The organism is Variovorax sp. J22R115, assembly GCF_030317005.1.
GTDB lineage: Bacteria > Pseudomonadota > Gammaproteobacteria > Burkholderiales > Burkholderiaceae_C > Variovorax.
The window spans coordinates 57,672-114,434 of record NZ_JASZYM010000001.1 but is presented as its reverse complement, the minus strand read 5'-3'; the positions used below and the strand labels follow the sequence as shown (position 1 = coordinate 114,434).

The 56,763-nt window shown below is 64.2% G+C and carries 50 protein-coding genes and 2 pseudogenes (1 of these 52 cut by a window edge); 11 read left to right on the top strand and 41 right to left on the bottom strand.

Annotated elements, in window-relative coordinates; translation table 11 throughout:
• Positions 1-250 precede the first annotated feature (250 nt).
• The 11 genes from QTI04_RS00465 to QTI04_RS00415 form a co-directional block, all read right to left on the bottom strand.
• The gene (locus QTI04_RS00465) at positions 251-1,111 is read right to left on the bottom strand and encodes a CoA ester lyase (protein WP_286613704.1); all 861 of its coding nucleotides are present in this window, start codon (positions 1,109-1,111) and stop codon (positions 251-253) included.
• Positions 1,112-1,120: 9 nt separating this feature from the next.
• Positions 1,121-1,771, bottom strand: a complete 651-nt coding sequence (locus tag QTI04_RS00460) for an alpha/beta hydrolase (protein ID WP_286613703.1) — start codon at positions 1,769-1,771, stop codon at positions 1,121-1,123.
• 17 nt (positions 1,772-1,788) lie between these two features.
• Entirely contained in the window at positions 1,789-2,799 is a 1,011-nt protein-coding gene (locus QTI04_RS00455; protein WP_286613701.1) for a tripartite tricarboxylate transporter substrate-binding protein, read from the bottom strand.
• 23 nt (positions 2,800-2,822) lie between these two features.
• Positions 2,823-4,112, bottom strand: a complete 1,290-nt coding sequence (locus tag QTI04_RS00450) for an MFS family transporter (protein WP_286614137.1) — start codon at positions 4,110-4,112, stop codon at positions 2,823-2,825.
• A gap of 118 nt (positions 4,113-4,230) precedes the next feature.
• The gene (locus tag QTI04_RS00445; RefSeq protein WP_286613699.1) at positions 4,231-5,421 is read right to left on the bottom strand and encodes a CaiB/BaiF CoA-transferase family protein; all 1,191 of its coding nucleotides are present in this window, start codon (positions 5,419-5,421) and stop codon (positions 4,231-4,233) included.
• A gap of 13 nt (positions 5,422-5,434) precedes the next feature.
• Positions 5,435-6,595, bottom strand: a complete 1,161-nt coding sequence (locus QTI04_RS00440) for an acyl-CoA dehydrogenase family protein (protein ID WP_286613698.1) — start codon at positions 6,593-6,595, stop codon at positions 5,435-5,437.
• Positions 6,596-6,643: 48 nt separating this feature from the next.
• A complete protein-coding gene (locus tag QTI04_RS00435; protein WP_286613697.1) occupies positions 6,644-7,498 on the bottom strand; it encodes a MaoC family dehydratase N-terminal domain-containing protein in 855 nt (284 codons plus the stop codon).
• A 41-nt stretch (positions 7,499-7,539) separates the two neighbouring features.
• On the bottom strand, positions 7,540-8,529 hold the full coding sequence (locus QTI04_RS00430) for a tripartite tricarboxylate transporter substrate binding protein (protein WP_286613696.1): 990 nt from the start codon (positions 8,527-8,529) through the stop codon (positions 7,540-7,542).
• A gap of 31 nt (positions 8,530-8,560) precedes the next feature.
• Entirely contained in the window at positions 8,561-10,039 is a 1,479-nt protein-coding gene (locus tag QTI04_RS00425; protein WP_286613695.1) for an aldehyde dehydrogenase, read from the bottom strand.
• 160 nt (positions 10,040-10,199) lie between these two features.
• The gene (locus tag QTI04_RS00420; protein WP_286613694.1) at positions 10,200-10,793 is read right to left on the bottom strand and encodes a thiamine pyrophosphate-dependent enzyme; all 594 of its coding nucleotides are present in this window, start codon (positions 10,791-10,793) and stop codon (positions 10,200-10,202) included.
• Entirely contained in the window at positions 10,793-11,329 is a 537-nt protein-coding gene (locus tag QTI04_RS00415; protein ID WP_286613693.1) for a thiamine pyrophosphate-binding protein, read from the bottom strand. Before QTI04_RS00415 ends, QTI04_RS00420 begins: the two co-directional genes overlap by 1 nt.
• A gap of 138 nt (positions 11,330-11,467) precedes the next feature.
• Here QTI04_RS00415 and QTI04_RS00410 point away from each other — a divergent pair, with 138 nt between their 5' ends.
• Positions 11,468-12,400, top strand: coding sequence for a LysR family transcriptional regulator (locus tag QTI04_RS00410; RefSeq protein ID WP_286613692.1), 933 nt, complete (start codon positions 11,468-11,470; stop codon positions 12,398-12,400).
• Positions 12,401-12,808: 408 nt separating this feature from the next.
• Here the strand turns inward: QTI04_RS00410 and QTI04_RS00405 are convergent, their stop codons facing one another.
• On the bottom strand, positions 12,809-13,480 hold the full coding sequence (locus tag QTI04_RS00405; protein WP_286613690.1) for a GntR family transcriptional regulator: 672 nt from the start codon (positions 13,478-13,480) through the stop codon (positions 12,809-12,811).
• 198 nt (positions 13,481-13,678) lie between these two features.
• On the opposite strand from QTI04_RS00405, the gene QTI04_RS00400 reads away from it, so the two are divergent.
• From QTI04_RS00400 to QTI04_RS00380, 5 genes are all read left to right on the top strand, one after another.
• Complete coding sequence (locus QTI04_RS00400; RefSeq protein ID WP_286613688.1) at positions 13,679-14,548, top strand: NAD(P)-dependent oxidoreductase; 870 nt, start codon at positions 13,679-13,681, stop codon at positions 14,546-14,548.
• Positions 14,549-14,597: 49 nt separating this feature from the next.
• On the top strand, positions 14,598-15,566 hold the full coding sequence (locus tag QTI04_RS00395; protein WP_286613686.1) for a tripartite tricarboxylate transporter substrate binding protein: 969 nt from the start codon (positions 14,598-14,600) through the stop codon (positions 15,564-15,566).
• A 25-nt stretch (positions 15,567-15,591) separates the two neighbouring features.
• Positions 15,592-16,269: an RraA family protein gene (locus tag QTI04_RS00390; RefSeq protein WP_286613685.1), complete on the top strand. Its 678-nt coding sequence runs from the start codon at positions 15,592-15,594 to the stop codon at positions 16,267-16,269.
• A 158-nt stretch (positions 16,270-16,427) separates the two neighbouring features.
• Positions 16,428-17,495: a hydroxyacid dehydrogenase gene (locus QTI04_RS00385; RefSeq protein ID WP_286613684.1), complete on the top strand. Its 1,068-nt coding sequence runs from the start codon at positions 16,428-16,430 to the stop codon at positions 17,493-17,495.
• Entirely contained in the window at positions 17,492-18,928 is a 1,437-nt protein-coding gene (locus QTI04_RS00380; RefSeq protein WP_286613683.1) for an FAD-binding oxidoreductase, read from the top strand. Before QTI04_RS00385 ends, QTI04_RS00380 begins: the two co-directional genes overlap by 4 nt.
• A 102-nt stretch (positions 18,929-19,030) precedes the next feature.
• On the opposite strand, the gene QTI04_RS00375 is transcribed toward QTI04_RS00380, so the two are convergent.
• From QTI04_RS00375 to QTI04_RS00360, 4 genes are all read right to left on the bottom strand, one after another.
• Positions 19,031-19,273, bottom strand: coding sequence for a hypothetical protein (locus QTI04_RS00375; RefSeq protein WP_286613681.1), 243 nt, complete (start codon positions 19,271-19,273; stop codon positions 19,031-19,033).
• Positions 19,274-19,575: 302 nt separating this feature from the next.
• On the bottom strand, positions 19,576-20,820 hold the full coding sequence (locus QTI04_RS00370) for an NADH-quinone oxidoreductase subunit F (RefSeq protein WP_286613680.1): 1,245 nt from the start codon (positions 20,818-20,820) through the stop codon (positions 19,576-19,578).
• Between the two features lie 20 nt (positions 20,821-20,840).
• Positions 20,841-22,490 (bottom strand): FAD-binding protein, encoded by a 1,650-nt coding sequence (locus tag QTI04_RS00365; protein ID WP_286613679.1) that lies wholly within the window; start codon positions 22,488-22,490, stop codon positions 20,841-20,843.
• Positions 22,491-22,508: 18 nt separating this feature from the next.
• Positions 22,509-23,147: a 4Fe-4S dicluster domain-containing protein gene (locus tag QTI04_RS00360; RefSeq protein ID WP_286613677.1), complete on the bottom strand. Its 639-nt coding sequence runs from the start codon at positions 23,145-23,147 to the stop codon at positions 22,509-22,511.
• Positions 23,148-23,236: 89 nt separating this feature from the next.
• Between QTI04_RS00360 and QTI04_RS00355 the strand changes: the two genes are divergently transcribed.
• The 3 genes and pseudogenes from QTI04_RS00355 to QTI04_RS00345 form a co-directional block, all read left to right on the top strand.
• Complete coding sequence (locus QTI04_RS00355; protein WP_286613675.1) at positions 23,237-24,682, top strand: anion permease; 1,446 nt, start codon at positions 23,237-23,239, stop codon at positions 24,680-24,682.
• Positions 24,683-25,096: 414 nt separating this feature from the next.
• Positions 25,097-25,228, top strand: a pseudogene (locus tag QTI04_RS00350) (IS5/IS1182 family transposase); the annotation flags it as partial.
• Positions 25,226-25,339: pseudogene (locus QTI04_RS00345) on the top strand (IS30 family transposase); the annotation flags it as partial. The pseudogenes QTI04_RS00350 and QTI04_RS00345, both read left to right, overlap by 3 nt.
• A 160-nt stretch (positions 25,340-25,499) precedes the next feature.
• Here QTI04_RS00345 and QTI04_RS00340 read toward each other — a convergent pair.
• The 4 genes from QTI04_RS00340 to QTI04_RS00325 all read right to left on the bottom strand — a co-directional run bounded on the left by QTI04_RS00340 (position 25,500) and on the right by QTI04_RS00325 (position 28,513).
• A complete protein-coding gene (locus QTI04_RS00340) occupies positions 25,500-25,913 on the bottom strand; it encodes a hypothetical protein (protein ID WP_286613674.1) in 414 nt (137 codons plus the stop codon).
• Positions 25,914-25,959: 46 nt separating this feature from the next.
• Positions 25,960-26,658 carry a sulfatase-like hydrolase/transferase gene (locus tag QTI04_RS00335; RefSeq protein ID WP_286613673.1) on the bottom strand — a complete coding sequence of 233 codons (699 nt, stop codon included), beginning with the start codon at positions 26,656-26,658 and terminating at the stop codon, positions 25,960-25,962.
• A complete protein-coding gene (locus QTI04_RS00330) occupies positions 26,616-27,077 on the bottom strand; it encodes a sulfatase-like hydrolase/transferase (protein ID WP_286613671.1) in 462 nt (153 codons plus the stop codon). Before QTI04_RS00330 ends, QTI04_RS00335 begins: the two co-directional genes overlap by 43 nt.
• 290 nt (positions 27,078-27,367) lie before the next feature.
• Entirely contained in the window at positions 27,368-28,513 is a 1,146-nt protein-coding gene (locus tag QTI04_RS00325) for an acyl-CoA dehydrogenase family protein (RefSeq protein WP_286613670.1), read from the bottom strand.
• 163 nt (positions 28,514-28,676) lie between these two features.
• Between QTI04_RS00325 and QTI04_RS00320 the strand changes: the two genes are divergently transcribed.
• Positions 28,677-29,453 (top strand): enoyl-CoA hydratase/isomerase family protein, encoded by a 777-nt coding sequence (locus tag QTI04_RS00320; RefSeq protein WP_286613669.1) that lies wholly within the window; start codon positions 28,677-28,679, stop codon positions 29,451-29,453.
• Positions 29,454-29,507: 54 nt separating this feature from the next.
• Here QTI04_RS00320 and QTI04_RS00315 read toward each other — a convergent pair whose 3' ends face one another.
• Positions 29,508-30,782: a DUF1214 domain-containing protein gene (locus tag QTI04_RS00315; RefSeq protein WP_286613667.1), complete on the bottom strand. Its 1,275-nt coding sequence runs from the start codon at positions 30,780-30,782 to the stop codon at positions 29,508-29,510.
• 182 nt (positions 30,783-30,964) lie between these two features.
• On the opposite strand from QTI04_RS00315, the gene QTI04_RS00310 reads away from it, so the two are divergent.
• Complete coding sequence (locus QTI04_RS00310) at positions 30,965-32,401, top strand: DUF1254 domain-containing protein (protein WP_286613666.1); 1,437 nt, start codon at positions 30,965-30,967, stop codon at positions 32,399-32,401.
• Positions 32,402-32,460: 59 nt separating this feature from the next.
• Here QTI04_RS00310 and QTI04_RS00305 read toward each other — a convergent pair whose 3' ends face one another.
• From QTI04_RS00305 to QTI04_RS00210, 20 genes are all read right to left on the bottom strand, one after another.
• On the bottom strand, positions 32,461-33,339 hold the full coding sequence (locus QTI04_RS00305; RefSeq protein ID WP_286613665.1) for a phosphatase PAP2 family protein: 879 nt from the start codon (positions 33,337-33,339) through the stop codon (positions 32,461-32,463).
• On the bottom strand, positions 33,336-33,773 hold the full coding sequence (locus QTI04_RS00300; RefSeq protein ID WP_286613664.1) for a PaaI family thioesterase: 438 nt from the start codon (positions 33,771-33,773) through the stop codon (positions 33,336-33,338). Before QTI04_RS00300 ends, QTI04_RS00305 begins: the two co-directional genes overlap by 4 nt.
• A gap of 70 nt (positions 33,774-33,843) precedes the next feature.
• Positions 33,844-33,978, bottom strand: coding sequence for a hypothetical protein (locus QTI04_RS00295; RefSeq protein WP_286613662.1), 135 nt, complete (start codon positions 33,976-33,978; stop codon positions 33,844-33,846).
• Between the two features lie 34 nt (positions 33,979-34,012).
• Positions 34,013-34,924: an SDR family oxidoreductase gene (locus QTI04_RS00290; RefSeq protein ID WP_286613659.1), complete on the bottom strand. Its 912-nt coding sequence runs from the start codon at positions 34,922-34,924 to the stop codon at positions 34,013-34,015.
• A gap of 36 nt (positions 34,925-34,960) precedes the next feature.
• The gene (locus QTI04_RS00285; RefSeq protein ID WP_286613657.1) at positions 34,961-35,416 is read right to left on the bottom strand and encodes a MaoC family dehydratase; all 456 of its coding nucleotides are present in this window, start codon (positions 35,414-35,416) and stop codon (positions 34,961-34,963) included.
• A gap of 130 nt (positions 35,417-35,546) precedes the next feature.
• A complete protein-coding gene (locus tag QTI04_RS00280; RefSeq protein WP_286613656.1) occupies positions 35,547-38,249 on the bottom strand; it encodes a LuxR C-terminal-related transcriptional regulator in 2,703 nt (900 codons plus the stop codon).
• A gap of 64 nt (positions 38,250-38,313) precedes the next feature.
• On the bottom strand, positions 38,314-39,882 hold the full coding sequence (locus tag QTI04_RS00275) for an AMP-binding protein (RefSeq protein ID WP_286613654.1): 1,569 nt from the start codon (positions 39,880-39,882) through the stop codon (positions 38,314-38,316).
• Between the two features lie 18 nt (positions 39,883-39,900).
• Positions 39,901-41,586, bottom strand: a complete 1,686-nt coding sequence (locus QTI04_RS00270) for an AMP-binding protein (protein ID WP_286613652.1) — start codon at positions 41,584-41,586, stop codon at positions 39,901-39,903.
• Positions 41,587-41,650: 64 nt separating this feature from the next.
• Entirely contained in the window at positions 41,651-42,520 is an 870-nt protein-coding gene (locus tag QTI04_RS00265; RefSeq protein ID WP_286613651.1) for an SDR family oxidoreductase, read from the bottom strand.
• 26 nt (positions 42,521-42,546) lie between these two features.
• Positions 42,547-43,665: a CaiB/BaiF CoA-transferase family protein gene (locus tag QTI04_RS00260; protein WP_286613649.1), complete on the bottom strand. Its 1,119-nt coding sequence runs from the start codon at positions 43,663-43,665 to the stop codon at positions 42,547-42,549.
• A 25-nt stretch (positions 43,666-43,690) separates the two neighbouring features.
• Entirely contained in the window at positions 43,691-44,830 is a 1,140-nt protein-coding gene (locus QTI04_RS00255) for an acyl-CoA dehydrogenase family protein (protein ID WP_286613648.1), read from the bottom strand.
• 10 nt (positions 44,831-44,840) lie between these two features.
• A complete protein-coding gene (locus QTI04_RS00250; protein WP_286613647.1) occupies positions 44,841-46,031 on the bottom strand; it encodes an acyl-CoA dehydrogenase family protein in 1,191 nt (396 codons plus the stop codon).
• Positions 46,032-46,038: 7 nt separating this feature from the next.
• A complete protein-coding gene (locus QTI04_RS00245) occupies positions 46,039-47,220 on the bottom strand; it encodes a lipid-transfer protein (RefSeq protein WP_286613646.1) in 1,182 nt (393 codons plus the stop codon).
• 14 nt (positions 47,221-47,234) lie between these two features.
• Positions 47,235-48,377: an acyl-CoA dehydrogenase family protein gene (locus tag QTI04_RS00240; RefSeq protein ID WP_286613645.1), complete on the bottom strand. Its 1,143-nt coding sequence runs from the start codon at positions 48,375-48,377 to the stop codon at positions 47,235-47,237.
• Positions 48,378-48,399: 22 nt separating this feature from the next.
• Positions 48,400-49,641, bottom strand: coding sequence for a thiolase family protein (locus tag QTI04_RS00235; protein ID WP_286613643.1), 1,242 nt, complete (start codon positions 49,639-49,641; stop codon positions 48,400-48,402).
• 24 nt (positions 49,642-49,665) lie between these two features.
• On the bottom strand, positions 49,666-50,436 hold the full coding sequence (locus QTI04_RS00230; RefSeq protein ID WP_286613641.1) for an enoyl-CoA hydratase/isomerase family protein: 771 nt from the start codon (positions 50,434-50,436) through the stop codon (positions 49,666-49,668).
• Positions 50,437-50,473: 37 nt separating this feature from the next.
• The gene (locus QTI04_RS00225; protein WP_286613640.1) at positions 50,474-52,918 is read right to left on the bottom strand and encodes an RND family transporter; all 2,445 of its coding nucleotides are present in this window, start codon (positions 52,916-52,918) and stop codon (positions 50,474-50,476) included.
• A gap of 9 nt (positions 52,919-52,927) precedes the next feature.
• Positions 52,928-53,992: a YCF48-related protein gene (locus QTI04_RS00220; RefSeq protein ID WP_286613639.1), complete on the bottom strand. Its 1,065-nt coding sequence runs from the start codon at positions 53,990-53,992 to the stop codon at positions 52,928-52,930.
• A gap of 104 nt (positions 53,993-54,096) precedes the next feature.
• Complete coding sequence (locus tag QTI04_RS00215) at positions 54,097-55,452, bottom strand: DUF1329 domain-containing protein (protein ID WP_286613637.1); 1,356 nt, start codon at positions 55,450-55,452, stop codon at positions 54,097-54,099.
• Between the two features lie 17 nt (positions 55,453-55,469).
• Positions 55,470-56,763, bottom strand: partial view of a DUF1302 domain-containing protein gene (locus tag QTI04_RS00210; protein ID WP_286613636.1) — the 3' portion only. It continues 377 nt past the right edge of the window; the window shows 1,294 of its 1,671 coding nt (coding positions 378-1,671); its start codon lies off the right edge, out of view — the gene reads right to left on this strand; it ends in the stop codon at positions 55,470-55,472.

The window sequence follows — 56,763 nt, the reverse complement described above, 5'->3', positions numbered from 1 at the left end:
GCATGACGAGGGCTCTTCCTCCATCACTGCCTTGTCGTCGCCATGAGGAATCATAAGAAGTGATCGCCGTGGCCGTAAAATAGAGATTTGTGATTCCAGCATCAGCGCTTGGCATGGCCGGCACTCGAAGGCTGTGTCGACGTCGCGAAGCAAGATGCCCGCGGTCGCACTGGCGACTACGCCGGGCGTGCCTTCACACTGTCAAGACGAGCGTCGCCCCTCGACACACGGCGGGTCGCGTTCGCTCACGTCAGAAGGTGGTTCCTGCGTCGGTGGCCCGCGCGAGCGTTCTTCGAGCCTGCAAAACGACCGGAAGATCCACCATTCGGCCGTCCAACTGGACGGCCGCACCTGCGGCCTGCGCGTCGGCAGCGATGACACGTCGGGCCCACGTCAATTCTTCTTCGGTGGGCAAAAGCGCCTGGTGAATCACGGCCACCTGACGTGGATGGATGCAGAGCTTGCCGCCGAATCCGAAGCGAAGCGCGCGGTGGGTGTCGTTGCGCAGCCGCTGCTCTTCTCCAATCTGGACCGTCACGCCGTCCACTGCTGGAGCGAGGTGGTTCAGGCGCGAGGCGATGGCAATCGCGAAGCGCAGAGGCGCCAACTCGCTCTCCGACTCGTCGCACTGCAATCCCACATCCGCCATGAAGTCGATGTTCCCGACCACCAGCCTGATCACACCGGGCGCGGCAGCCAGCGAGGGCAAGGCGGCGTAGCCGGCCGCGCTCTCGATGAGTGGCAGGAGCAATACGCCATTCAGGCTGTCGTGCACCTCGGCCAGCGACCTGGCCGATTCCACCTTGGGCAGCATCACGGCGGCCGGTGGGGGCATCCGCTTCAACCAGGACAGATCCTGCATTCCCGCATCGGTATCGGCAGGGTTGATCCGCACCACCAGGAGGACGCCGAGGTTCAGCAGTCGCTCCCATTCGCGTTCAACGGCCTCGCGCGCCATTGCCTTGTCTGCAATGGGCACGCTGTCCTCCAGATCAAGGATGACAGCGTCGGCGCCGCTGCGAATCGCCTTGTCGAACAACGCGGGGCGGTTGCCGGGCGCGAACAACAGGCTGCGCGCAAGGGCGCAGCGGTCGGGTGTCTCTCGGGTCATAGGCGCTCCTCAAATGCAGGTCAGGTGAGACAACACGAGCGAACGCAAGACCGGCAGTCGCCCCGTGAAGAAATGATCGGCCCCCGGAACCACCATGACCGGCTGGCTCAGCGGCCGCGCCCAGTCAAGCAAGGCGCCCAGGGCGACGCGGGTGTCGTTCTCGCCGTGGATGATCAGTAGGCCGGACAACCCGCCCTCTGGTTCGTAGCGTCGCTGGCCCTCGACCTCGCCAGCCGGCAGGCCGGCGAGAACCACGTGGCGCGCAGCTTCACCGAGATCTGCCAGCCTACGCGCCACCCGTGACTGCACGAAGGCGCCGAACGAGAAGCCGATCAGAGCAAGCGGCAATTCAGGATGGGTGGAACGCAGCCACGCAACCACCGCCATGACATCGTCGGTCTCGCCGATGCCGCCGTCATGCGTGCCCTGGCTGGCGCCAACGCCGCGAAAGTTGGGTCGCGCCACAAGCCAGCCCTCGTCTCTCATCGCCCGGGCGAGAAGTTGAGGAATCTTGTGGGTGGCGCTCCCACCGAGAAGCGGCTGCGGGTGTGCCACCACTGCAAGGCCGCGCGGAGGATGGACGGGCGCGTCAACGATCACTTCGATCGATCCGGCGGGGCCGTCCAGCCGCATCGTGCCGGTCTTGAGGTGGGCTTTCATGATGCGACCATCCGTGGTCAATCAGCGAACTGCCCTGCCGCCTTGATGACGGGGCTGTAGCGAGCAGTTTCCTGGGCCAGCCAGGTCTGGAGGCCCGCCGGCGACTGCTTCGCTTCAGGTACGACGACGGCACCCAGTTCGTTCAGGCGCTTGGCGACCTCAGGGTCCACCAATGCGGTTCTGAGCGCGGTGCCGAATTTGTCGATCGCTTCCCTCGGCGTGCCTTTGGGGGCATAGATGCCATGCCAGACGACGATCTCGGAACCCTTGAGCCCCTGCTCGGTCAGCGTCGGCGCATCCGGCAACGACTTGATCCGCGCCGCCGTGGTGACGCCGTACAGCTTCACCGAACCCGACTTGATGTACTGGGTGGTCGACGTCGTCTGATCGCACAACAGATCCACCTGCCCGCCGAGCAATGCATTCATCGCCGGACCCGTGCCCTGGTATGGAACGGTGGTCAGGTTGGCGCCCGTCGCTTGCCGAAAGAGCACGCCGCACAGGTGCGACACCGCGCCCAGCCCTGCATGCGCAAGAGTGACCTTGTCGCCGTTGGCCTTGAGATACGCGCGCAACTCGTTGAAGTCCTTTGCGGGGAGATCCTTGCGGCCGATGAGCGTCATCGGCACGTCGATGACCTGGCTCACATAGTCGAAGTCGGTGAGCGGGTTGTACGACAGCTTGCGATACAGCGCCGGCGCCGTCGCCATGCCGTTGTGGTGGATCAGGAAGGTGTAGCCATCCGGCTTGGCCTTCGCGGTGTAGCTCGCGGCGATCGTGCCGCCGGCGCCGGTCTTGTTTTCAATCAGCACCGTCTGGTTGAGCGTGCGGCCCATGGCCGCGCCGAGCGTCCGCGCCACCAGGTCCGTGGGGCCACCGGCAGAAAAAGGCACAACGAGGGTGATGGGCTTGCTCGGATAGGCCTGCGCCAGAACGGCGGGCGAGCAGAACGCAGCGACAAGCGCAACCGCAGATGCACGCAGGAGCGGACGTCCTTGGGCTTCGCCCTGGAAACGGTTGGTTCTCATGGAATTTGCTTTCTGCATGGGCTTCATGATTTGTTCCGGAGGTGGTCGCTTTTTCGCTCGTCGGGCATGTACAGCGCGGAGATCAATACGACCGCGCCCATCACCGTGACGTACCAGAAGAAGTGGCTCTCCGTTCCATTCGCCTTGAACGACAGCGCCACGAATTCGGCGGTGCCGCCGAACATCGCATTGGCGATGGCATAGGGCAGCCCGACCGCCAGGGCGCGGATCTGCGCCGGAAACATCTGGGCTTTGACCAGGCCGCTGATGGACGTATAGAAGCTCATGCCCACCAGCGCCACCAAGGCGAGGGCGAAGGCCGTGCCGGCGTCTTTCGCAGCTCCGATCGACGTCATCAAAGGAACAGTCGCAAAGGTGAAGAACAATCCATAGATGAGCATCGAGGTGCGGCGGCCGATACGGTCCGACAGCGCACCGAAAAGCGGCTGGATGCACATGAAGATAAAGAGCACCGCGGTCATCACGTGGCTGGCCACTCTCGCGTCCATGTGAGCCGAGTTCACCAGGTACTTCTGCATGTACGACGTGAAGGTGTAGAAGATCAGCGATCCGCCCGCGGTGAACCCAAGCACGATCAGCAAGGCGCGCGGATGAGCGAGAACGCCTCGGATCGTTCCGCTTTCGGGATCCTTTTTGTGGCTGTCCCTCGTCTCCACCATCGACCGACGAACCACGAGAGCCACGAGTGCGCCGGCAGCCCCGATGAAGAACGGAATGCGCCAGCCCCAAGCCTTCAACTCATCCAGCGACAGCACCGACTGCAGCACCGCGACGACCATCACCGCGAGGAGCTGCCCCGCAATGATGGTTGCGTAGTGAAAGGAGCCATAGAATCCGCGCCGGCCTTCGGTCGCGACCTCGCTCATGTAGGTCGCGCTGGTCCCGTACTCCCCGCCCACGGACAGCCCCTGGAGGAGTCTCGCGACAAGGAGAAGCGCGGCGGCCCACAGGCCGATGGACGCGTAAGTCGGCAGGCACGCAATGATCAGCGAGCCGAAGCACATCAATACGACGGACAGCACCATCGACGTCTTCCGGCCCTGGCGGTCCGCGATCCGGCCGAACAGCCACCCTCCGAGCGGCCGCATGAAGAAGCCCGCCGCGAAGATGCCCGCAGTGTTCAGCAATTGCGTTGTCGGATTGCTGGATGGAAAGAACGCTGGGGCGAAATAGATCGCTGTGAATGCGTAGGCGAAAAAATCAAACCATTCGACGATGTTGCCCGAGGAGGCAATCAGGATCGACTTGATGGTCGACAGCTTCGGAACGGGCGATGGGGTAAAGCCGGCCACCTCGTGGGGCGCGCGCGCGGACAAGACTTCAGACACGGTATGTCTCCTTCATTCTCAAAATGCGGGATGGATGACGGCGAGCCTCTGCGGGTGCTCGTCATTCGGGACTAGACGGTCACTAGACGGCCTTTGCGTTCTGCATCGTTTCGATCGCGGCTCGGCTGAAACCAAGTTCCGCGAGGATCGATTCGGTGTGTTGCCCCAGCGCGGGCACGGAGTCCATGCGGGGCGCGAAAGCCTCGTTCTGGCCGGGGGGCAGCAAGGCCGGGACGGGTCCAGTGGGCGTCTCGACTTCTACCCAGCGTTTCCTGGCCTTCAACTGGGGATGCACCCACACGTCTTGCATGTCGTTCATGCTTGCATTGGCAATCTGGGCTTCATCCAGCCGCGCGATAACCTGCTCGGCGGTCAGGGATGCGAAGGCCTCGACGATGAGGGCGCGCAGTGCCTGCCGCTCGGCCACGCGTCGAGAGTTCGAGGCAAAGCGATCTTGCGTCGCCAGTTCCGGCTGCTTCAGCACGAGCCGGCAGAAGGCTTCCCATTCGCGTTCATTCTGGAGTCCAAGCATCACGGTCTTGCCGTCCCCTGCGGTGAACGGACCGTACGGGTAAATGGTCGCGTGCGCGGCGCCTGCGCGAGGCGGCGGCATGGCGCCATCGAACGCGTAGTACAGCGGATAACCCATCCACTCGACCATGCTTTCGAGCATCGAGACGTCGATGCGGCAGCCCTTGCCGGTGCGGCCGCGCTGGATGAGGGCCGACAGGATGTTGGTGTAGGCATACATGCCCGCCGCAATATCGGCAATCGAGCATCCTGCTTTGGCAGGCTCATCGGCAGACCCAGTGATCGACAGGAATCCCGACTCGCTCTGGATCAGCAAGTCATAAGCCTTCTTGTCGCGATACGGCCCCTTGTTCAGCGGGTCATCGCCGTAGCCCGAGATGTCGCAGACGATGAGCCCCGGGTGCTTGTCGCGCAGCGCTTCATACGACAAGCCCAGCCGGGCCGCGGCACCCGGTGCCAGGTTTTGTACCAGTACATCGGCGCCTTCGATCAGCTTCGCCAGAACATCCTTGGCCTGCGCATGCTTGACGTCGAGCGTAAGGCTCTCCTTCGAACGGTTGGTCCAGACGAAGTGCGATGCCATGCCGCGCACGCGTTCGTCGTAGGCGCGAGCGAAGTCGCCGCTGCCGGGGCGCTCAACCTTGATGACGCGTGCGCCCAGATCTGCGAGCTGGCGCGTGCAGAAAGGCGCCGCGATTGCGTGCTCGAGCGTGACGACGGTGATTCCATCCAGGGGTCGCATGTCGTACTCCTTCTCAGTAAGACTTCGGCAGCCCGAGCACATGCTCGGCGATGTACGCGTAGATCAGGTTGGTCGAGATCGGCGCCACCTGGTACAAGCGCGTCTCACGGAACTTGCGCTCGATGTCGTACTCGTTGGCGAAGCCGAAGCCTCCGTGCGTCTGCATGCAGACGTTGGCAGCCTCCCATGACGCCTTCGCAGCGAGGAACTTGGCCATGTTGGCTTGCGCACCGCACGGTTGATTCGCGTCGAACAGTTCCGCCGCCTTGAAGCGCATCAGGTTGGCCGCTTCGATCTCGATGAAGGCGTCGGCGATCGGGAACTGCACGCCCTGGTTCTTGCCGATCGGCCTGTCGAATACCACGCGTTCGTTGGCGTACTTGGTAGCCCGGTCGATGAACCAGTAACCGTCGCCGATGCACTCGGCAGCGATCAGCGTGCGCTCGGCGTTCAGCCCGTCGAGGATGTACTTGAAGCCCCTTCCTTCCTGGCCGATCAGGTTTTCCTCAGGGATCTCGAGATTGTCGAAGAAGAGCTCATTGGTCTCATGGTTGACCAGGTTCGGGATCGGCCGCACCGAGAGGCCCTTGCCGATCGCCTCGCGCAGGTCGACGATGAAGATCGACATGCCTTCGGACTTCTTCTTGACCTCCGCCAGCGGGGTCGTGCGCGCCAGCAGGATCATCAGATCCGAATGCTGCACGCGCGAGATCCAGACCTTCTGGCCATTGACGACGTAGCGGCCATCCTTCTTCACCGCGGTCGTCTTGATCTTGGTGGTGTCGGTGCCGGTGGTCGGCTCGGTGACCGCCATCGACTGGATGCGCAGCTTGCCGGCGGCGATACCGGGCAGGTACTTTTCCTTCTGAGCCGTACTGCCGCTGCGCAGCAACGTGCCCATGTTGTACATCTGCCCGTGCACGGCGCCGGAGTTGCCGCCCGAGCGGTTGATCTCCTCCATGATCACGGTCGCCGCGGTCAGCCCGAGGCCAGTGCCCCCGTACTCTTCGGGGATCATCGCAGCAAGCCAGCCGGCCTCCATCAAGGCGTCGACGAACTTCTCGGGATAGGCCCGTTCCTCGTCGACCTTGCGGAAGTACTCGTCGGGAAACTGGGTGCACAGGTGGCGGACAGCATCGCGGATCTCTTGGTGCTGGTCGGATTCGTTCATCATGGAAAAGTCTCCTTGTCGGGTTCTGGGGTTTCGGATTCGGTGCCTGGGTCAGGCAAGGGTCGCAGTGGCTTCCATGGCCAGCGCGCCGTCGGTGCGCTGTGCCCACAGGTGCACCGTGCGGCCGTCCTCGCCGCGGCGGCCGCAAACCTGGAAGGGCGTCGTATCGAACGTGGGCTGCATCGCCCGGAAGGCAAAGCGCGAGACCTTCGCATTGGGAAGGTTGCGCCGCAGCAGGTCGAGCAGCAGGGTCGCGAGGAGCGGGCCGTGCACGACGAGGCCCGGATAGCCTTCGACCTCGGTGACATAGCGCCGGTCGTAGTGGATGCGGTGCCCGTTGAACGTCAGCGCCGAATAGCGGAACAGCAGGACGTCGTCAGGCTGAATCGTTCGCACCCATTCATGTTCCGCCGGCGCGGACTGGACAGGAGGCACGGGATCTCCGGGCTTCGGGTTGTCGCGGTAGACGATGTCGTGCTCGTCAACGAGTGCCACCCCACCGTCATCCGAAACCTCGTGGCGCACGCACACGAAGATCAGCGAGCCGCTGCGGCCTTCCTTGCCGCTGACGTCCACGATGCTCGACTCCCGTCGGATTGCGCTGCCGATCCTCAACGGGCGCATGAACTCGAGCCGGCTGCCGGCCCACATGCGGCGCGGCAGGGGCACCGGCGGAAGAAAGCCGCCGCGTTTCGGATGGCCGTCAGGGCCGATCTCCGACTGCCGATGCAACGGCAGGAAGTACAGCCAATGCCAGCATGGCGGAACCGGATCTCCTGGCTGCGGCGCAGGATCGTCCCGGTCGAGCGTCGCGGCCAACGCCTGGATCGGCGTCCCTGAGGCGAAGTCGGTGAAGGACTCCGTCTTGCCGATCCAGGTCTTCAGGTGTTCGATGTCAATAGCCATTCAATGTCTCCTTCTGTTCGCGATGAACAGGATTCCCGGGTTCAATCCCTCTTGAGACCACCGATCGACTTGATGACCGCCCCCCACTTGTCGACCTCGGACTTGACCAGCGCGGCGAGCACTTCGGGGGTCGATCCCACTGGCGTCGCACTCAGGTCTTTCAGCTTGGCCTGCACCTCCGGTTGCGCCACCACCGCCTGCAGCTCACGGCTCAGCAAGTCGACAAATTGGGGCGGCACCTTCGCGGGGCCGAAGACGGCGTTCCAGGTGTACGTTTCATAACCGGGGACGCCTGCCTCGGCGAGCGTCGGAATGTCCGGAAATGACGGCGAGCGCTTGCTGGTCGTCACCGCCAACGCGCGCACCGATCCAGCTCGAATGTGCGATGCCGCGCCGGTCAAGACGTCGAACAGGATGGGAATATGGCCGCCGACCAGATCGGTCATGGCCGGCCCACCTCCCTTGTAGGGGACGTGGCCGATGTCCACTCCGGCCATGGACTTGAACAGCTCCCCCGACAGGTGCGGGGGCGTACCGACACCCGACGAGCCGTAGCTGTACTTGCCGGGCTCCGCCTTCAGCAATGCAATGAGCTCGCGCACGTCCCTTGCCTTGAAGGACTTGCTGACCAGCAACACGTTGGGCACGGTCGCAACGAGCGAGATGGGTGTGAAGTCGCGCAGGGCGTCGTAGGGCGCCGGCGGCGTCGACAGTGGATTGATGGCGTGCGTCGCGACCGTGCCCATCAACAGCACGCTGCCGTCGGCCGTCGCCTTCGCCACCTTGGCCGCGCCGATGGAGCCGCCACCTCCGGCGACGTTCTCGACGATGACGCCGCGCCCGATACGCTCCGACAGTTTCTGGGCAACCAGCCGGGAAACGACGTCCGTGGCGCCCCCGGCCGCGAAGGGCACGACCAGTGTGATGGGCCCCTTCGCAGCTTGTGCGAATGCGGATGTCAGGGGCGCGCCCAGCGTAGAGGCCGCGCCCCACTTCATCAGGTCGCGCCGGGATAGGTTCGAGATATTCATGCTCTTGTCTCCGTTGATTGTTTCGACTGGGTCAACGCATCACGAACGGATTGCCCGCGATCACGCCGCTGTTGATCCACACGCTTTTGACCTGCAGGTACTCCCGTATCGCATCGATGCCGTTCTCGCGGCCGAGGCCCGAGTCCTTGTAGCCACCGAATGGCGCCATGTAGCTGATCGCGCGGTAGGTGTTGATCCAGACAGTGCCGGCCTGCAGCCGCTCGGACATGCGCAGTGCTCGCCCGATGTCGCTGGTCCACACCGCGGCGGCCAAGCCGAAACGCACGTCGTTCGCGATCGCCACGGCCTCGGCCTCGTCCTTGAAGCGCAGGATGGAGAGCACGGGGCCGAAGACTTCTTCCTGCGCAATACGCATGTCGTTGCGCACGTCGCCAAAGATGGTGGGCTGCACGAACCAACCGCTGCCGCACTCGGGCGCGTCGCCGCGCTCGCCTCCCAGCAGCAGGGTGGCACCCTCCTCGCGTGCCACTGCGATGTACTCGAGCACCTTGCTGAATTGCGGCGGCGTCGTGACTGGACCCACCTGCGTGGCCGGATCCATCGGATCACCCATGCGGGCCGTTCTGGCCACGGCGAGCAGCTTCTCGACGACGGTGTCGTAAATGCTGTCCTCTACCAGCAGGCGTGAGCCGGCAATGCACGTCTGCCCCGTCGCCGCGAAGATGCCCGAGATGGCACCGAAGACGGCCTGGTCGATGTCCGCGTCGGCAAACACGATGTTGGGCGACTTGCCGCCCAGTTCCATCGCCGTGTGCTTGAAGTTTCGGGCTGCCTTCTCGTTGATGATTCGCCCGGTGGCGTCGGAGCCGGTGAAGCTGATCTTGCGCACCAGCGGGTGTTCGACCAGCGGCGTACCGACTTCTCCGCCGAAGCCGGTGACGACATTGAAGACGCCCGGCGGAAATCCGGCCTCGTCGAACAGCTCGGCAAACTCCAGCGTGGAAGCCGAGGTGAACTCCGAGGGCTTGACGACGACAGTGCATCCGGCGGCCAGCGCCGGAGCGATCTTCCAGCTCGCCAGCATCAGCGGCGAGTTCCACGGCGTGATGGCGGCCACCACGCCCAGTGGTTCATTGCGCGTGAAGCTGAAGTAGCCCTTCTTGTCCAGCGGCAGTGTCGTGCCCTGGATCTTGTCGGCCAATCCTCCGAAGTAGTAGTACCACTGCGGGATGTAGTTGAGCTGGCCAAGCATCTCGGCCAGCAGCTTCCCGTTGTCGCGCACTTCGGTGGCCGCCAGCTTGGCGGCATCGCGAGCGATGAGGTCGCCCAGGCGGTGAAGCAGCATGCCGCGCTGGCTGGCCGACATCTCGGCCCATGGGCCCTCGGTCAGCGCACGGTGGGCGGCCTTGACGGCGCGGTCCACGTCGCTCGCATCCGAACGCGGGATTTCTGCCCAGGCCTGGCCGGTGTACGGGTTCTGGCTCTCGAACCAGACAGCACCGACAGGGTCGACCGATTGGCCATCGATGCGAAGTTGATAGCGTTCCATGGAATCCTCACTTGAGCAAGGCGCCATGTGCGAGATAAAGGCCGAGCGCCTTCCCGGCGAGTGAACGCGTCATGCTTGTCTCCTTTGTCGGCCGCCTCTACCGGCGCCCTTCGTTGACGATGCGCACAGGCCTGGATCGACGGGCCTGCGCGATTGCCGTTCAGAACGGCTTCAGGCCCAGCGCAGCACGGAACCGGTTCTTGACGTAGACCCCGTCGCGCGGCGGCAGGGCTCGGGGCGGCTCGTCCGCGTCGATTCGAACCTGCACGAAGGTGGGCCCCTGGCGCGCGGCCGCCCGGCTGGCGATCTCGCCGCAGTGCTCGTCGCTGTCGACCGAGTAGGCATCGGCGATCCCGAAACCCTTGGCCACGGCCACCAGGTCGGTCCCAAGGCTCGTATGGCTGCGTTGCATCCCGGTTTCGCCGAAGTGCCCGTTGTCGAGCACGACGATCGTCAGATTGCGCGGCTGCTTTGCAGCAATCGTCGCCAGGCTGCCGATACCCATGAGCTGTTCGCCATCGCCGGTGATCACCAGCACGGACTTGTCCGGCCGCGCAAGGGCGAGGCCGAGAGCGAGTGAGGTCGACCCTCCCATCGCACCCCAGAGGTAGTAGTTGTTGTCGCGATCCCCGGCGGCGAAGACGTCGTACGACGCGGAACCGAGTCCGGTCACGACGAGCGCGTCCGGAAGGGCTTCCAGCAGCGCGGAAACGAACTTGCGGCGGTTGGCCGTCCTGGCGGTGTTCTTGGTCATCACTTGCGCTCCCACTTCTTGCGTCCGATCAGGTTTTGTCCCAGCAGCACGGCAACGCGGTCCCCTGCTTCGAAGGCGGCGTCGAAGCCAGCCCTGACGATCTCCTCGACTTGCGCCGGATCCGACGCACGAAGGACCGTGATGCCCATGAGCTCGAGCGCTCCCTGGGTTGCCCGACCCATGGGCCCCTGCCACGGGTTGAAGTCCGCGTACTCGCCGCGCATCGTCACCAAGGTGAAGAACGGGAAGTTGGCGCTCGACAACAGCGAGAACATGTTGACGCAGTTGCCAACGCCGCTGCTCTGCATGAGCAATACGGCGCGCTGGCCGCCGAGCCAGGCCCCGCTTACGACCGCGACGCCCTCCTCCTCTGTCGTCAAGACGATGTCCTGGATGTCCGGGTCCGCGATGGCGGAGCGGATGACGTGTGAATGTCCCGCGTCGGGCACGTACGCGATCTGGCGCACGTCCCCTTCCTTGAGAACCTTGAAGATGTCCTGCTGCCAGGCGGGCGCTGTGGTGGGTGTTTCGCTCATCGGTGTCTCCGTTGTTGGTGACGGTGTTGGTGCTGGTGGTGAAGTCGGCGTGTAGAAATCATATAATTTGATGGCACGTCACATCCAATAGAAAGAAGTGATGTCACCATCAACTTTTGACATCGCATGGGGCCAGCCATGGACTTCAAACAATTGCGCGCCTTCCTCACCGTCTGCGACACGGGCAACGTCACCCGCGCCGCAGAGTTGCTCAACCTCGTCCAACCAGCGGTTTCGAGGCAGCTTCGTCTGTTGGAGGAGGACGTCGGCGCGGAACTGTTTGAACGAGAACGCCATGGCATGGTGCTCACCGATGCAGGTCGGGCGTTGGTCGGCTATGCGAGGCGCGCGATGCTGGAGTTGGACCGCGCTAGAGCGGAGATCGGCGGGTCCTCGAATGGCATCAGCGGCCTCGTGACATTGGGACTGCTTCCCAGTACCTGCGATCTGTTGTCGAGTCCGCTCTTGAAAGCGGTAGCTGAAGCCCACCCCGGCATCCGCATCAGGATCGTGATGGGCTACGCAGGCACGCTGGCGCAATGGTTGGAGTCGGGCGAAGTGGATGCTGCGTTGCTTTACGGCGCGGAGCGGTCTTCCAGCATTCAGACGACGCCACTCGTCGAGGAGGCGCTCTGGGTCCTCGGCCCGCCGTCAGCCAAACTGCGCAAGGACAGGCCCGTGACGCTCGCGAGCCTTGCCGGCAAGCCGATGATCCTCCCTAGTGCGCCACACGGCATCCGCACGCTGGTCGATCACGCCTGCGCCGTCTCGCACGTCGAGTTGACGATTGCAGCCGAGACGAATGCGATGAGCGTACAGCGAAGCCTGGCGATCGGTGGGCACGGGCTGACGATCCTTCCCGCGATTTCCGTTGCTGAAGACATGGCTCGCAAAACAGGATCGGCCGCGCCTTTGAGCGACCCGCGGATCACGCGCACGATCGTCTTGGCGCTTCCGGCCAACCGGGTGGTCGGCCAGCATGTGCGACGCGTCGCGGACTTGCTTGTGGGCTGCGTGGAGGAAACAACCCGACGTGGCGAGTGGTTCGAGGCGCGCTGGCTAGGGGCATAACTCGTACCGCTGGGTTGTTCGACGTCGCCGCATAGCGACCTGCAACTGGGCTCTGCGGGGTGTCGAATCGGCTGCCGCTTGCACGCTACTGCGAATCACGCGATGCATCCGCTGCCTTCGAGCCTTACCGCTTAGCGGCTCGAATGGCACTTTCGTCTTGGGAGGCTTTTCTATCGACCGATTCCGACAAGGCACTCGTGCTGCTTGGCGGGACCTGGGACCCGGAACACGCGGACCCGACGGTTGAGGAGTTTCGTGAAGCCGGCTTTTCCCTGTGGTCTCCCGATTCGCGAGTTGCGCCCCGAGCTGATCACGCACGTGCTGCCATAGGCACTGGACTTGGACACATCTGGCGGCCTTCCGGGTCCGCTCATCTGCTCACTGCGAGGCCGGAAGCAGCGCACCACCTCAGTCCGTCTGCCGGCGCGACTTCGCATACTCGCTTCTGTGCTGCATGAATCGATGGTATGACATGCGCAGATGCAGCTGCATCACCTGACGTGCGAGTTCCCCGTCCTTGGCCGCTACAGCCAACGTCAGGTCGCGGTGGTGGTGAAGGCTCTGCTCCAGTTCAGCCGACGTGTAGAGGTAGAACGATCGCACGACGATTGGCATGTCGATGATGGTGTCGAGCATGGAGCGCAACCGTGAAGAGCCTGCTGCATCAAGCAGCGCTCGATGGAACTTGCGATTCGCCTCCTGCACGCCTTCTGTTCCCGCGTTTCCTCCCAGGCGAATGGCGGCTTCCATCTCAAGATTACTGGCCTGGAGGCGCGCTAGCAGGTCCGCGCCCCCTCGCGTCGCCGCGAGGTAGGAAGCGTAGGGCTCGAGCAGCATGCGGAGCTGAAACGTCTCTTCGACATCCCATTCGGTCCACTTGGCCACGTGGATGCCTTGACCGACCGCATCCGTTGCCAGTCCTTCCTCCACCAGTCGCCTGAGCGCCGTTCGGACGGGCGTGCGGCTCAAGCCTAGTTCGCGCGCAATCGGCTCCTCTTTTAGCTGGGAGCCTGGGTTGTAGTGGCCGCCAACCAGGCGTTCCCTGAGCACTTCATAGGCGCTATCGCTTCCGTTACGCATCGAATCTTCCGCCGTCGTTGGTTGCCGAGATTGTATTCACATGCACTTTGAACTCGACCGCAACGTACAAAACAGAAGCATTTATGTCCTTCAGTTTCTTCCTCAGTCCCACCATGCCGAGTAAATCATAGTGTTTACCCTTGCTCATGTTCCTGTGTTTGTATTTATTTTGTATTCTCACAGCATGGAGCCACTTTCATGAACACGCGTATCGCCCTCATTGGGCTGGGAGAAGTGGGGCGTTGCTACGCTGCGCCTTTGCACGCAGCGGCGTTTGCGCTCAGCGCGTGCGAGATTCGCATGACGCCTGCCGCCACGACCCTGGCGCAGAACCTTCATGTGGTGGTGCACGAGAAGCCTGGCACCTGGCTGGCCGAAGCAGATTGGGTGTTGTCGTGCGTCACGGGCGATGTCGCGCTCACCGTGGTGCAGGAGCTGGTGCCGTTCATGAAGAAGGGCGCTCGGTTCGCTGACCTGACGACGGCCAGCCCGGAGAGCAAACGCAAAGCCGAAAGCACGGCCCACGCGCACGGCGTTTCCTATGTCGATACCGCCATCATGGGCGGGATCTCGCTGACAGGGGTGCGGACGCCATTGCTCGCCGCAGGTAAGGACGCCAGCGAACTCAAGGAGATCATCGAGCGCGCTGGTGGACGGTTGCAGGTCATCCCCGACGGAGTGGTGGGGGATGCCATCTCGCTCAAGTTCCTGCGCAGTGTTCTTACCAAGGGCATGGAAGCGTTGAGCGTCGAACTGCTCATGAGCGCCGAAAAGCAGGGCGTGCGCGAGAAGCTGTACGCACAGCTGAGCGACATCGACCAGATTCCCTTGCGGTCCTTCATCGACTCGATGGTTCGCACGCATGTGCTCCACGCGAAGCGGCGCGCGCACGAGGTGCAAGACGCGCAAAGGGAGCTGACTTTGCTAGGGCTGCGCTCCGTTGTTTTGCCCGGTGTCGAAGAGCGCTTCCATAAGACCACCGAATCGCTCGCAACCCACCCGATCCAAGTAGCCGAGCCCAGCGTCGAGCAAGCCCTCGACTGGCTGCTGTCTACCCACGCCAATTGACCCCCACTTGCGGCCTGAAGCCGCTTTCTTACTACCTCAGGAGACACACATGCGCAATCTGATGCGAATTTCGACGGCGGTTCTGCTCTGCATCGGTGCTGCCAGTGCCGTCGCGCAAGGCTATCCGGAACGACCCATCCGGATGGTCGTCCCATTCCCAGCCGGCGGGGGCACGGACAGCCTTTCACGCCTGCTGGCGACAGCGCTGACGAGCAAGCTGAACTGGGTCATCACCGTCGACAACAAGCCGGGCGCCGGCGGCAATCTGGCCCTGGACACGGTGGCCAAGGCGAAGCCGGACGGCTACACACTCGTCATGGCCCAGACAGACAACGTCGTGCTCAACCCGCTTCTGTACAGCAAGATGACGTACGACCCGGTCAAGGATTTGGAGGCGGTGTCCTCCGTCGCCAGCGGTGCGGTGGTGCTCGTCGTGCGGGCCGATTCTCCCTACAAGACGCTGGCCGACGTCGTTGCCGCGGCCAAGGCGAAGCCCGGGAGCTTGACGGTGGCGACACCCGGCACCGGTACCATCGCGCACCTGGTCACCCAACTGTGGCAGAACGCTTCCGGCGTCAAGTTCACCCATGTGCCCTACCGCGGCATGTCCCAGGCGCTGCCCGACCTCATCGGTGGCCAGGTCGACATCTACATGGGTTCCATCCCGACGCTCCTGAGCCAGATCGAGGGCGGCAAGGTCCGTCCCATCGCTGTGACGGCGGCCAAACGCTCGCCCGTGCTTCCCAATGTGCCGACGTTCACCGAAACCGGGATTCGGGGCGTGGAGCTCGCCAGCGTCTGGGGCGTGATGGCGCCGGCCGGTACCCCCAAGCCGATCATCGACAAGTGGAACGTCGCAATCAACGAACTGCTGAAGCAGCCCGACGTGCGCGACAAGATTCTTGCGACCGGTGCGGAACTGCACGGCGGCACGCCCCAATCCATGACCGACCTCTACAAGGCCGATCGCGCCCGCTTGGCGCCGGTGGTCAAGGCGGCAGAAATCAAGCTCGATTGAGCATCGACGCAACCGGACACTCATCATGAACAACGGACTTCGTATCCTTCAAAGGCGCCGTGCTGTCGAACTCGACCTGGCTCGCCAATTCCTCGACGTGCCCGTCGCCAATGTCAGTGACTGCATGTCGCGAATGACCGCGGGCGGAGCTCGCCTGCGTCCGATGCACGCAGGGGGCCGCATGGCCGGTCCAGCGCTGACGATCAAGACCCGGCCAGGTGACAACCTGATGATTCACAAGGCGCTCCAGCTCGCCAAGCCGGGCGACGTCATCGTCGTGGATGCGGGCGGCGATCTGACGAACGCCCTAGTGGGTGAAATCATGGTAGGCGACGCCATCAAGCAAGGTCTGGGCGGGTTCGTGATGAATGGCGCGATTCGGGACGCCGGTGCGCTGCGTGCCGGCTCCTTTCCCGTATTTGCCGCCGGCGTGACGCATCGCGGGCCCTACAAGGATGGCCCTGGTGAGATCAACGTTCCGATCGCCATTGATGGCATGGTCATCGAGCCGGGCGACCTTGTGATCGGCGACGAGGATGGACTGCTGTGCGTCCCGTTTGATGACGTCCAGGGACTGCTGGCGGCGGCGCGGCAGAAGCAGGTCGTTGAGGACAAGATGGTCGCAGACATCGAGGCGGGATGCTTCGACCGGGCGTGGGTAGACGAGACCCTGGCTCGACTGAACTGCTTCATCGAAAAGTGATTCGCCTGATCGCGCCTCGCGTCCTGGGTGCATCCCAGATCCGTGCAAGCGACCCGCCTGCCTACAGTAGCTTGCACGCCGCGACGGGCCGGTGACCGAACAAAACCTGCGACCGGCGTTGTGTCGACGCCCCCCGCAAATCAACCAAGGAATCCATCATGTCGACCGAAGTGAAATCCAAGCGGGTCGTGCGCTTGAACCAGTGGCTCAATCCCGTCTTCGATGAACGGCTTTCGCAACAAGACGATATTCAACTCACGGTCGCTGCCATGCGAGGGGATGATGCGTCGACCTGGGCGGCGTTGACGCAAGCCCACGTCTACCAGATCTCCGCCGCCAAGGACGAATTGCCCAAGCAGTTCTGGGCCAAGGAAGAGTTGCTGTCGCGGTGCCCCGACCTGCTGTGCGTCTCGGCCGGCGGTGCGGGCTACGACACCGTCGATGTCGATGCCTGTACGCGTGCCGGCGTGGCGGTCGTCTGCCAGATTGGCGGGAATTCCGCCGCGGTCGCTGAGATGGCCATCGGCCTCATGCTGGCCGTCTCGCGCCGAATCGTGGAGTCGGACCGCAAACTGCGCACGGCCACCCAGGGTTTTTCGCGCGAGTCGGTGATGGGCCACGACCTGGGCGGCAAGACCCTGGGGCTTGTGGGCCTCGGATACGCTGGAACCAAGACGGCTGCGCTGGCCAAGGCTTTCGGTATGCGCGTTCTGGCGTATGACCCGCTGCTGGCCGCGGGCGACTTCGAGGCGAGAGGGGCGGAGCGTGTCGACCTCGACACGCTCGTTCGCGAGGCTGACATCGTGTCCTTGCACTGCCCGCGTGACGCGTCCACGTTGAAGATGTTCAATGCCGACCGCTTCTCGGCCATGAAGAAAGGCGCGATCTTCGTCAGCACCGCGCGCGGCGGCGTGCACGACGAAGGCGCACTGCATCAGGCCCTGCAATCCGGCCATCTCGCTGGCGCGGGACTGGACGTCTGGGAGCAGGAGCCGCCCTCCAAGGACAACCCACTCCTCGCTTTGGACAATGTGGTCGCGACCTTTCACACGGCAGGCGTCTCCCACGAAGGCCGCGCGAACATCGCGGCCATGAGTGCGGAGCAGATCATTCAGGTTCTTGCCGGACACAAGGCACCACGCCTGGTCAATCCGGAAGTATGGGAGCGCTTCGTGAAGCGGCGCGACGCGGTTCTCGCAAAAGCGAACGACCGGAGCATCGCATGAGCTTCACCGCGAAGCTCTCGGACATCGTCGGACCGACCAACGTGTTGACCGGCGCCGAGGCGGCGCCGTTCCTGACCGACTGGCGCAACCGGTTCACAGGCCGAGCCATCGCGGTGGTGCGGCCGGGCACCACCCAACAAGTCGCTGACGTGGTCCGGGCGTGTGCCGATCATGGAGTTCCCCTGGTCCCGCAAGGTGGCAACACCGGACTGTGCGGCGGAGCCACCCCTGACGACTCGGGACAGGCAGTGGTGTTGCTCACGTCCAGGCTCAATCGTGTCCGGGCCGTCGACACAGTCAACGACACCATGACCGTGGAGGCAGGCTGCATTCTTCAGGCAGTCCAGGAACGCGCCACCGCCGAAGGTCGCTTCTTTCCGCTCTCGCTCGGCGCGGAAGGAAGTTGCACCATCGGCGGCAATCTCGCGACCAATGCCGGCGGCACCGGCGTTCTCAGATACGGCAACATGCGCGATCTGACACTGGGCCTGGAGGTCGTTGGCGCAGACGGGGAGATCTGGGACGGGCTGCGCGGACTGCGGAAGGACAACACCGGTTACGACCTGCGCGACCTGTATGTCGGCAGCGAAGGCACCCTCGGCATCATCACGGCCGCAATCATCAAACTGTTCCCGCAACCCGCCGCGCGCTGCACCGCCTTGCTGGCACTCTCCAGCGCCGATCAGGCCATCGAACTGCTCGCCAGAGCCCGCTCGGGCTTCGCCGCATCGTTGACGGGGTTCGAACTGATGGCGGGGGTGTGTCTTCAAATGGTGACGCGCACCTATCCCGCACAACGCCTGCCTTTTGAAGGACCGTCGGCCGCCGCGCCTTGGTATGCGTTGCTCGAGATCTCGGACGCCGAAAGCGAAGCGCACGCACGTGAGCGCTTTGAAGTCGTGCTCGGAGAAGCCATTGAAGCCGGCGAAGCCGACGATGCTGTGGTGGCCGAGAACATCGCACAAAGCAAGGCGCTTTGGCACCTGCGAGAAAGCATCACCTTGGCTCAAGCAGAAGCCGGCAAGAGCATCAAGCACGACGTGTCGCTGCCGATCTCCCAGATACCGCATTTCGTCCAGGAGACCGATGCACTGCTCCAACAGCGCTTCCCAGGTCTGGTCAACATGACGTTCGGCCACCTCGGCGACGGCAATCTTCACTACAACGTTGGCACCTCGTCGGCGTTCGGTGACGCGGACATGCTGGCGAACCAAGACGCAATCTACGCATTGGTGCACGATCGCGTGCACGCCTTCGGGGGCTCCATCAGCGCAGAGCATGGCGTCGGTCAATTGAAGGTCGGCGAGTTGGCCCGCTACAAGAGCACGCAGGAACTCAAGATCATGTCCCTGCTCAAGCGTTCCCTGGATCCCCAGTGCATCCTGAATCCGGGCAAGGTCTTACCCAGTTACTGGTGTTCACCGAACGCCTAACGCGCGCTCGACAAGCTGAGAGGCCGTGATCTCTGCGTAGCTCGCGGAATTTGCGATGTTGTTCTCGGAAGACTGCTATCGGCTTTTCCTGCCGAAGTCCGCTCACCGCGCCGTTGCGCTCAAAGCGGCGCGCAGCGATTTCGCCATTTCGTCCGGCGTGCGGGGCTGACCCGCGTCCAGGCCCGGAAAGCTCGAGGAAGACGGCAACGTCGCCGTGTTCCACGCTTCCGTGCAGTTCGTGGTGAGCGGATCCAGTGTCATCGCGAGTCGCCCGATCAGTCGATCGCTGTAGTTCTTGTTGGGATGTACGAAGTCGATCAGATCGAAGGCGCCATAGAACGGCACCCTTCCCCAGTCGGCAGGTTGTGTTCGTGTTGATGGCGACCGCCTGAACGATCGTGTCGTAGATCCCGGAACCGGAGATCGAAGTAATCAAGTTCCCCACCCAGGGCCTGGTGGGATGATCCGGCCGCTTCGAGGTGGGCGCTGCCCCATCCTGAAAGGCTTCGAGCTCAAGCCTTCGTACAGCCAGGGCGTGGCGAGCAGGTGCCCGCCCAGCATACGCAGCGGGGCGTCGCGCGCCACGCGCGTCGGCAGGGCCACTGAAACTCCTTCGAGGGTGGCCCATGTTCCGCCTCATGCGCTGGCTAGGCCATCAGCAGTGCCTCGTACTCATCAATGAAGTGGTGCAGAGAACTCTCCACAACCGTCACCGCACCATCGATCAGTCCACAACGACCACTGCCAGGAAGAAGGCGGCACAAGTTCATCAGCGACTCTAGATCGCTGTACACGCCACGCCCGGTATCGATGCGGTTGAGCACGCGCGCCAGCTGAAAGGTTCCGCCCTTGCAAGGCGGGCACTGGCCGCATGATCCTTGCGCGAAGAAGTTCACGTATTCCGCCACCTTGCGAACAATGCTCGTGCCTTGGGATACCACGATCATCGCGCCAGTCCCCAAACGCGAGCGCCTCTGACGCACCGAGTCGAAATCCAGTGGCACATCCAGATCGTGTTTGGTGAGCAGCGTGTTGGATGGCCCTCCAGTGAAGACCGCCTTGAACTCCTTGCCTAACAGCATGCCTCCGCCATGAACGAAAACGAGTTCTTCAAGGCTAGTTCCCATGGGCAGTTCATACAGTCCGGGCCGCAGTACGTCACCCGAGAGGGAATAGAGCTTGGTGCCTGACGCATTGCCGAGTCCCAGGCTTCGATACCAGGAGGCGCCATGCCGCAAGATCCCCGGCACATGCGCCAGTGTTTCGGTGTTGTTGACGATGGTCGGCGCTCCATGCACGCCGTTCTCGGCAGGAAAAGGCGGCTTGCGACGCGGGAAGGGAAATCCGCCTTCGACGGTTGCGATCACGGCCGTTTCCTCGCCACCGATATAGAAACCTGAACTCGGGACCACATTCAGCGACAGCGGCCCGCCAAGAAGCTCCTCGATTGCCGTGAAATGTTCATGTTCGCGCCATTGACCAACGGCTTCGCGAGTGACGGTCAGCGCGCGTGGCTGATGCGGATTCACGTAAATGATCACGTGGTTGGCGCGCGTGGCGACAGCAGCAATCAGCGCACCTTCTATGACCTGATGCGGCGTGTGCTCGAGCAGGAACCGGTCCTTGAAGGTGCCAGGCTCATCCTCGTTTCCGTTGCAGACAACATACTTGTCGCCGTCCGGCGCGGCGGCCACGGGCGCCCATTTGCGATGGGTCGCAAAGCCGGCGCCGCCCATTCCCCTTAGATCAGAATGCTCGATCTCCGCGATCACTTGAGCAGGCTCACGCAATGCCTTGGCCAAACCCTCGCCCCCACCGCGCTCAATCCATGCAGAAAGATCGGCGCCCACCAGGATGTTGTCCTTCAGCAGTACTTGATTCGGTGCGTGCATCCTGTCCTTCCTGCGGCAGCTCAGCGCACGCCGGCCACCCGGTGACCTCGCGCGTGCTGGCGGATGCTCGCGTCCGCGCGAAGGTCAAAATGCGCATAGTCGGGAAAAAGTTGCGGCGACCTCGATTCCAAGGGCAGTCCTGCCAGGGTGAGCTCGCGCTGCCAGGCATGGATGTGAGCGATGCTGGCTCGGCCTGTGATCACGCGACCCGCCGATTCGGCCGCCTTCGCACCGGCGCGTCTTCCCATGCTCAGGATGTCGAGCAAGGCATTCCCCATCAGGCGGTTGCGACCATGGATGCCCCCGCTCAGCTCGCCCACGCAGTGCAGGCCGCCGACACTGGTCTCGCCGTGCTTGCCGATGGCGACCCCACCGTTCTGATAGTGCAGCGTCGGGTAGACAAGGAAAGGCTCCTGCGCCGGATCGTGGCCGCACTTGCCGGCCAGATGCCTCAATGTCACAAGACGCTTTTCCAGGATGCCCGGGTGCTCCTTCTCGAGCGTCGGTGTGTCGAGGAAGACACCGAGCTGGCCATCACGCTCGATCCCCCGCCCCTCGCCACATTCACGCAGGATCGCGGAGGCCACCACGTCGCGGGCCTTGAGCTCGTCAATGAAGCGCTCACCTTTGCCGTTGATCAGCTTCGCACCCGCGGAGCGGGCCGCCTCGGAGATCAGTCCGCCCGCCAGATGCTGTGGATGAGCGATGCCGGTCGGGTGGTACTGGAATGAATCGAGCTCACGCAGCCTTGCTCCGATGCGGTACGCGAGCACCAGCCCGTCGGCGGTGGCCCCATAGTGGTTGGAGGTAGGGAAGCCATTGAGGTGCAGCCGGCCCGCTCCACCCGTCGCGAGAATCACCGACCGCGCCCGCACCATCACGAAACTGCGCCATTCGAGGTTGTAGATCACCGCCCCAGCGCAGCATCCGCGCTCATCGGACATCAGTTCCACCGTGGGACACCGGTTCCATACCGAAACGTCGGGATCGAGATCCACCGCCTCGCGCAACACGCGCATCATCTCGAGCCCTGTGTAGTCGCGGTACGAGTGAATACGCGCCGCAGACGCACCTCCCGGCTTCTTGCGCAGCAGCTTGCCGCCCATGGGGCGGCCCTCCTCGAGATCGAACATCATGCCGAGTTGGATGAGCCAACGGAGGACATCCGGGCCGTCCATCACCATCTGGGCCACCAGATCAGGCTCGCCACAGAAGTGACCGGCGCGCAAGGTGTCCTCGAAATGAAGCTGCGGACTGTCATCTGCGCCCACTGCGGCTTGGATGCCGCCCTCGGCCATCACCGTGTTGCTGTCGCCCAGGCGCAGCTTGGTGGCGAGGATGACCTTCGCACCATGCTTCGCGGCGGTCAGCGCCGCAGCACACCCCCCGCCGCCGCCTCCGACCACCAGCACGTCGGTCGTCACCAGTTGTGCGCCAGCAATGTCAATGTCGTCGATCAACGAGTTGGCGTGGAGCTGGCGCGCGAGTTCGGGCTGGCAGGGGTCACCTTGGTTGACTCCGACGGCAAGCGGAACGCGCGCGTTGGCTCCATGGTCGGGATGCCAGTCCTTGAGCAGTTGCTCGACCGCCGTGGTGTCGCTGCGAAGCGCGAGCGCCATGCTCGGCTGATAGCGCCGGCGCGCTTCTTCGTAAGGAATCGAGGTGGCCATGGTCTGCCAACCTGTCCGTCAGCCTGGCCGCCGCGCACCTGGCGCGCCGAAGTCGATCGACATCTCACCGCGCTCGATCTGCTCGATGCGTCGCATGACGTCGGCAGGCCGTAGCGAAACACTTGCAATCATGCGCCGGACGAACAGGCCAAGGTGGTTCGGGTCGATGTGCTCCGGACACGCCAAGGTGCAGAGGTTGCACATGACACATTCGTCGAAGACCTGGCCGGACGCTCCCAATTCGCCCTCCACAGCGAGGTTCACGCCACGCTGAACATCCAGGCCCTTGGGACATGCACGGTCGCAGCCGCCGCAGTGACGACAATGGGGCGCCTCGGGGAAGACCTCGAGCAGCTTGCGCGGCGCCTGCCAGCTGTCGGCGATGTCCTCGATCCGATAGACGTGGTGCGTCGAAGGCGTGAGGTAGTCGAGGAACGAGACCTGCATGCCCTCCTCGACCACGGTTTCGCAGGCCAGTTCGGTCTCGACGTCCGGCTGACCGGCACGGCGGACCAGGACGCGGCAGGAGCCGCACACGCCCTGCCCCATGCACCCGACTCCCTCCACGAGCGTCTCCCCGGCCTGCACGAAGGCCTGCAGGATCGAGCTGGTGGCCGGGGCAGCAATGGACCGGCCTTCAACGATGAGGCGTACCATCTTGTCGGTCCTTCTCATCGGCCAGGTGGGCGCGGCGGCGATCCCTCCCATGGCGGATGAAAGAAACGATAGCACAGCGAGGAGGTCCCATGAGCACTTGGTGGAAGGCTCTTGCGCCTGTAGCCGTGGCGATTGCTATCGCGATGATTCCCGCGCCGGACGGCTTGGGGCAGCATGCGTGGTTCTACTTTGCGATCTTCGCTGGCGTGATCGTCGGGCTCATGCTTGAGCCGCTGCCCGGAGCGGCGATCGGCCTCATCGCGGTCACGCTCGTCACCGTCCTGTCCGAATGGGTATTCTTCAGCCCGGCAGAGTTGGCCCGGCCCGGCTTCAAGGCTGCCAATGCCTCGCTGGCCTGGGCATTGTCCGGCTTCGCCAACGGGACCGTGTGGCTGATTTTCGGCGCATTCATGTTTGCCCTGGGCTACGAAAAGACGGGCCTCGGGAAGCGCATCGCATTGCTGCTGGTGCGAGCCATGGGCCGCAGGACGCTCAGCCTGGGCTACGCGATTGCAGCGGCGGACACCCTTCTTGCGCCCTTCACGCCATCGAACACGGCGCGAAGTGGCGGCACCATCTTCCCTGTCATCCGGAATCTGCCGCCGCTCTACGACTCCAGGCCAAACGATCCCTCCGCGCGGCGCATCGGCTCTTACCTCATGTGGACTGCGATTGCCACCACCTGCGTGACGAGTTCGATGTTTCTCACCGCATTGGCACCTAACCTGCTCGCGGTAGAGCTGGCAAAGAAGGCGGTCAACGTGGAGATCGGGTGGATGCGGTGGTTTCTGGCCTTTGCGCCGGCGGGCATTCTGATGCTGCTGGCCGTGCCCTTGCTCACCTACTTCTTGTACCCGCCCGAAGTGAAGGAGGGAAAGGAAGTTCCAGCATGGGCCGCGCAGGAACTGGTCAAGATGGGGCGGCTCTCTTTGCGAGAAATCATTCTGGGGGTCCTCGTTCTCGTGGCCCTTACCTTGTGGATCTTCGGCGGCGAGATCATGAACGCGACCACAGCGGCGCTGGTCGTGATCTCGCTGATGCTGCTCACGCGAGTAATCACATGGGAAGACATGCTGGCAAACAAGCAGGCATGGAACACCTTTGCCTGGTTTGCCACTCTGGTCGCCCTGGCGGACGGTCTCGGCCGGACGGGCTTCGTCAAGTGGTTTGCCGACGCTATCGCGGTCCACATGGTCGGGTTCTCACCCACTGTCGCAGCCGTCATCCTGGTGCTGATCTTCTTTTTCTCGCACTATCTATTCGCCAGCGTCACCGCCCACACCACGGCCATGCTCCCCGTCATGCTGGCCGTGGGTTCGAGTGTTCCCGGCATGCCTATGGAGCCTTTCACGCTGATGCTGGTGGTCACTCTTGGCATCATGGGGATCCTCACTCCCTACGGCACCGGGCCCAGCCCGGTTTACTACGGCAGCGGCTACCTACCCGCTGGCGACTACTGGAGGCTCGGCGCGGTGTTTGGGGTGATCTTCATCGTCCTATTTCTGTTAATCAACGTGCTGCCCCGAGTGCTGTAGGAGCGCGCTTTCCCGCTTGCCAATGGCACGCCGGCCCGTTCATGCCCGCAGTTTGGCAGGGATTGGCATTCGGGCGGCCGCGCCCAACAGGCGACTCCGAACTCGTCTCCACGAAGCTCTCGGGGGACTAGCTTGATCGGCCCTGCACTCGGTCCGGATTCAGGAGATTGAGTTGGTTCCCGCGTCCGGTTTGCGGCCGAGTCCTTTCCGGAACTGTAGGCCGCCAGGATTTCGACGCGATCGACAGAGCCGCGAGGGCAAGTGTCGACAATGCGGCGACTCTAAGCACCACTCACGAGCGGGCGAAGCTGCCAAGCAGTTGAAGTTCACTGCAGACGAGATTCGGCTAGGAGTCTGGGCGGCGGAAGGGCAGATTTGTGTCGACGTGAGTGAGAGGTCGTTCGTTGATCGGGCATGGCCGCGAACTATCTTCCCTACGACCCGCAGCAGATGATGCTGCTGCTGTCCGAGATGTTGCAGGAGTGGCTGCCGGAGGGGCACTTGGCGCACTTCATCAGCGACGCCATTGGCGAATTCGACCTCTCACAGCTTCAACTCAACGCGATCGCGAGACAATTGAACGAGAGGCCGCGCAAGACGCTGGGCTTCCATACACCCGCTGAGATGTTCAGCGAATGTGTTGCATCGACCGGTTGAATCCGCAATCGTTACCCGACATCCGATGGGCGATCACGTGCAACTGCCCACGCAATCGCGTTGAACCCGCCGCTTCTGCATGTCGCATGTCGTGGACTGGCGTTAAGGCCAAATCCGGAAGTTCGCGCGTGCCGACCCTGCGCTAGGGCGCCCCTTGGGATCACTGTGCCGATCTGGAGCGCATCATCTTTTCCATCAACGAGTCGATGTTGAGCGAAGCCCCTTCTTGACGCGGCGGAAACTCCTTGAACGTTGAAAGGTGCTCACCGACGAGCGTGATGATGATGTTTCCGATGCCCGAGTGCTCCTGGCTCACGAGGGCTCGCGGTCCCGGCGCCTGGTCATAGGACTCGAATGGATCCTGACGAATATTGAAGAACCACGGGATCTCGAGTTCGGCCTTTGTACCGTAGTAGCCCGTCCGCGTGGCGAAATGGAGCTTCCACTGGTTCCAGCGAACGGCCTGAAGTTTGGATTCCTCGTAGTAGAAGAACAGGTTGCGCGCCGAGTTCTCCGTCTTTCCGGTCCAGTTATCCAGTTGGTTGAGGCCGTCGATGTGGCACTTGTAAGTCATATCCGCACTTCCGAGCTTGTCGCCCTTGTCGAGCCGCTCCTTGATGTCAGGCGCACCAGCGATCGCGGCCAGTGTGGCAAAGACGTCCTCGCCACAGTGAATGCCATTCAGTTCGCGGCGCGCCGGGACGTGCCCGGGCCAGCGCACCATCATTGGCACGCGGATGCCACCATGTCGTCATTTTCTCGCTGCGGTAAGGCGTCGTCGAGCCGTGCGGCCATGTCGAATGCTCGGGTCCGTTGTCGGTCGAATAGATGACGATCGTGTTGTCCGCTATGCCCAGATCATCGAGTTTCTTCAACACCATTCCGATGTGCTCGTCGTGCTGGAGCATGCCTGCGCAGTGCACATCGGTCCCGCTGGTGTACTGCTTCGCTCGGTCGAGGTACTCCTGCGGAACATGTGTAAACGCATGCATGCGCGACGTGTTGAGCCAGACGAAGAAGGGCTTCTCCTCGGTGTGCGCCTTGTCGATAAACTCGAAGGCAGCACCCATGAACTCCTCGTCCACCCGTTCCATCCGCTTAGGCGTGAGCAGGCCAGTATCTTCGATCTTCTGCTTGCCCACTCGCCCGAAACGCGGATCGACGGTAACGTCGTCCTCGTCGGTTGCCCAGCTATGGAGCACGCCACGAGGCCCCAGCCTTGCTTTCCAGGAGGGATCGTCCGGGTAGTCAACGTTCAGAGTTTCTTCTTCGGCGTTCAGGTGATAGAGGTTGCCGAAGAACTCGTCGAATCCGTGCACGGTCGGAAGGTACTCGCGTTGCGGTCACCCAGATGATTCTTGCCGAACTGGCCGGTCGCATATCCCAGCGGCTTGAGGACCTCGGCCAGCGTCGGATCTTCCTTTTGCAGACCCAGCTTGGCGGCAGGCAGGCCGACCGTGGTCAACCCGGTGCGAATTGGAAGCTGTCCAGTGATGAAAGCCGCACGACCCGCTGTACAACTGGGCTGGCCGTAGTGGTCGGTGAAGATCGCTCCTTCATTCGCTATCCGATCGATGTTTGGTGTGCGGTAGCCCATCGAACCACGGCTATAACAGGAAAGGTTCCACAACCCGATGTCATCACCCCAGATGACCAAAATGTTCGGTTTTGCCAATCCTTTCTCTGCAGGTCCCGTCGCCGAGGAGGAGGGTTGCCGTTGAGGCTGATTGGTTGCCATGTGCACTCCTTGAATTCGGCCCGACCCGAACGCCGAAGGCGCTACAGCGACCCAGCCTGGCACTTGGAGGGCAGTCTAGCTTTAGCCGGGTGCGTGGCGCCAGTAAACGCAACAACTGGTTTCCTCGCCGAGCTACCTTACGACCCCACATCAGATGATCCTGGTTCGGGGTCCAAGTTCCGAACACGTGCTTCACACCAGCCTCGCTTCGTAGCGTTCGCTTGACTGCATCGAGCGCGCTTCGCACGGGTGACTTGCCAAGGCAGCCAGCCGTGATGGCGAACTGCGCCTCAATCAAGGCTGCGCGCGATGATGAGCTTCTGGATGTGACTGGTGCCCTCGTAGATCTTGGTCACGCGCACATCGCGGTAGTAGCGCTCCACCGGAAAGTCGGTGAGGTAGCCGTAGCCCCCGTGGATCTGCAACGCGTCGGAGCACACGCTCTCGGCCATCTCGCTGGCGAAGAGCTTGGCGATCGAGGCCTCCTTCGCGCATGGCAGGCCGACCTCGCACAACCGAGCGGCGTGCAGCATGTACTGGTGCGCCACCTCCACCTTCGTGGCCATGTCGGCGAGATCGAAGCCCACGCCCTGCAGCTTGATGATGGCCGCACCGTAGGCCTCGCGCTCCCTGGCGTACTTCACAGCCGCATCCAGCGCCGCGCGCGCCGCGCCGATCGCCACGGCCGCGATCGCCACGCGCCCTTCGGAAAGCGAGCCCATGATGCGCCTGTATCCCGACCCTTCCTCGCCGATGATGTCTTCGATCGGCACACGGCAGTCATCGAGCTGGATCTGAGCCACGTGGGCCGAGCGCTGGCCGAGCTTGTGCTCCACGCGTGCGACCTTGTAGCCAGGGTCCTTTGCATCGACGATCAGCAGGCTGCTGCCGTTCTTGCCGGCGGCCTTGTCAGTCACGGCCAGCACCAGCCCCACGCCAGCTTCGCTGCCGTTCGAGATGAACTGCTTGCTTCCGTTGAGCACGTAGTGGTCGCCTTCACGGCGCGCCGTCGTGCGGAAGGCCGCGGTGTCCGAACCCGCGTGCGGCTCGCTGAGCAGGAAAGCGCCGATGTGCTCGCCAATGGCAAGCTTGGCCAAGTACTTGTGCTTCTGCGTTTCGCTGCCTGCCCTGCTGATCATGAAACCGACCGAGTTGTGCACGTGCATCAGCGTCGCAAAGCCCGCATCCGCAGCGGCGAACTCTTCGATCGCCAAACAATATTCAACGAAGCTCACGCCCGCGCCGCCGTAGGCCTCCGGGGTCAGCATGCCCAGGAACCCAAGCTCGCCGACCGTCCTGAGTTCGTTGCGCGGCCAGGCGCTGGTGCGATCCCGCTCGGCGGCGGTGGGCGCCACAACCTCGGCCGCGACCTTGCGCGCCGAATCGCGGATCATGATTTCCTGCTCGCTCAGGAAGGCTGCGGAGATGTCGCTCATATCGTTGGGTCTCGGAGTGGATACGGAGCAGCTTAGGCGGCAGGGTGATTTCTCCGACCCCTTCTTTTTGGGGTGGGTGCAACCGTCGTGAAGCGGCGTCGCGCATCGACCCCACGAAAAGGGGGGGTCTTGCCACCGGGGCCCTTCCTAGACTCTGAGGAACATGATCAAGACCACATGGCATGAGCGCGTGGCGGTGCTCGCGCTCGACCGGCCCGCTTCGCTCAACGCACTCGACCCCGACCTGCTCGACCACCTGGGCGCGGCGCTGGGCGATGTCCTCCACCGCGGCGCCGCGGCGGTCGTGCTCTCGGGCGAGGGCCGCGCGTTCTCGGCAGGCGCCGACCTGCGCTGGTTCGCTCAGCGTACTGCGCAAGGTACCGAGGCTCAACTTGCGGCGCTGTCCGAGATGCTCGAGGCTGGCGCACGCGTTGTACGCGCCATCCTGGCGGCGCCGGTGCCCGTGATCTCTGCGATCAACGGACCTTGCATCGGCGGCGCGATGGGCATCGCCCTGGCCGCGGATGTCGCACTCGCGGCGCGTTCGGCGTACTTCTCCTTGCCGCAAGTGCCTCAACTCGGCATCGTGCCGGACCTGGGCGCCACCTGGCTGCTCCCGCGCGTGGTCGGGCGACCGCGTGCGATGGCCATGTCCCTCTTCGGCGACAAGATCACTGGCGAGCAGGCCGAACAATGGGGCATGGTGTGGCAGTGCGTAGACGACGACGCCCTCCAGGCGCACGCGCTTTCGACCGCGCGGCGCCTTGCGGGCATGCCCGCACAGGCGGTCATCGGCGCACGCCGTCTGCTGGACGAGGCGTTCGACCGCTCAATGGGATTGCAGCTCGATGAAGAGGGCCGTCGACAGATGGAGCTGCTGATGTCCGACGGTGAAACGCGACCCCCGGCTCGCCAGCAGACTCATCTCCAGGCACCCTGAGGGGGGCCCTCCAGGGATTGCACACGCGCAGGACGATGACCGCCCTGCGACGCGCTACACCTTCACCAACGCCGGTGGAAAATAGCTGCGTTCGGCCACCGCGCCCTGGGGCCGGTAGAAACGGAACGTGAGGTTGTAGTCGGTTCCCTTGGGCGTGGGGAGCCAGTTGCCATCCGGCGCGTCCTGGGGCTTCTGGTCCGCGAAATGGAGCGTCAGGGAGCCGTCGGCGCCGTATTCGAGGTTGGACTGGTTGTTCAGCAGAAAGCGCTTGAGCGCATTGGGCAACACCTGCTTGTGGACAGCGTCGACGCCGATCACGGACCAGAACCAGGTCGCGTACTGCGCCGGCAGGTGTTCCTTCGGGAAATGCAAGGTGTAGGCATGTTCGCCCGACAACGCCGCGCCCGCGCTGTCGACGAAGCCCTTGTAGTAGATGACCTCCTGCGGTGTGTTGGCCCAGATGCCGCCGTAGTTCACGAGCGTGCGCACCAGCCAGTCATCCATGTAGATGCCCGACGTCGAGGGCAGCACCCAACCGTTCTTGCGGGTGCCATGGCCCACGTTCGGCAAGGCTTTGTGGAAGTCATCGAAAGCCCTGGTCCTGATGACCTGGTCGATGCGTTGCCGCTGCGCGGGGTCCTTGACGACCTGGGCAATCGCGCGCGTGTCGGCCTGCAGCTTTTCCATCCCCGGGTTGATGTCGGCCTCGCTGTCAAGGGCGAGATCGGCGGACTCGAAGGCTTCGACCCCAGGCAGGTTTTCGGAATCGAACATGACGGTCTGTGGCACCGGCGGGTGGATCGGCTTGCCGACGATGCTGAAGATGACTCGCCGCTGCAAGGCGACTGCCTCATCCCAGGTGGCGCCGAGCTCGACGCGCGACAGGACACGCATGTGCCGCACCGGCACGTCGATGCGCTGGGTACCGGGGGGCAGCTTGACCTGGGCGTCCTTCAGGCAGACCGCGAAGTTGCCGTGCGAGTGCCCGGGATACGTGCGCTCATTGATATTGGCGACCGTCTCGCCCCACCCGTTGAGGAATTGCACCGTGTAGTAGCGCCCGGTGATCTCAGGCACGGACACGTCCAGCCAGCTCTCATCGTCGATCGCGACCCAGGCTTCGGAGTAGGCGACGTCGAGATTGGGATTGGGCCAGACCACCTGTCCGGGTTCACGGTGGACCAACTGGTTCCACTGGAATCCTTCCTCGAAGTCGAGCTGCTGCTGGCGCAGCACGAGCAGGCGGGACAGCAGATAGATATAGGCATCGCTGACCTGCTGGTCGCTGGGGTCAAGAGCCGTGGACTGCGCGGCAGCAGAGGTTGCCAACTTTGAACTCCAGATAGTTGCGGGGAGGCCATTCTTGGCGGCGCGATGGAAGGTGTCAAACCGTCCTCGCCGGTCGGTGGACGCCTCGGCTGAACGACGTTGACACTGATGGCCTCGTTGCGAAGAATCGTCGAGGCCGCCATTTCTCGGCCGGCATGCAAGCGCTCCCGAAAAGGATTCGAATGAAGAAGACCCTTAGCGGCATCGCCGCAGCGAATGACTTGGCAAGTCCCCCTCGAACACAAGATTCTCCGCCGGGGCCGGTGCCAGGCACGCGCACCACCGAGACCTACATCCGCACCGTCGCGCGCGACATCTATGTCTGGGCCTGGCCCATGATCAACATCTACAACCGCCGCCTCGCGTTCAAGCAGGCGCCGAAGGTCGGGCTGATGAACGGCGTGCTGCCGTTCGCACCGCTGAACCGCATGGCAATGCTCAGCGACTACATCCAGCCTTCGCAGCGCTGGGTGGCCTGCCCAAACCAGGACGTGGTCTACGGCGCCGGCATTGCCGCGCTCGACGAGACCGCCGTCGTGGTCCAAGTGCCGGACTTCGGCAAGCGCTTCTGGGTCTACCAGCTCGTCGACTTGCGTACGGACAGCTTCGCCAGGCTCGGCGTGATGCACGGCAGCAAGCCCGGCTTCTACCTGCTGGTCGGTCCGACTTGGGATGGTGCGGTACCGGAAGGCATCAACGGGGTGTTCCGCTCCTCCACCAGCACGGCCTTCGTCGTGCCGCGAGTGTTCCAGGATGACACGCCCGAGGACAAGCAGGCGATACAGTCAGTAATTACCGGCATCGACATGTATCCGCTCGCGGAATTCGACGGCACGACGAAGCAGCGCGACTGGCACGGGCTGCCGGAACTGCCATCGCCTACCGGCGACAGCGGCAGCGGCGAGACTCGCTGGGTCTTCCCCGACAAGTTCATCGACGAGTTATCTGCGGTGCTCGCCGATGCGCCACCCATGCCAGGAGAGGAGGCGCGTTACGCACAAGCACACGCCCTGATCGAACTGGCTCGCAACGACGCGCAGCTAAAGCAGGCAGTGCTCGACGAAGCCACCAGGGCCGAGCAGGAGGTCGTGACACCGCTGCTGCAATTCCGCAACTTCGGCATTCCACTGGCGAACCACTGGACCACCGTCGACAACAGTGCGCAGTTCGGCACCGACTACTTCACCCGCACCGCCATCGCCAAGTCCAACATCCTGGTCAACGCGCCCGCCGAGACCAAGTACGTGTACCAGGACCTCGACGCCAGCGGCGCGCGACTCAACGGCCACAACAAATACACCATAACCTTTGCGAAGGGGCAGCTGCCGCCGGTGCGCGGCTTCTGGTCACTCACCATGTACGACGCCGCGCACTTTTTCGTCGAGAACCCGATCCAGCGATATTCGCTGGGCACGAAGAACAGGGACCTGAAGTCGTCGCCCGATGGTTCGCTGACCCTCTACGTTCAGACCGACGAGCCCGGCGATCCACTCCAGCGCAGCAACTGGCTGCCTGCGCCAAGGGACGCGGACTTCTCTCTCTTTGTGCGCGCCTACTGGCCCGACGCGGCGATCACAGACAAAACCTGGACGCCGCCGGGCGTTGTCAAGGCGTCATGAGCAGACAGTCGGCGCCGAAACCGACGAAAGGCGAGCCATCGGCATGTGCCTGATGATGATCAAGGAGCGGACAAACTTGAGCCCGCAATGGTCGCGGCTTCGGCGAGACACGCCGCCGTCGGCGGGGCGCCGACCACACGCGCCCTGGCGATCTCCGCGCGTGCGGCGGACATCTGTGCGTTGAACACCGCGTTGGCGTGCAGTTGCGCCACCGCGGCAGAACCCACCAGTCGACCGGCGTCGATGTCGCTTTGCCAGTGAACGCCGCAGATGGCGCGGCCTTGTGCGAATGCACGGCCACGTTGCAGGAGCGCATCCTTGCGGTCGGGCGCGAGTTCCGTCAACAGCAACGCCCATCCCCACCCGATCGCTGAGTGGCCCGACGGATAAGAGCCATCCTTCGCCAGAAACGCCTCTTCCTTTGGCGTGCAACTGCCCGCCTTGAGCATGATGAAAGGTCGCACACGGGCATATTTGTTCTTGGCCTTGTAGGTCGCCAAGGCCGTATCGGTCAAGGTACGCCTCAGCAGCATGTTGAGATTGGGCGTGCCCTTCTCGGAGATCTGCATCCCCAGCGCGCACGAGAACACCGAAGCGGCTTCCGGGAAGTTAAGGTTCGCATCCGAGATCGCCATGGCGCCGCGCGGCGTGCCTTGAAATTTCGTGAGGGTGTTGAACGTGGCAGTGTCGGCTGACAGCGCAGGCGATCCCTCAATCGGCGGCGGGGGCAACAGGGCGAGGCTGTCCAAGGCTTCGGCGGGCGCCAGATAGCCTTTCAAGAAGCCGGTGCCCGCGCGCAACTCGCCCACTTCGGCGGGCGACGTGGGCGCGACAACCGGTGGCGCTGTCGTGCAGGCACCGATGAGGTTGATGCACAAGCCGATAGCAAGCAATTTGATTGACATGTTGATCATTTCTGATGCCTTGACGGCCCTCATGGTCGCTTCAGAAAGCAGGTCGCCGTCGCGGTTGCAAGGAGCTTGCCGTCCGTGGTCGTCAAGGAGCCCTCGGACGTCGCAATGTTTCGGGAGATGTGGACGAGGGTGGCTTCCGCGACCAGTTCCTGATCCCTTGGGATCGGTCGCAACATCTTCACGTGCAGATCGATGGTGCCGTAGCCAACACCTGCTTCCAGGGTGGAGTGGACTGCGCATCCCGTCGCGGAATCAAGAACGGTGGCAGCAAAGCCTCCGTGGACACCACCGAGCGGATTGAGATGCCGGGTATCGGCTTGCGCAGAAATCCTGACGCGTCCTGGTTCTATTTCCAGGAACGACATTGGAATCGTCTGCGCCATCGACGCGCGTGGAACTCTCCCCGCGATGTCTGCTTGCAGCAACTCGATCCCGGTCATTCCAAGGGGATGGGTCATTTCGCTCACAGGCCTGTGTTTTCACGCCAGACGAACGCGCTGATGCGGTGCCACACGAATTTATCCACCTTCACTGCGCAGCCTTCTCGAGTGGCTTGCCCAGCAGCGCACGCACGGCTTCCACCGACGCCTCGCCACCCTGCCCCGTTTCGCGCACCGCAAAAGCCAGCAGCGCCTGTTCTTGCCGGGTGATGTGACGCAGCAACACATGCTCCTTGCTTCCGGCGGGCACCAATTGCTCAGGCCTTCATCCCGGCGATCGCGGCCTGGATCAGCGTATGCACCTGGGCATTCGAATCGTCATAGGCGCGCGCGCTGTCCCAGTCGGTGATCTGCGCGAAGTGCTCGGCCACGCCGTCGACGGTGCACTCCTTCGGGCCGAGATAGACCGCTGCGGTGTCCTCGATGCGGCATGCCGAGAAGGCGCCGCCGCCGGCCGACAGCGTCGTCTTCGAGGGCGCGTCTTCGCTCACGAGGAACAACGCCGCGGGCGTCACCTGCTCGGGCTTGATGGCGTCGAGCATGGCGGCCGGCAGCACGTCTTCGGTCATGCGTGTGGCGGCCATTGGTGCGATGGTGTTGACGCGGATGTTGTTCTTCTTGCCTTCGATGGTGAGCATGTGCATCAGGCCCACCAGCGCCATCTTGGCCGCGCCGTAGTTGGACTGGCCGAAATTGCCGAACAGGCCCGAAGCGGAGGTGGTCATCAGGATGCGGCCGTAGTTCTGCTCGCGCATGATTTCCCACACGGCCTTGGTGCAGTTCACCGAGCCCATCAGGTGCACGTCGACCACGGCCTTGAAGTCGGCGATCTCCATCTTCGAGAAGGTCTTGTCGCGCAGGATGCCCGCGTTGTTGAGCAGCACGTCGACGCGGCCGAACGCGGCCTTGGCCTGCTCGACCATGGCCAGCACCTGCTCGAAGTCGCAGACGTTGGCGCCGTTGGCGATGGCGGTGCCACCTGCGGCACGGATCTCGTCGACCACCTTCTGCGCCGCATCGAAGGAAGTGCCCTGACCATCACGGCTGCCGCCGAAGTCATTGACCACCACCTTGGCGCCGCGTCGTGCAAGCTCCAATGCATGCGCACGGCCCAAGCCATTGCCAGCACCCGTCACGATGGCCACGCGGCCGTCAAATCGAATCGTCATGTCGTTACCTCTTTCAAGAATGGAAAAACAAGGAAATCAGGGGAAGCGCCGGGTGATGGACTCGGCCACGCACACGGGCTTGGGCGCGCCTTCGAGCTCGATCGACATCTCGATGAGCATCTGGGCGCCGTGGCCCTCCAGCGGCTCCCAATTCAGGAGCTTAAAATGCGCACGGAGACGGCTGTTAACGGGCACCGGCTTCATGAAGCGCACCTTGTTGAGCCCGTAGTTGACGCCCATGGTGCTCTTGCGGATTTCGAAAGCCGACTGGAAGAACGCCGGCAGCAGGCTCAGCGTGAGAAAGCCGTGCGCGATCGGGACGCCGAAGGGGCCGCTCTTCGCGCGCTCCACGTCGACGTGGATCCACTGGTGGTCGCCCGTGGCATCGGCGAACTTGTTGATACGCGGCTGGTCGATCAGCAGCCAGTCGCTGGTGCCGATGTTTTGTCCGACCAGCGGCTTGAGGTCCTCGAGGGTTTCGTAGCTCTTCATGGAAGCGTTCCAGTTGAATGTGATGCGAGGCAAGTGATCGCGCTCGCGGGGTCGCTTGGGTCGAGCTAGGTTAAGCGGCCACAACCGGAGAAGAGCCCCCCTTCTTTGGAGGGGCGCTGCGCAATGAGCGCTACTCGATCAGGCCCTTGTTGCGTGCCCAGGTCAGCGCGTCATAGCGGCTGGACATCTGCAGCTTTGCCAGCACGTTGCGGATGTTCCACTTGACGGTTTCCGGCGTGATGTTGAGCGTCTGCGCGATGCGCTTGCTCGACATCGCCTTGGCCACCAGCCCGAGAATTTCGATCTCGCGCGGTGTCAGCGTGACGGCGTCCGCCCCGGCTGCGCGGGGTGCGGACTTTCCCTTGTCTTGCGCCGCGGGTATCGGTACTTCCCATCGGCGCAGCAGATCATCGACGAAGGGCGCCAGGCGCGCGTCCAGGCTGCTGCCGGAACCGCGCAAGCGGGCCAACAGCTCGCCGACCCGCGCGCCCTCGTCCAGGAAGGTTCGCAGGAGTCCGGCCGGAGCGCCAGATTGCACCGCACGCGCCAGGAAATCCAGCGCTTCTTCGTCGCGCTTGAGATAGTCGAGCGTCAGGGCGGCCAGGATGTCGGCCTGCACCTGCAGGCGCACGCGCCCGAAGCCCCAGGCGAACTGACGCACCTCGTCCAGCGCCCGCAGCGCGTCGTCGGGGCGGGCATCCACCAGCGCCAGGCGTGCGCGTGCAAGCGCCGCAAGCGCCGGGATCTCGGCACGAAATCCCTGCGCATCGCGATGCACCGTTGCCAGCGCATCGATCTTCAAGGCCAGCTCGGCCGCGCGAGTGCGCTCGCCCGAAACGAGCAGCACCTTCACCTGTTCGACCAGCATGGCCGCCACCAGTCGGTCGAGCCCAAGGCTGTGATAGTGCGCCTGCTGCGCTTCCAGGAAGGACAGCGCGGCCTCCGGGCCGATCTGCAGCATGTCGAGCCGCGCATTGCACAGCGCGGCGTGGATCATCGTGCCGGGCGACGACGAACGCAGGATGCCGCTGCGGTTGGCCAGGACCTCGCGCGCCTCGTCGATCCGGTCGAGTTCGTAGTAGGCGTTGCCAAGCGTTGCGGCACACAGGTTGGCGCTGACCGACCTGCGCCCATAGGCGGTCTCGGCCCGAGCGAGGATCTCCGCACCAACCCGGGCCGTCTCCCTTGCGTTGCCTTCGATGCCCCACGTGGTGGCGCGCATGGATTGCACCACCAGCGCCATGTCGTTCTCACGGTCGTCGGGCGGGATCGGGGTGTCGTCGAGCAGCCGGTGGGCGTCGGTGTAGCGGCCGGCCGCCGCGTAGGCCGTTGCCAATGCCGACACGTGCACGTAGCGCAGGAAGCGATTTTCCGTCGGCACCTTGTCCAGCGGCTCGAGCAGGTCGATCACGCGTTGCGTGTTGTCGCGCTGCAGCGCCACCGCCGCGTCAGCGAGCGCGAAGCGCGAGGAGATGGCCGGGGCCTTGGCCGCCTCGCTTTCGCGGATCTGTGCAATCCAGCGTTCGGCCTGGGCTGGGCGGGCCGTCAGCGCATAGGTGAGACAGGCAAGGAAGAACAGTCGCGGACGCTGGTGCAGTGCTTCCTGTGGCAGGTGATTGAGCAGGTTCAACATGGGGCTGATGTAGCCCAGGCTCCAGGTGCTGGGCGCCGCGTTCTCGATGGCGCTCACCGCAAATTCGAGATCGCCGCCAAGGATCGCGTGCCGCACCGCTTCAACCAGCAGTTCCTGGTCTGCAAACCAGCGGCTCGCGCGGCGATGCAGTTCCTTGGCGTGGTCTGGCCCACGCTCTGCGAGGCGAGCCGAAAGAAACTCGCCAAAGAGCGGATGGAAGCGATACCAGGGCGTACGGTCGTCGGAATCGACGCGATAGATCAGCAGGTTTTCATCTTCAGCCCGCTTGATCCACGCCCCGGCTTGCCCGTTGCCCGTCACCGCTGCAGCCAGCCCGGCGTTGAAGCGGCGGCACACCGAAAGCATCTCCATGAAAGCGGTGAAGTCGGTCGGCAGGTGCGCAATGACGTCCTCGGCCAGGTACACCTGCAGGTCGCCGAGCTTCCAGGCAAGGTCCTGCAGCGTCGCCCGGGCCTGCGGCCGGCCGCGCAGCATGACGGTAATCAGTTGCAGGCTGGCGGGCCAGCCGCTGGTCAGGTCGTGGATCAGCCGCAACTCATCGGCGCTCAGCTTCATCGTGCTGATGTTCTGCTCGAAGAAGACCCGTGTCTCGTCCAGATCGAAAGGCAGTTCGGCCAGCCCGAGCTCGGCCACCTTGTCGAGCACGCGCAGGCGACCAATGCTGAATGGCGGGGCCATGCGCGACGCGACGGCGATGTGCAGGTTGGGCGGACAGTGGTCGAGCAGGCGCTGCATCAGCTTGTGTGCCCACGGATCCTCGACGTGCTGGTAGTCGTCGATGATGAGGTAAAGCTCCTTCGGCAGCCCCTGCGCGCCGTTGACGGCAGTGGCGACCACGGCCTCGATCGCCTTGCTGCTGCCGCCCTCGAGCAGCATGTCGTCTTCGACCGGGATGCCCAGCCGCTGCAGGGCGGCGAGCAGGTAGGCGCAGAAGTTGGCCACTTCCTTCTCTTCCTGCCCAAGCGACAGCCATGCGACCTCGGCTCCCTCCTTCATCAGCTCCTGCCGCCATTGCGCCATCAGGATGGTCTTGCCGAAGCCGGCGCTGCCGGTCACGAGGGTAAAGGTCGCGCCGCTCGTGTCGGCCAGTTGCGCCAGCAGGTGCTTGCGCGGGATGTAGCGCGCCCCGATGCGAGGGGGCGCGAACTTCGTCGAGACGAGGAGATTGTCGAAATTCATCGGACGGCGAGTATGCGAGCTTCCGGAGCGCAGCGGGAGAGCAATTTCGCTAGGCGCCTGTCAATCAGCCCACTCGCCGGGATTGATTCAACCAGTATTTTTCGCGAACCTGCCGGCGCAGCACTTTGCCGGCGACGCTCAGCGGCAACCCCTTCACGAAGTTCACCGTCTTCGGTGCCTTGAACCGGCCGATGCGGCTCTTGACATGCTCGATCAGTTCCTCGGCGCTCGTGCTGTTTCCGGCCCTGAGCACGACCTCGGCATGCACAGCTTCACCCCATTCCTCATGCGGCACGCCGACCACTGCGGACATCTCCACGCCCGCGTGGGCATCGAGCGCCGCCTCGACCTCGATGGCATAGACGTTGAAGCCTCCGGTGATGATCATGTCTTTTTTGCGGTCGACGATGTAGAGGTAGCCCTCGTCGTCAAGGTAGCCAAGATCGCCCGACTTCCAGTAGCCGTTGCTGAACTCGGCCGCCGTGGCCTCCGGATTCTTGTAGTAGCCCGAGATGGTCGCCCGCGAACGCAGCCACACCTCGCCCGTCACGCCACACGGCACGGGTCTGCCCTCCTCGTCCATCAGCCGCACCTCGGCCGTGATGGCCACGCGCCCGGCCGAAGTGAGCCGCTTGGCGTCGAGATCGACGTGGTCGCGCTTGTAGAGCGTGGTCACCGGTTGCAGGCATTCGGTGGCGCCATACACCTGCAGGAAGATGTTGCCGAAGCGCTCCTGCAGTTGCCTGAGCTTGGCCGGGCTCATCGGCGCCGCGCCGTACCACACGGTGCGCAGACAGGAAAGGTCATGACGCGCGGCCTCCGGCATATCGAGCAGCCAGTACAGCAGGGTCGGCACCAGCATCGCCATGGTGATGCGCTCGGCCTCCAGGTGGCGGCACCAGGTCTTCAGGTCCGGTACGTTCTGCGTGACGGTGCAGCCGCCGCGAAAGAGCGTCGGCAGAAGGCCCAGGCCGGAGCCATGGCTGATGGGCGCCATGTGCAGGAAGCGTGTGCTTGCCTCGTAGACCTGCTCGTCCTCGGCATAGTAGGAATCGCGGCAGGCGAGCCAGTTGTCCATGGTGTACTGCGCGCACTTGGAGCGACCTGTGGTCCCGCCGGTGAAACGGTACACGAGGATGTCCTGCGTTGTTTCGCTTTCGATTCCGGGGTTGTCGTCGGGCATGTCTTCGAGCAGGTCCCAGAAGTGCAGCAGTCCTTCGCGCGGCGCATCGGGCGTGTCCATGCACACCACCGTGACGCCGCGCTCGTGCAGCATGCCGTGGTACTTGTCGATCAGCGCGTTCTCGATGAAGACGACCTTGGGACGGATGAAATCGACCTGCCACACATGCTCGTCGAACGAATCGCGGTAGTTGGTGAAGGCCGCGGCAGCCTCGCCCTTGAGGGCAGTCCAGGTGTGCAGCAGCGACAGGTTGTCGTTTTCCAGGATGCACAGGTAGACGTCGCCGCGGCGCAGGGCCAGGCGCTGCCGCATCATGTTCACGATGCGGTTGGTGAGCGCATGTAGTTCGCGGAAGGTGAAGCGGCGCTGCCGCTCGATGTGGACGAGCGCTTCACGCTCGGCATGGCGCAGCGCGAGCTGGCCCATCAACTGCGCGAAATCGATCTTCATCGGCGGACACCCCTTCTTTCAGCCGTGCTCGACCACAACACCGCGACCGCTCGCGGCCCAGGCCTGCGAGCGCACGAGGTAGCGATCCTCGATGACGCTGCGGCGAATCTTGAAGCTCGGCGTGAGAAAGCCATTGTCTACCGACCATGGCTCATCGATCGCCACCAGGTAGTCGAGCTTTTCGTGGTCCTCCAGCCCCTCGTTCACCGTCTTGCGCAGTTCTTCCAGCTCTGCCACCAGTGCCTCGCGCGAGGCCGGGTCCTTCAACTCCTGGCGTCCGTCGGCCGTCAGCATCAACAGCGCGAACGGCTGCGGATAGGCGGGCCCTGTCACGCACACCGCCTCCACCTTCGGATGCGCGAAGCGGTTCTCGATGGGCGCGGGCGCGACGTACTTGCCCTTGCTGGTCTTGAAGATCTCCTTCACGCGGCCGGTGATCTTCAGGCGCCGCTGTTTGTCCTCCTCGCCGCGGTCGCCGGTCTTGAAGTAGCCGTCCGCCGTCATGCTCTGGGCCGTGAGTTCAGGCTGCTTGTAGTAGCCCAACATCAGGGTCGCGCCCTTCATCAGGATCTCTCCGCCCTCGCCGATGCGCACGTCGATGCCGGGCGCGGGCTCACCGCAGTAGCCCAGGCGCACCTTGCCCGGCTGGGTCACGTGCGAGTGGCAGAAGTTCTCCGTCATGCCGTAGACGTCGCGAAGTTCCAGGCCGAGCTCGCGATACCAGGAGATGATCTCCGCGGGCAACGGCGCCGAGCCGGTGAATGCGATCCGCACTGCGTCCAGCCCCAGCATTTCGAGGATTTCCTTCTTCGTCCGGTCCGAGGATGCGGGCAGCGCGAACAGCAGCTTCTGCTTGTCCAGCGGCACCTTGGCGCAGACGGCCTGGTAGAACTTGGTCCACAGCCGGGGCATGGAGATGAACAGCGTGGGCCGGGCGCGCCGCAAATCGGCGGCGAAGGTTTCGAGGCAGTCGTTGAAGTACAGGTGCAGGCCCTGGCAGATGGCGTGCGTCTCGACGAAGGCGCGCTCCGCGGCGTGCGCCAGCGGGAGGTACGAGAGCATCCGGTCGGCCGGGGTGATCTTGCAGTACTCGCCCGACAGCTTGGAATACATCCCCATGGTGCCGAAGCTGTGCATCACACCCTTGGGCATGCCGGTGGTACCGGAGGTGTAGATGATGGTGGCGAGGTCGGCCGCATCGGGCAGGTGCACCGCTTGCAGCGGCTCATGCATTCCCGTCAGAACATCCCACTCCAGCGGCAACGGGAACGGCGACATCGGCATGCCCACCATGGGCACTTCGGTCGGCACGATCCTGCGGATCTCGTTCCAGGAGTCGGTCTTGCCGTCGAGCTTGCCGACGAACAGCAGCCGCACGTTGCAGTGATCGAGGATGTAGCGGGCGTTCGTGGCACTGATGGTCACATAGATCGGCACGGACACGTGGCCCGCCATCCAGATTGCGAGGTCGGCCATGATCCAGTGGGAGCTGTTCTTGCCGACGATGCCGATGCTGCTGCCGGCTGGCAGCTCCAGCGACTGCAGGTAGGCCGCCATGCGCCGGGCCTGGTCGGCAACCTGCTTCCAGGTGAAGTCCACCACGCTGCCGTCGGGGCGCGGCTCGGTGAGGAAAATGGCGTCCGGCTGCGTTTGCTCCCAATGGAGAAAGCGATGCACGGGGGTGATGGTGTTCTGGTCGTTCAAGTCTGTCTCCTGTGGTCTTGACGCTCGCCCCATGTGGACGGCGCCTTGTCTCCTGCCTTCTGCCTTAGCCCGGCCGGCGTAGCAGCTGGGGTGTCGAGTCCAGATGGAATCCGTTGAAGGGAATGCTTTTCGCGTGAGGTTGCAGCTTCCAGGTGCTTCGCGCGTTGGGAGCGCCGCCATCCACGCGAATGCAGCTGCCGGTGATGAAGGCGGCCGCTGGCGAGAGCAGGTACACGATGGCGGACGACACCTCCGACACCGTGCCGTAGCGCTGCGCCGGAATCGTGTTGGCGTGTTGCAGGATGGTGGCCATCGCATCGCCGGTGTAGTTGTCGAAGCCGCTGGAAGCAATCATTCCTGGCGCGACGCTGTTGACGCGCACGCCCGACGCCGCCCATTCGCAGGCCGCGCTCTCGGTGAGCGAATTCATCGCGGCGCGCGACGCGCCGGAGTGGGCAATGCCCGGCAGGCCCCTCCACATGTCCGCGCTCATGTTGACGATGGCGCCGCCATGTTGCGCCATCCAGCGCCGGTAGACCTCCCGCATGACGATGAAGCCGCCGGTGAGGTTGCTGCGCACCACGGCGTCGAAGCCATTGGTCGAGATGTCCGCTAGCGGCGCGAAGAACTGGCCGCCGGCATTGTTGACCAGCCCGTCGATGCGCCCGTGGCGCGCGAGCACGGCCTCGACGACTTCGATCACCGCGGCCTCGTCGCGGATGTCGCACACGTGCGTGGAGACCGCGGTGCCCTGCGCCTCGATCTCCGCGGCCACACTCGCCAGCTTTTCCGCCTTGCGCCCGACGATGGCGATCTGCGCGCCGAGCGCGGCCAGCTCATGCGCGGTGCAACGGCCAATGCCGCTGCCGCCGCCGGTCACAACGATGAGCTGGCCGTCAAAGAGACCGGGCCGGTAGATGGATTGGTAGTGCATGGCCGTTTGTGCAAGCAGCGCCGATGTCAGGCGGCCGCGGCCCAGTCGCGCAGCACGGCCTCGTTGTGCTGGCCACGGCGTGGCACGGCCGCGAGCGGTGCTGCTGGCGTGCCGGAAAACCTCGGTGCTGGGTTGGCCTGCAGCACGCCGTCGATGCGGCTGTAGACCGCGCGGTGTGCCATGTGCGGATGCCCGGCCGCCTCGTCGGGATCCAGCACGGCGGCGAAGCAAGCATCGCTGCCCTCCAGCAGTTCGCACCACTCGTTGCGCGTGCGCGTTGCGAAGATGCCGGTGAAGCGCTCGTGCAGTCGTGGCCAGCGGCTGGCGTCGTACGGGCCCGCAAAGTCCGGGTCGTGGGCGAGGCCAAGGTGCTCCAGCAGGATGCGGTAGAAGCGCGGCTCCAACGAGCCGATGCTGACGAAGCGGCCATCGGCGCAGCGGTAGGTGCGGTACCAGTGCGGTCCATCCAGCAGGCTGGCACCGCGCTCGCTGGTGAAGTGGCCGCCGGCCTTCAGCGCCAGCAGCAGGTTCATCATGTGCGCGCTGCCATCGACGATGGCTGCATCGACGACCTGTCCCTTGCCGGTGGTGCGTGCGTTCATCACGCCCGCTAGCAGGCCCACGGCAAGGTACATGGCACCGCCGCCGATGTCGCCCACGAGGCTTGGTGGTGCCATCGGCGCCTCACCGGGCTGGCCCGAATACCACAGCGCGCCGGACACGCCGATGTAGTTGATGTCGTGCCCAGCGGCATGCGCTAGCGGTCCGTCCTGGCCCCATCCGGTCATACGGCCATACACGAGTCGTGGGTTGCGCGCGAGGCACACGTCCGGTCCCAGGCCCAGGCGCTCCATCACGCCGGGGCGCATGCCTTCGATCAGCGCGTCGCAACTCTCGATCAGCCCGAGCACCGTCTGCACGCCTTCGGCCGTCTTCAGGTCGATTGCGATCGATCGCTTGCCTCGATTGCTGATGCTCTGGGCACCGAGGTCCAGGTCCTCGGCGCCGGCCTTCAGGCGATCGACCAGCACCACGTCCGCGCCGAGGTCTGCAAACAGCATGCCGCAGAAAGGTGCCGGGCCGATGCCGGCGATCTCGAGGACCCGCAAGCCCGCCAGCGGCCCACCCTTTTTCGTGTTGTTCATTCCTTGATTTCCATTCGTGCGGAGTTCAGGCCACTGCGCCGGAGATCGCGGCGGCGCAGGCGGCCTCGTGGCGGTCGGCGCTGCCGAGCAGCAGGTCGGCGACCACGGCACGCTTGAAGTAGTGGCCGACGAGGTATTCCTCGGTCATGCCGATACCGCCATGCAGCTGGACCGCCTGGCCGCAGACCGCTTTCGCGGCGCGGCCCACGAAGGCCTTGGCCGACGAAAGCGTCTTCTGCAACGCCGGGCCCTGCTGGTTCTGCATGGCGGCCAGCGCGGCGAACAGCATCGAGCGCGCCAGCTCCATCTCGGCCGCCATGTCGGCCATGCGATGCTGCAGTGCCTGGAAGCTGCCGATCGGCACGCCAAACTGCTTGCGGGCCTTCAGGTAATCGGCAGTCACCTCGATGGCCTTTTCCATCGCGCCAACCTGCTCGGCGCACAGCGCCACGATGGCGTGGGCAATGCCTGCCTGCAGTGCGGGCAGACCGCCGTCCGCTTCGCCCAGCACCGCGTCTGTGGCGACTTCGACACTCTCGAACATCAGGTCGGCTGCGTGGCTGCCGTCGTGCAAAGGCAAGTCGCGGCATTGCAGGCCAGGTGCGTTGGCGTCCACCAGCAGCAGGGTGATGCCGGTCGAGCCGGGTATTGCAGCGGAGACGATGAACTGGTCCGCGCCGATGGCGCCGAGCACCAGCGACTTGCGGCCCTGCAGCACATAGCCACCCGGCTTGCGTTCTGCGCGCAGCGACACGGGCGTGGGCATGCCGCGCGATCCAGCTTCGCTGTAAGCCAACGCGAGACGGCGCGAGCCGTCGGCCAACGCCGGCAGCAGGCGGTCCTTCTGCGCGGCGGTGCCGCCGGCAACCAGCGTCTGCGCGGCGAGCACGGCGCAGCCCAGAAAGGGCTCGATCACCAGCCCGCGGCCGAACTCCTGCGCGATGATGGCCGTGTCGACGAGCGATCCCCCAAGACCGCCGAAGGCCTCGGGAAGCGCGGCACCCACCCAGCCGTTGTCGGCAAAGGTCTGCCAATGCTGCGTAGTGCCGCCGCCCTGCCCTGCCTTCACCAGTGCGGCCCGCGCCTCGAAGCCGTAGGCCTTGTCGATGAAGCGGCGAACGCTGTCTTTCAGGAGCTGCTGCTCCGAATTCAGTTGGAAGTCCATGGTTCGTCGCTCAGAGTTGAAACAGCAGCTTGGCGATGATTCCGCGCTGCACTTCGCTCGTTCCGCCGTAAATGGTGGAGGCACGGCGGAAGAACATGTCGTTGGCCAGGCCGCGGCCTGTGTCCTGCCCCGGCAGCTGCACTTCGGTGTCGAGCTCGGGATGCGGATAGGCCACGGCCCCGTAGTCCCCGAGTGCCTCGACATGGAAGTCGGTGAGCTTCTGCTGCAGCTCGGTGCCGCGGATCTTGAGCATCGAGCCCAGCGACAGCGCATCCGGGTGATGTTCCATCTCCAGCGCAGCGACGCGCTGCACCAGCATGTCGATGGCCATCAATTCGGCCTCCAGCCTCGCCAGCTTGATCGCGAACTCGGGCCGCTCGCGCGGCCGTTCGCCGCCCGCGCATGACATGTCGGCCAGGCGGTAGATCTGCTGCAGGTAGCGCTTGAGCGACGGCAGCTCGACCGCCGATGCATGCTCGTTGTTGAGCAGGAACTTGGTGATCGTCCAGCCCGCACCCTCCTCGCCTACCAGGTTGGCCACCGGCACCCGGACGTTGTCGAAGAAGGTCTCGTTGAGGTGGTGGAAGTCGTCGATGCTGCGGATCGGGCGCACCGTGATGCCCGGCGTCTTCATGTCCACCAGCAGGAAACTGATGCCAGCCTGCTTCTTCACCTCGGGGTTGGTTCGAACCAGCAGGAAGATCCAGTCGGACTCGTGCGCATAGCTGGTCCAGATCTTCTGGCCGTTGACCACGTAGTGGTCGCCGTCGAGCTCCGCCCGCGTTCGGAGAGACGCCAGGTCCGAGCCGGAACCCGGTTCGGAAAAGCCCTGGCACCACAGCCGCTCGCCCTCGAGCACCGCGGGTATGTGCTGCGCCTTCTGCGTCGGCGTGGCGAACTCGTTGAGCACCGGGCCCAGCAGCTTGTGCAAGAAGCCGTCCTGCGTGGGGGTGCCGATGGCTGCGCACTCCTCGTCGAAAGCCAACATCTGCTGCACCGACCAGCCGGTGCCGCCGTGCGCCGCGGCCCAGTAAGGCGCGCCCCACCCGCGGGCATGCAGGACCTTCTGCCAGCACTTCACATCCGCAGGGGCGGAACGCGTGCTGCGTGGGCGGCCGGTAAGTTCGGGCGGAAGGCCCTGGAGGAACTCGCGTACCTCCAGGCGAAAAGCCTCCAGGCCGGGATCGGGATCGAAATCCATGCCGTGCTCAGTTCCTGTACATCGTCACGACCGCGGCACCGCCGATGCCGACGTTGTGCTGCAGCGCGATGCGCGCGCCCGGCACCTGCCGGTCGCCGCAGTTGTCGCGCAACTGTTGCACCAGTTCCACGCACTGGGCGAGCCCTGTGGCGCCGATCGGATGGCCCTTGGAAAGCAGGCCGCCGGAAGGGTTGGTGACGTACTTGCCGCCATAGGTGTTGTCGCCATCGTCCACGAACTTCTGCGCGCCGCCCTCGGGGCACAAGCCCAGCGCCTCGTAAGTCATGAGTTCGTTGTGCGCAAAGCAGTCGTGCAGTTCGACCACGTCCACGTCCTCGGCGCCGATGCCCGCGGCCTCGTAGACCTTGTTGGCTGCCGCGCGCGACATCGAGAAGCCCGCCAGATCGCGCATGTCGCCCGACTGAAAGGTCTCGGGGCCATCGGTGGTGAGCGCCTGGGCCGCGATCCACACACGGGAATCGAGGCCGTGCTTCCTCGCGTAGTCCTCACTGCACAGGACGACGGCCGCTGCGCCGCAGGTGGGCGGGCAGGCCATCAGCCGCGTCATCACGCCGGGCCAGACGACCTTGTCGGCCATCACCTCTTCGGTGGTCACCACCTTGCGGAATACCGACATCGGATTGTTCGCTGCATGACGGCTGGCCTTGGCGCGGATCTTCGCGAAGGTCTCCAGCGGCGTGCCGAAGCGGCGCATGTGCTCCAATCCGCCGCCGCCGAAGATGCGCAGCGCCGGGGGAATGTCCTGGCCGCCCAGCAGCTTGTCGAACTGCTGCATGAAGAGCTCGGTGGGGTTCGGGCGGTCGTCGAAGTTGGAGCCCAGGGCGCCCGGGTTCATCTGCTCGAAGCCGACGGCCAGCACGATGTCGGCGTCGCCGGCAGCAATCGCCTGGCGCGCCAGGTAAATAGCGCTGGAGCCGCTGGAGCAATTGTTGTGGACATTGATGATCGGGATGCCCGTCATGCCCACGTCGTACAGCACGCGCTGGCCAGCGGTGGAGTCCCCGTAGATGTAGCTGGCATAGGCCTGCTGGATGGATTCGTAACCGACGCCGGCATCGGCCAGTGCGATGCGCACGGCCTGCGCGCCCATGACCGGATAGGTCTCGCTGGCGCCCGGCTTCTTGAACGGGATCATGCCGACCCCGGCCACGACGATCTTCTTGCTCATGTGTTTCTCCTTGCTCAGACGAAGGCGCTGATGCCGGTGAGCGCGCGCGAAATGAACAGCTTTTGGATCTCGGTCGTGCCGTCCGGAATCGGGATCACGATGGCCTCGCGGGCGAATCGCTCCACGTCGAATTCCTTGGTCAGGCCGTTGCCGCCATGAAGTTGTACTGCGTCGCGGCAGACCTTCACAGCCATCTCGGTGGCAAACCACTTGGACATCGAGGACTGCACGTCGCAGCGCACGCCCGCGTCCATCATCGAGAACGCTCGCATGCACATGAGGCGCGCGGCATCGGTGAGCGTGGCCATCTCGGCGATCTTGGCGGCGATAAGTTGGTGCGCCGCGATGACCTTGCCGAACTGCTTGCGTTCCTTGGAATACGCGATCGAAGCCTCGAGCGCCGCACGCATCAGGCCGACCGACAGCATGCCGACATTGGCACGCGCCTTCTCGAACATCTTCATGGTGTTCTTCAGGCCCGCTCCGCGCTCCCAGACGATGCAACTGGCTGGCACGCGACAGTCGGTGAAAAAGACTTGCGCGGTCGACTGGCCGTTCATCGCGATCTTGTCGATGTTGCGCGATTCGAAGCCGTGCTCCTTGCGGTCGACCATGAAGTGCGTCAATTCCTTCGGACCGGTGCGCGCAGTGACGGTGAGGAAGTCGGCGTAGTGACCGTTGGAGATCCACGTCTTTTCGCCGTTGATGATGAAGTGGTCGCCGTCTTCCTTCGCGGAGGTCTTCAGGTCGGCCACGTTCGAGCCCACGTCGGGCTCGCTGATGCAGGCGCCGCCGAAGAGCTGGCCGGCCAGGATGCCCGGCAGGTACTTGTCTCGCAGGTGCTTTTGCGGCAGGTCGGCCAGGAAGTTGGCGGTGCCCTTGTTGATCATCACGCACAGCGCAACGTCGCAGGACACGGCGCACAGTTCCTCGAACAGCAGCGCCTCCATGACGAAGCCCAGGCCCATGCCACCGTGCTCCACCGGCACGCTCGCGCCGGGCAGGCCGAACTCGGCGATGCCCTGCGTGATCTCGCGCATCTTTTCCTTGGGAATGTGCTGATCGCGGTACTGCTTGACGATGGGACGCAGCTCGGCGTCGAGGAACTTGCGGAAGCTCTCGACGGCCAGTTTCTGGTCGTCGGTGATCATGTTCATGTTCATGTTGTTCTTTCGGTGTTCAGGCGCGCTCGAAGATGCCGATGTGCTCTGTCGCCTCTTCCACACGCCACAGGCCGCCGCCGTTGCCCTGGATGGCCAGGCGAGCGCCTTCCACTTGGCGCGGGCCGCATTCGCCGCGCAGTTGCGAGACGAGTTCGAAGATCTGGCCGAGGCCCGTGGCGCCGATCGGATGGCCCTTGGATTCCAGGCCGCCCGAGGGATTGACCGGGATCGAGCCGCCTAGGGTCGTCTCGCCGCGCTCGGCCAGTTCGCCGCTCGCGCCGGGTTCGCGCAGGCCAAGGGCCTCGAAGGAGAGCAGTTCGCCGATAGCCGTGGCGTCATGCACTTCGGCCACGTCGATGTCCTTCGGCGCCACGCCCGCCTGCTCGAAAGCCTGCAGCGCGGCAAGGCGCGTGCAGCCGGCGTCATGGTCGTCCGCATCACGTGCCGAGGCCGAGCGCACGACGCTGGCCAGCACCTTGACGGCGCGGTTGCGGTCGAAGCCGTACTTCTTCAGCGCCGACTCGGTGCAGAGGATGGCCGCCGATGCGCCGTCGGAAATCGGCGAGCACATGGGCAGCGTCAGGGGATAGGTGATCGGCGACGCAGCCAGGATCTGGTCGATGTCCATCGGCATGCGGTACTGCGAACGCTCGTTGTGCACCGAGTGGCCGTGGTTCTTCGACGCCACCGCCGCCAGTTGGCGCTGCGTGATGCCATAGCGGCTCATGAGACCGCGGCCCAGCGAGGCGTACACATCCATGAAAGGGCTGTAGGGCTTCTCGGACTGCGAGCCCGCGGGCGGCACGACGGCTTTGCCCATCTCGGCCAGGTACCCCTTGTTGGCCTCGAGGGTCTCGATGTCCCAGGCTGACTCGAAGCACGAGAACATCTTGGCCTTGTCGCTCGTGTACATCTTCTCGGCGCCCACCGCCAGCGCCACGTCGGCCGCACCGGCGCGCAACTGCATGACGGCGAGATTGAAGGCGTGGCTGGAAGAGGCGCACGCGCCTTCCAGGTTGTAGATCGGAATGCCTTCGATGCCCAAGGGCAGCAGGGCCACCTGGCCGCGGATCATTTGCTGGCCGTCGAAGTGGCCCTGCGTGGTGTTGCCGAAGAAGGCAGCGCCGATGGCCTTGCGGTCGCAGTTGGCGTCCTTGAGCGCGTCTTCCACCGCCCAGGCGGTGAGCTGCTTCACGCTCTTGTCCATGTGGCGGCCAAAGGTCGTCATGCCGACGCCAACGATGTAGATGTTTTCCATGTTCGGGAATTCCGGTGTTTGATCTCAATAGCCGCGGAATTGCGGCTTGCGCTTTTCGGCGAAGGCGGCGAGGCCCTCCTGGATGTCCCAGGAGCGCTGGTGGGTGCGCAGCTCGAGCTCTTCGTCGCGCAGTGCATCGCGTGTGGACTTGTCGGTGGCTTCGTTGGCCACGCGCTTCATGCGCGTGAGCACGATGGGGCTCTTGGTGGCCAGCTTCTCGCCGAGCGCCTGGGCGCGCGCCACAAGTTCCGCGTCGGCCACGACTTCGTTGACGAGGCCGTAGCGCTGCATCTCGTCGGCCGGCAGCGAGTCACCGGTGAACAGCAGGTACTTGGCGACGTTGGCCGGCACCTTGCGCGGCAGGATTGCCGCGCCGCCGCCGCCCGGGAACACGCCGAAGTTGGAGTGCGCATCGCCAAAGCGTGCACTCTGGCCGGCGACTACCAGGTCGCAGCACATCACCGTCTCCAGGCCGCCCGCCAGCGCCAGGCCGTTGACGGCCGCGATCACGGGCTTCGGAAAGGCGCGCAGCAGGTTGAAGAAATCGACGATGACGTCGAGATAGTCCTTTTCACCCGCCTCGACCGGGTTGCCGGCCTGCTTGAGGTCGGCGCCGGCACAGAAGGCTGCCCCGGTGCCGGTGAGCACCACGACGCGCACGGCTGGATCTTGTCGCCACTGCGACAGCGTGGCCGTCATGGCTTCCACCATTTCGCGGGTCAGGGCATTCATGGCCTTGGGGCGCTCCAGGGTGATCCAGCCCACTTGCTTGTTTGTCTCGATCGAAACACTCACGATTTATCTCCTTGCTTGATCCGTCTTGAGATTCAGTCTAGGAGGCCATCGCCTTGGCGGTGCCTCCCCTTTCGAGGGGGGAAAGGGAGGGTGCGCGCAATGGGGCGCCGCCCAGCAGGAAGTGAGACAGCGCGGGAATGAGCACGAGTGCGCCGAGCATGTTCCAGACGAACATGAAGGTCAGCAGGATGCCCATGTCGGCCTGGAACTTGATCGGCGAGAAGGCCCAGGTGACCACGCCCGCGGCCAGCGTCACGCCCACCAGCGCCACCACCTTGCCGGTGAAGCGCAGCGCATGGCGATAGGCCTCGGCCAGGGACGCACCCGCGCGTTGCTGCGCGAGCTGGATGCTCAGCAGGTACAGCGCATAGTCCACGCCGATGCCCACACCCAGCGCGATCACCGGCAGGGTCGCGACCTTGACGCCCATGCCCAGCGCGACCATCAGCGCCTCGCAAAGAATCGAAGTCACCACCAGTGGCACCACGGCGACCACCACAGCGCGCCAGCTTCGAAAGGTGATGAAGCACAGTACGATCACGGCTCCGTACACGTACAGCAGCATCGTCGTGTTGGCCTCCTTCACGACGATGTTGGTCGCGGCCTCGACGCCTGCGCTGCCGGCAGCCAGCAGGAACTGGCGCCCCGGCGCGCTGTGCGCCCTGGCAAATTCGTCGGCTGCCTTGACCACGCGGTCCAGCGTCTCGGCCTTGTGGTCGGCCAGGTAAGCCACCACGGGCATCACCGAGCACTGGTTGTTGAACAGGTCGGGGTTGCTGGTGGAGGCCGTGCGGGCCGCGTAGTTCAGCACGTCCTGGTTGGGCGAGATCGCCAACCACTTGCTGCTGCCCTCATAGGAGCCCGCGGTGATCTTGCGCACCGCATCGGCCAGCGAGACGGTCGTCTGCACGCCGGGCACCTGCTGCAAGGCCCAGCCGAGACGATCGGTTTCGATCAACGTCTCGTAGCCCAGGCAGCCTTCGGGCGGCGTCTTCACGATGACGGCGAACTGGTCGCTCGACAGCGCGTACTTGCCGGTGATGTAGGCGTGGTCGAGGTTGTAGCGCGACTGCGGCCGCAACTCCGATGCGCCCGCGTCGAGGTCGCCGATCTTCAGGTGCGTGCTGACCGCAAAGCCCCCGATCGCCAGTAATGCCGAGAACGCGATCGCGCCGACTGCCCAGCGCCGCTCGGTGAAGCGTTCGAGCAGCTTCCACACGCCGCCCTCCTCCCGCTGCTCGGCACGCAAGCTGCGCGCGGCCGCCTTCGAGCTGACGCCGGTGTACGACAGCATCACGGGCAGCAGGATCAGGTTGGTGACCACCAGCAAAGCCACGCCGATGCTGGCCGTGATGGCCAGCTCCTCGATCACCGGGATGTCGATCAGCATCAGCACCGCGAAGCCCACCGCATCGGCGGCCAGCGCGGTCAGGCCCGCGAGGAAGAGCCGGCGGAAGGTGTAACGCGCGGCCACCAGCCGGTGTGTGCCACGGCCCACGTCCTGCATGATGCCGTTCATCTTCTGCGCGCCATGGGACACGCCGATGGCGAACACGAGGAAGGGCACCAGCACCGAATACGGGTCCAGCTCATAGCCCAGGACCGTGACGAGCCCGAGCTGCCACACCACCGCGATGAGCGACGCAGCCAGCACCAGCGCAGTGCTGCGCACGCAGCGCGTCCAGCCGAAGATGATCGCGGCAGCGATCGCGGCGGCCACCGCGAAGAACACCACCATCTGCTTCAGGCCATCGAGCAGGTCGCCCACCACCTTCGCAAAGCCGACGATCCGGATCTCGACGTCCGCGCCGCCCTGCCCGTTCGCATACTTCGCGCGAATGTCCTCCAGGCGCTGCGACAGGGCCCAGTAGTCGAGCGGCGCGCCGGTGCGCACGTCCTTGTCGGCCAATGGCACGAAGATCATGCTCGACTTGTAGTCATTGCCCACCAGGCTGCCCTGGATCTGCGCACGGGCGATGTTCTGGCGCAGCTGCTCGATGTCGCGCGCCGAGCCTTCGTAGTTGTCGGGCATCACCGGGCCGCCGGAAAAGCCCTCTTCGGTGACCTCGTTCCAGCGCACCACCGGCATCCAGAGCGACTTGACGTTGGCACGGTCCACGCCGGGTGTCAGGAACAACTCGTCGTTGATCCGCTTGAGCGCTTGCAGATAGGCGGGCTCGAAGATGTCGCCGCGCTTGTTCTCCACCACCACACGCACTGCGTTGCCGAGGCCGCGCAACTCGCCGCGATGCTCGAGAAAGTTCTGGATGTACGGTTGATGGTGCGGAATGGTCTTGTCGAAGGCCGCGTTCAAGGTCAGCCGCGTGGCCTGCCATCCGAGCAACAGCGTGGCCAATGCGCACGCGAGGATGACGAAGAGGCGGTGGTTGAAGATCAGCCGCTCAAAGCGGCTGCCCGAGCGGCGGTCGAAATCCTTCAACGCGCGGATCGACGGCATGTCGGGTTGGGTGTTGACGTTCATGGCTCTCGTTCACTTCACTTGTTGCAACCGAACGCCGCCCACGCCGGCCAGGGCCAAGGTGCCCTTGCCCTGCTGCGCCACGGCGAAAGTCGGCGCGGCATTCGCGACCTTGACGCGCGCGAAGCTGGCGCCGTCATCGGTGCTCAAGAGGACGTCGCCGGCCTGGCTCACGAGCACGATCGCGCCGTCGGGGCGCACGAGGCCGCTCGCCAGTCCCGCGTTGACGCCGGTGTCGACCCGGGCCCATGTGGCGCCGCCATCCGTGCTGCGCAACGCATTGCCACGAAGCCCGAACACCACCGTGACGGCCTTCGTGCCGACCACGCCGAACAGCGTGCCCTGGTAGGGAAGGGGCACGTTCACGAAGCGCTGGCCCTCGCGATCGAGCTTGAGCACGAGCCCCTGTTCACCCACGATGAACACCGCGCCGCCCGCGCGCCGCACGGCATAGAGGTGCAGGCCCTTGGGGTTGTCGATGCGGTCCAGCCAGGGCGTCCATGTCTTGCCGCCATCCTCGGTGCGCAGGATGAGGTTGAACGCGCCGATGGCAAAGCCCTTCTCGCTGTCCTCGAACCACACGTCGAGGAAAGGCTTGTCCGCGCCTTGCGCAGCAAAGGCCTCGGCATCAACCTTCAATCGCTGCGCGGCCGGGTCATCAGTTCTGCCAGGCGTGCCGTAGGCCTTGAGGATCAGCGCGGCGGCCTGCTTGCCGTCGAGTCGCCGGTCCCAAGACTCACCGCCATTGGACGTGTGGAGGATGACACCCTCATGGCCGACCGCCCAGCCCTCATTCGGCGTGGGAAAGCTCAGCGCTGTCAGGTCGGAGCTGACCGGAACCTGCGCCTGCTTCCACGCCGCGCCGTCTTCCGACAGCAGGATGTGGCCACGCTGACCCGCCACCACCATGCGCCCACCGGCCATGGCCAGCGCATTGAAGGTCACGCGCGTGGCCAGAGCGCTGCGCGCCGCCGGCACTTGCGTCGGCGTTTGAAAGACGGGCTCGGCCGAGACGGCATTCGCCACGAGCGCGGTGCACAGTGCCGCCGCGCTCCAGTGAGTTTTCCTGAAAACCATGCTTGTCCCCATTGCTTTAGATCAAGACGGCGCCTTTCCAATGCGGCGGCCGTGACGACCCACGCCGTCACGGCCATCTGCCTCGAATCAAGGCGCTGTGTGCTTCAGCGAACGCCCTGCGACGCCAAGCTGTCCGCCGTCCATTCGGAGTCGGGCTGCGCGCTGTCCGTCACCTTCACGCCGGAGGTGCCCGGCCACAGGTTGACGTAGTAGGTGCCGGCCAGGAGGTCATAGTGGCCCGACGTCATGCTGTTGGGCGCCGTGCGGTCGTACATCTGCGTCGGATAGGCGAAACCCGCACGCCACAATTGGCTCCGGCCGTCGTACTGGTCGCTGGCCGTCACCGACCACGTGTCTTCGTCGAGGTAGAAGGTGCGACGCGAATAGATGTGGCGCTTGCCTTCCTTGAGGCTCGCCTCCACCACCCAGACGCGATGCAGTTCCCAACGCACCGCCGATGGATTGATGGACTTCGCCTGGAACACGTCCTCCGGCTTGTCGCTGTAGTTGAAGCGATAGTCGTTGTACGGGACGTACAACTCCTTCTTGCCAACCAGCTTGAAGTCGTAGCGGTCCAGCTTGCCGCTGAAAAGGTTCACGTCGTCGATGGTGGACTGGCCGCCCGTGCTGGCGTTCGGCGTGTCGTAGGCGAGGTCGGGTGCAAGTCGCACGCGGCGTTGGCCAGGCAAGTATTGCCAGGCGCGTCGCCCATTGCTGGAATAGTCAATCGGCTCGAGCGTCATGATCGCTTCGCCGGCGCGGCGCGCGGGGCCGGTGTAGTTGGCGCGGGCGCGCGCGACCAGCGTTGCCCCGCCGTCCTTGTCCTGGTAGTAGGGGGACTCGGCGGTCCAGACGCCCTGCGTTGCGAGTGTGAGATTGCCTGCGCTGTCGACGTTGTAGGCCGAATACTTGGGGAGGACGACCGAGATGCCCTGGTAGCGGGCAATGTGGTTGAGCATCGCCTCGTTGCCGGTCTTCGGAATCGGGAACGGGATGCCGGCGCGTGCACCCAGCGAGCTCATGCCATCGTCGGAAATCTTCGCGCGCGTGGCATTGGCCACGGAGTTCTCAAGCACGAACTTGGGATAGGCCGCGGTGCGATGGGTCGGGTAGACGTCGATGCGAAAGTCGGGGATGGCCTTCATCAGCGCCTGGGTGCCCGCGCTAAGCTTGTCGGCGTAGGTGGCCATGTTCTTCGCGTCGATCGAGAAGAGAGGCTTCTCGCTCGCGAAGGGGTCGGGCCGCACGTTCTTCGACTTGTCGAAGCTCGCCGGCGGAGTGGTGAGGCCGCCCGTGTATTCGGGGATCGTCCCCTCCTTGTTGCCGGCCTTTTCGGCGCCGACGGCCGTCAATTCGGCGCCGAGCTTCTTTGCCTCGTCGGCCGATACCGCGGCCTGGATTGATGCCGAATACCCGGTCAATGCACCTGCGAAAAGCAGGGCTGCTGCTGTCTTGTTCATGATGGTCTTGTCTCCGCTCAAAGCGTGGTCTTGAAGGTCAGGAAAATGGCGCCGCGGTCGCGCAGGTAGGTCTGCGAGCCGTTGGCAACGGCGATGGCACCGGCGGTGTTGAGCGTGTAGTCGCCGAAGTAGCCGATGTACTTGAGGTCGAAGCGATACTTGCTGTACAGGTCCAGCCCAAGACCGACGGCAAAGCTTCCCGCGTTCTTGTTGCCGCCGGAGGCCACCGCGGAGTTGCCACTCAGACCCACCGAGTAGCTCAGCGGCATCGAGAGATCTGCGCCCGGGAACACCTGGTACCAAGTCGGTGCGAAGTTCAGTGCGAGGCCGAAGTAGTCCTTGCTGACCTTGTCGATCGCTGTGTAGCTGTCGCGACCCTTGAAGTACTGCGCGCCCTGCGTCACCGAAGTCCAGCGGTTCCAGGTGAGTTCGCCCGACCATGAGGCGCTGTTGAACAGCGGCGTGGACGGCACCGAGCCGATCGCGTTCAATACGCCGTGCACGGTGTCGCCGCGCGCGCCGAGCAGGTCGCCCGCTGCGGGCAATTGCGCCAGCGATGTGATCTGCACGACATCGCTGTTGAGCGGCATGTTGCGGCGGTAGTTCAGGTCCGCGCCGAAGCTCACGCCCCAGAGCTGCTTGGAAAGGCTGACGCCATACATGTCGACGTCGTCGCCATAGGTTTCGAAGTACTGGCGCGGGCCGGTGGCCTTCACGACAATCTGCGGCAGCTTGTCGGAGAAGTTGCGCACATAAACGCCCATCGTGCCGTCCAGCCACTGTGGGCTCCAGTGCGACATCACGCCCCAGTCGCCGCTGTTTTTCGGCGTCAGGTCCGGGCCGCGCAATGCGCGCACCCCCGGCGCCAGCAGCAGCGATTGGCCGCCGAACTGAAGTGCGTCGTTGAAGCCCAGGTAGCTCCCGGTCTCCGGCAGGCGGCTCGCATCCCATTGGAGGAAGTACTGCGCAGCGAACGACAGCTCGGACGTCGCCTGCAGCGTGCTGGAGATCTGATTCAGCGGCCGATACAGTTCCTTCGCATCGATGCCGGGGCTCGCAAATGACTTGGCCAGGTCCAGCGGCGATTGCCCGTACGTGATGCCGTGAATGGCACCGCCACCCAGCAGCGCCTCGCCCCAGTTCACCGTGTGGCGGCCGGCGCGAAAGCTCAACGGCATCGTGCCCAGGTCAGTCGAGCCGAAGGCAAACGCATCCAGCAGTTCGCCCGATGGGCCTTCGTAGTAGCGTTTGGTGTAGTTGCTCAACCCCAAGGCCGGCTGGCCGTTGACCAGGTGATTGGAGGTGGCAACG

What these genes read in the sequence shown, in the direction of transcription:
- QTI04_RS00430 (WP_286613696.1), bottom strand. Translation starts at nt 8,529, where the DNA reads ATGAATATCTCGAACCTATCCCGGCGCGACCTGATGAAGTGGGGCGCG.
- QTI04_RS00325 (WP_286613670.1), bottom strand. Translation starts at nt 28,513, where the DNA reads ATGAGCGACATCTCCGCAGCCTTCCTGAGCGAGCAGGAAATCATGATC.
- QTI04_RS00310 (WP_286613666.1), top strand. Translation starts at nt 30,965, where the DNA reads ATGAAGAAGACCCTTAGCGGCATCGCCGCAGCGAATGACTTGGCAAGT.
- QTI04_RS00320 (WP_286613669.1), top strand. Translation starts at nt 28,677, where the DNA reads ATGATCAAGACCACATGGCATGAGCGCGTGGCGGTGCTCGCGCTCGAC.
- QTI04_RS00415 (WP_286613693.1), bottom strand. Translation starts at nt 11,329, where the DNA reads ATGAGCGAAACACCCACCACAGCGCCCGCCTGGCAGCAGGACATCTTC.
- QTI04_RS00420 (WP_286613694.1), bottom strand. Translation starts at nt 10,793, where the DNA reads ATGACCAAGAACACCGCCAGGACGGCCAACCGCCGCAAGTTCGTTTCC.
- QTI04_RS00290 (WP_286613659.1), bottom strand. Translation starts at nt 34,924, where the DNA reads ATGACGATTCGATTTGACGGCCGCGTGGCCATCGTGACGGGTGCTGGC.
- QTI04_RS00265 (WP_286613651.1), bottom strand. Translation starts at nt 42,520, where the DNA reads ATGCACTACCAATCCATCTACCGGCCCGGTCTCTTTGACGGCCAGCTC.
- QTI04_RS00305 (WP_286613665.1), bottom strand. Translation starts at nt 33,339, where the DNA reads ATGAGGGCCGTCAAGGCATCAGAAATGATCAACATGTCAATCAAATTG.
- QTI04_RS00390 (WP_286613685.1), top strand. Translation starts at nt 15,592, where the DNA reads ATGAACAACGGACTTCGTATCCTTCAAAGGCGCCGTGCTGTCGAACTC.
- QTI04_RS00405 (WP_286613690.1), bottom strand. Translation starts at nt 13,480, where the DNA reads ATGCGTAACGGAAGCGATAGCGCCTATGAAGTGCTCAGGGAACGCCTG.
- QTI04_RS00235 (WP_286613643.1), bottom strand. Translation starts at nt 49,641, where the DNA reads ATGGAAAACATCTACATCGTTGGCGTCGGCATGACGACCTTTGGCCGC.
- QTI04_RS00385 (WP_286613684.1), top strand. Translation starts at nt 16,428, where the DNA reads ATGTCGACCGAAGTGAAATCCAAGCGGGTCGTGCGCTTGAACCAGTGG.
- QTI04_RS00330 (WP_286613671.1), bottom strand. Translation starts at nt 27,077, where the DNA reads ATGGCAACCAATCAGCCTCAACGGCAACCCTCCTCCTCGGCGACGGGA.
- QTI04_RS00285 (WP_286613657.1), bottom strand. Translation starts at nt 35,416, where the DNA reads ATGAAGAGCTACGAAACCCTCGAGGACCTCAAGCCGCTGGTCGGACAA.
- QTI04_RS00240 (WP_286613645.1), bottom strand. Translation starts at nt 48,377, where the DNA reads ATGAACATGATCACCGACGACCAGAAACTGGCCGTCGAGAGCTTCCGC.
- QTI04_RS00275 (WP_286613654.1), bottom strand. Translation starts at nt 39,882, where the DNA reads ATGAAGATCGATTTCGCGCAGTTGATGGGCCAGCTCGCGCTGCGCCAT.
- QTI04_RS00300 (WP_286613664.1), bottom strand. Translation starts at nt 33,773, where the DNA reads ATGACCCATCCCCTTGGAATGACCGGGATCGAGTTGCTGCAAGCAGAC.
- QTI04_RS00400 (WP_286613688.1), top strand. Translation starts at nt 13,679, where the DNA reads ATGAACACGCGTATCGCCCTCATTGGGCTGGGAGAAGTGGGGCGTTGC.
- QTI04_RS00215 (WP_286613637.1), bottom strand. Translation starts at nt 55,452, where the DNA reads ATGAACAAGACAGCAGCAGCCCTGCTTTTCGCAGGTGCATTGACCGGG.
- QTI04_RS00355 (WP_286613675.1), top strand. Translation starts at nt 23,237, where the DNA reads ATGAGCACTTGGTGGAAGGCTCTTGCGCCTGTAGCCGTGGCGATTGCT.
- QTI04_RS00340 (WP_286613674.1), bottom strand. Translation starts at nt 25,913, where the DNA reads ATGACTTACAAGTGCCACATCGACGGCCTCAACCAACTGGATAACTGG.
- QTI04_RS00425 (WP_286613695.1), bottom strand. Translation starts at nt 10,039, where the DNA reads ATGGAACGCTATCAACTTCGCATCGATGGCCAATCGGTCGACCCTGTC.
- QTI04_RS00380 (WP_286613683.1), top strand. Translation starts at nt 17,492, where the DNA reads ATGAGCTTCACCGCGAAGCTCTCGGACATCGTCGGACCGACCAACGTG.
- QTI04_RS00255 (WP_286613648.1), bottom strand. Translation starts at nt 44,830, where the DNA reads ATGGACTTCCAACTGAATTCGGAGCAGCAGCTCCTGAAAGACAGCGTT.
- QTI04_RS00225 (WP_286613640.1), bottom strand. Translation starts at nt 52,918, where the DNA reads ATGAACGTCAACACCCAACCCGACATGCCGTCGATCCGCGCGTTGAAG.
- QTI04_RS00370 (WP_286613680.1), bottom strand. Translation starts at nt 20,820, where the DNA reads ATGCACGCACCGAATCAAGTACTGCTGAAGGACAACATCCTGGTGGGC.
- QTI04_RS00365 (WP_286613679.1), bottom strand. Translation starts at nt 22,490, where the DNA reads ATGGCCACCTCGATTCCTTACGAAGAAGCGCGCCGGCGCTATCAGCCG.
- QTI04_RS00260 (WP_286613649.1), bottom strand. Translation starts at nt 43,665, where the DNA reads ATGAACAACACGAAAAAGGGTGGGCCGCTGGCGGGCTTGCGGGTCCTC.
- QTI04_RS00435 (WP_286613697.1), bottom strand. Translation starts at nt 7,498, where the DNA reads ATGGCTATTGACATCGAACACCTGAAGACCTGGATCGGCAAGACGGAG.
- QTI04_RS00395 (WP_286613686.1), top strand. Translation starts at nt 14,598, where the DNA reads ATGCGCAATCTGATGCGAATTTCGACGGCGGTTCTGCTCTGCATCGGT.
- QTI04_RS00440 (WP_286613698.1), bottom strand. Translation starts at nt 6,595, where the DNA reads ATGATGAACGAATCCGACCAGCACCAAGAGATCCGCGATGCTGTCCGC.
- QTI04_RS00360 (WP_286613677.1), bottom strand. Translation starts at nt 23,147, where the DNA reads ATGGTACGCCTCATCGTTGAAGGCCGGTCCATTGCTGCCCCGGCCACC.
- QTI04_RS00245 (WP_286613646.1), bottom strand. Translation starts at nt 47,220, where the DNA reads ATGAGCAAGAAGATCGTCGTGGCCGGGGTCGGCATGATCCCGTTCAAG.
- QTI04_RS00410 (WP_286613692.1), top strand. Translation starts at nt 11,468, where the DNA reads ATGGACTTCAAACAATTGCGCGCCTTCCTCACCGTCTGCGACACGGGC.
- QTI04_RS00460 (WP_286613703.1), bottom strand. Translation starts at nt 1,771, where the DNA reads ATGAAAGCCCACCTCAAGACCGGCACGATGCGGCTGGACGGCCCCGCC.
- QTI04_RS00465 (WP_286613704.1), bottom strand. Translation starts at nt 1,111, where the DNA reads ATGACCCGAGAGACACCCGACCGCTGCGCCCTTGCGCGCAGCCTGTTG.
- QTI04_RS00455 (WP_286613701.1), bottom strand. Translation starts at nt 2,799, where the DNA reads ATGAGAACCAACCGTTTCCAGGGCGAAGCCCAAGGACGTCCGCTCCTG.
- QTI04_RS00445 (WP_286613699.1), bottom strand. Translation starts at nt 5,421, where the DNA reads ATGCGACCCCTGGATGGAATCACCGTCGTCACGCTCGAGCACGCAATC.
- QTI04_RS00280 (WP_286613656.1), bottom strand. Translation starts at nt 38,249, where the DNA reads ATGAATTTCGACAATCTCCTCGTCTCGACGAAGTTCGCGCCCCCTCGC.
- QTI04_RS00250 (WP_286613647.1), bottom strand. Translation starts at nt 46,031, where the DNA reads ATGGATTTCGATCCCGATCCCGGCCTGGAGGCTTTTCGCCTGGAGGTA.
- QTI04_RS00220 (WP_286613639.1), bottom strand. Translation starts at nt 53,992, where the DNA reads ATGGTTTTCAGGAAAACTCACTGGAGCGCGGCGGCACTGTGCACCGCG.